This window comes from Nocardia sp. NPDC004068 (assembly GCF_042874315.1).
GTDB lineage: Bacteria > Actinomycetota > Actinomycetes > Mycobacteriales > Mycobacteriaceae > Nocardia.
Map to the genome: position 1 here is coordinate 115,344 of NZ_JBIAMW010000011.1, position 54,983 is coordinate 170,326.

Genomic DNA, 54,983 nt, shown 5'->3' on the forward strand with positions numbered 1-54,983 from the left:
AGGAATGTGTACTGAACCTGCCGTCCTCGGCCTTGGGCGGCGCGGTGGATCGGCTGGCCCTGCTGACCGGATCCCCGGAGCGGACCCCGCATCGGATCGAGAAGGGGTATCGGTACGAGCCGGACAAGTTCGGGGCGGCCGGGCTCACGCCCGTCGCGTCCGAGCTGGTAGGGGCGCCACGGGTGGCGGAATGCCCGATCCAGTTGGAATGCACGTCGCTGTCGGCTCATCGATTCGACCAGGCCGATCGCGCCACGGCCCACACCGTGCGGGTCGTGCGCGCCCACGTCGACGAGGAGTTGATCGTGCCCGGCACCGCGCACATCGATCCGGACGGTTGGGATCCGTTGCTCATGAAGTTCTGCGAATTCTTCGGCGGTGCGGGACGTTTGCGGGAGTCACGGCTGGCGGAGGCGTGGCGGATTCCGCAGCCGGTGCGGTGACCGTAGCGGCGACGGAACCGCTGTGGGAGCCGGCGCCCCCCGATTATCCTGGAGCTGTGGAGATTTCAGGTCCGGCACCGGGAATTCCATGTCTTCCAGCGAGCCACCGCCCTGCGACCTGCAGGTCGACTTCCCCTTCGACTACGCCGCCCATCTCGCCGACGGCCGCCGGGTGGGCATGCTGCCGCGGTCGGCGCTCGGCACGCCCGTCGCCGTCATCGGCGCGGGCGGCAGCGGCCTCACCGCCGCCTACGAATTGATGCGAATCGGTTGTCGCCCCGTACTTTACGAGGCGGAGCGTGATCCCGACGGGCCGGGCGGTCGTCGGCTGGGCGGGCGGATGTACTCGCTGCGCCTCGCCCCGGCCGACAGCGCGGTCGTGGAACTGGGCTGCATGCGGTTCCCCGGCTCGGCCCGCCTGCTGCGCAAATACGTCGACGATTTCGGGTTGCCGTGGGAGCCGTGCCGCGACGGCTACGCCGCCGACATCACCCCCCGAACCGTCCTCGAGGTGGACGGCCGCCGACACGAGGTCGCGCGGATCACCGACCTCTACGACCGCGAACCCGAATTCGCCCATGCCCACCGGCAATGGCTACGAGCCCTCGACCGGCTCGGCATCGCCGACCTCCGCCGCGCGGTCGCCGCCCGCGACCTGCCGGACATCCGCGCGCGGTGGGCGGACCTCGTCGCCCGCTACGAGCCGTGGACCTTCCACCGCTTCCTGCGCGACCCCGACGGCTGCGGCCTCACCCACGACCAGACCGCGATACTCGGCGCCGCGGGCATCGGCCCCGGCCTCGCCGACAGCTTCTTCCACATCAGCTTCCTGGAATCCCTGCGCATGCTCCTCGCCGCCGCGGGCAGCACCGCGTACTTCTGCCCGCTCGGCATCAGCGAACTGGCCCACCGCTTCTGGACCCACCGCACCGACGACCCGACCGGCCGAACGGTCAGCCTCGAACAACTCCACGACGGCCGGTTGCGCCCCGCGGTTTCCGCCATGACGGTCGACGCCGATCCCCGCCGCGGCGTCGTCGTCCGCGACACCGATGGCACCGAAACCCGGTACGCCGCAGCCATATTCACACCGCAACTCCATCTCCTGGAAACGAATGTGGAACTGTCCGGCACCCCCTTCGGCCCCCGCGTGTGGCGCGCGATCCGCCGCATCAGCTATTGGCAGGCCGCGAAAACCGCTCTCCTGCTCCGAGATCCGTGCTGGCAAGGCACCTCCCTGGACGGCGTCACCCTCACCGACCGCCTCCCCCGCGCCGCCTACACCTTCGAATACGGTCCACCCCACGCCCCCGGCGGCCGAACCGCGGTCCTCGAACTCGGCTACGCCTGGGGCCCCGACGCCATGAAACTCGCCGCCTCCGACACCGCCGAACGCAAACGCCTCCTCCTCCGCGACCTGACCCACGCCCACCCCGACCTACCCGCCGAGGTCCGAAACAACCTGCACGAGGCCGAACCGGTCACCATCTCCTGGGAGAACCAACGCAACTTCCGCGGCCTCTGCCGCCTGTCCCGCCCCGGCGAATACCCCTACCAACAAGACCTGTTCCGCCACTTCCTGAAAGCCTTCCCCGGCTCCCCCACCATCCCCGGCGAACCCCCCAACGCCCTGTTCCTAGCGGGCGACGACACAGCCTGGTCCCCCGGCTGGCTCGACCACGCCCTGGCCTCGGGAGTAAACGCCGCCTGGGGTGTGACCCGATTGCTGGGCGGCACCCACGAACCGAACAATCCGGGTCCGGGCGATATGTGGATGGCCCAGGCGTGAGCCCGCCCCGAAATCATTGTCGCCGTTGATGATCGACGGCTCATTCTGATCCTCGACCGCGACCGCCGTCATGCGATACGACCTGGGAGTTCGGTGGGCGGCTGAGGTCGGCGGCAAGAACAAGACTGTTTCTTCGCCGATTCTCGCCGCATCCTGACACGGCCGAATACCGAAAGGGAGAACCCGCTTATGACCACCGCGTCGAGTGCCGATGTGCCGTTGCATCTGGCCGGGAACAATGCACCGGTCGCCGAGGAGGTGACCGTCGAACCGACGGAGGTGGTCGGGCGGATTCCCGCGGAGTTGGACGGAGTGTTCGCGCGCAACGGCCCCAATCCGCGCACCGGGTGGTCGCCGCACTACTTCGCCGGGGACGGCATGGTTCACGCGATAGCCCTGGCCGATGGGCGGGCCCGCTGGTACCGCAACCGCTACGTGCGCACCCCGCTCTACGACAATCCCGGCCGCTCGCGATTCGCCCTCGCCTTCGATCCCGCTACCGGAACGGTCGACTACCGGGTCACGACCGCCAATACTCACCTGCTGGCCCATGCGGGGCGGTTGCTGGCGCTCGAAGAGGGTGGCTTCCCGTACGAACTCACCACAGAACTGGACACCAAGGGACCCTTCACCTTCGGCGGTACGCTCGTGACCCCGATGACAGCGCACCCGAAGGTCTGTCCCACGACAGGAGAACTGCTGTTCTTCGGGACTCGCCTGCGGCCGCCGTATCTGACCTACTACCGAGCATCGCCCACCGGCGAACTGCTCCAAGCGCAGGTCGTCGAGATCCCGGAGCCGACAATGATGCACGACTTCGCCGTCACCGAACGCCACGTGGTCTTCCTGGACCTACCGGTCGTGTTCGACCGCGCCGCCGTGGGCGGTCCAGGATGGCGGTGGGACGACGCGCATCAGGCCCGATTCGGGGTCATGGCCCGCACCGGCGGCCCGGTGCGCTGGTTCGAGGTGGCACCCTGCTACGTCTGGCACACTCTCAACGCCTTCGAAACCGGCGACGTCCTCACGCTCACCGGCACCAGGGTGGCGGCCCTGTGGCGCGGCGGCACCGACGATTTCAGCGGTGGGCTGCCGAACCTTCACCGATGGCGGCTGGACCTGACCCGCGGAACAGTCACCGAACAGCAGATCGACGACGCGGCGGTCGAGTACCCGCGCGTGGCCGACACCGTGATCGGGCGGCCCCACCGCTACGGATACGTAAGCAGCTTCTCCCTCGACGCCGCACCACACCATGGTCGTATCCACCGCTACGACTTCGGCGGCACCGTATCGCGGCAGACTCATGAGCTACCTGCCGGGAACGCCTGTGGCGAAGCCGTTTTCGTCCCTCGGCACCGGTCCGACGACGAGGCCGAAGGGTACCTGCTCAGCTTCGCCCACGATCGTCGGCGCGGCACCGGCTACCTCCTGATCGTCGACGCCGGGGATCTCGCGGCCCCACCGGTGGCCGAGATCCACCTTCCCGTACGGGTCCCTACCGGCTTTCACGGCACCTGGATCCCGACCGGAGCCCTCACCCCGCCGCCAGATACCCCCGCAACGCCCCCAACGCCGCACCCAACAACCCCTCCAAAGACGCCCCCGGATCATCCAACCACTGCTCATACGCACTCAGCGCAAGCGCCAGCGCCACATGCCCCGCCGTGCGCGGCAGCAGATCGTCGACCGGCACGCCGAACCGGCGCGCGACGAAGGCGGCGATGACCGCTCGCCATTGTTGGTACCGCAGCACCGAATGGGCTTGCAGCGCGGGCGTTGTCAGGATGAGGCGCATGCGTTGGCGGTGGGCGGGGACGACCTGGGGGTCGAGGCGGTTGAATTCGACGACGGCGCGTTGGACGGCCTCGTGGACGGGCATGTCGGGGGGCATGCGGTCGAGGTGGGCGGCGAGTTCGACGAGGCTCTCGTCGAAGCGGCCCCAGGGGATGTCGTTCTTGGAGGGGTAGTAGCGGAACAGCGTGCGGCGTCCGACGCCGACGGCGGCGGCGATGTCGTCGAGCGAGGTCGCCTCGAAGCCGCGTTCGGCGAACAGCCGGAAGGCCACCGCCTCGATCGCCGCGTGGTCGGTGACCGGGGGCCGACCGGGGGAGGTCCGGGCTCGCGCGCTCACTCCGCGACGTTAGCAGAGAAGTTCCGGCAATCCCTTCCATTTTGACCCCGAGTGCCATTATTATGTGTGCTACGCAACAGCAATCGAGAGGATTCCGATGAGCGACCACATGGCCCCCCGGCCCGGCGACGACACCGACACCGACGTCCAGCACGAGGAGATCGCCGACGCGCTCGTCGAGGACGTCTCGATCGACGGCATGTGCGGTGTCTACTAGCCCCAGCGAAACCTCCTCCGCGGCAACCGTTTTCGACCCGGAGAAAGCCTGGTCGGTGGCCGCGGGGGTGGCGCTGCGCCCCGAACCGTTCGGCGCGCTGGTCTACGACTTCGGCACGCGCAAGCTGTCGTTCCTGAAATCCCCGGAACTGCTCCGGGTGGTCGAGGCCCTCGCCGACGCCCCCAGCGCACGCGCCGCGATCACCCGTGTCGGGATAGCGGCGAACGAACAGCAACGCTATCTCGCCGCGCTGGCCAGACTGGCCGACAGCAAGATGATCATTCCCCGACAGCCGGAGGTCGGCCCCCGATGACGACAGCCCTTCCCGTCCCGCGCCTGGTCGACCAGTTCGAGCGCGGACTGACCGCACCGATCTGCCTGACCTGGGAGCTGACCTACGCCTGCAATCTGGCCTGCGTGCACTGCCTGTCGTCGTCGGGACGCCGCGATCCGCGTGAGCTGACCACCGAACAGTGCCGGGCCGTCATCGACGAGTTGCAGCGCATGCAGGTGTTCTACGTCAATATCGGCGGCGGCGAACCGACCGTGCGCGCGGACTTCTGGGATCTGCTCGACTACGCCGTCGCCCACGATGTGGGAGTCAAGTTCTCCACCAACGGGATTCGGCTCACCTCCGAGCGCGCCCGGCGGCTGGCGGCCACCGACTACGTGGACGTGCAGATCTCCCTGGACGGCGCGACCGCCGAAGTCAACGACGCGGTGCGCGGCCCGGGTTCCTTCGCCACCGCCACCCGGGCGCTGGAGAATCTGGCCGCGGCCGGGTTCTCCGACGCGAAGATCTCGGTCGTCGTCACCCGCCACAATGTCGGCCAACTCGACGAATTCCAAGCCCTCGCACAACGATACGGCGCGACCCTGCGCCTGACCCGGCTGCGTCCGTCCGGACGCGGGGCCGACAGCTGGGACGACCTGCATCCCACCGCCGCCGACCAGCGCACGCTCTACGATTGGCTGCTCGCCCACGGCGAATCGGTGCTCACCGGCGATTCGTTCTTCCATCTGGCCGCGTTCGGCCAGGCCCTGCCGGGGCTGAACCTGTGCGGGGCGGGGCGGGTGGTGTGCCTGATCGACCCGATCGGCGACGTCTACGCCTGCCCGTTCGCCATCCACGACAGCTTCAAGGCCGGAAACGTGCTGGGCACAGGCGGTTTCGAGGCGGTGTGGCGCGAGTCGGCCCTGTTCGAGGAGCTGCGCCGGCCCAGCGGCGGCGGCGCGTGCCGGTCCTGCGGCTTCTTCGACAGCTGCCGCGGCGGCTGCATGGCCGCGAAGTTCTTCACCGGCCTGCCGCTCGACGGCCCCGATCCGGAATGCGTTCGCGGACACGGCGAACCGCTGCTGGCCGACCGCGTCCCCGGCGCGGCGCCGAAACCGTCACAGGACCACTCCCGCACGGTCACCCTCGGCATGCCGCGCCGTGCGTGCGCGGAAAGCCCCCTCTGAGAAAGACTTTCGATGCCCCGCAATCCCTGGTTCGAGACCGTCGCCGAGGCGCAACGCCGCGCCCGCAAGCGGCTGCCCGCCTCGGTGTACAGCGCGCTGCTGGCCGGTTCGGAGGCCGGTGTCTCCTACGACGACAACACCACCGCCTTCGGTGAGCTGGGCTTCGCCCCGCACGTCGCGGGCCTGCCCGACAAACGCGACCAGTCCACGACCGTGCTGGGCCAGCAGATCGCGCTGCCGGTGCTCATCTCCCCCACCGGGGTGCAGGCGGTGCATCCCGAGGGCGAGGTGGCCGTCGCCCGCGCGGCCGCCGCCCGCGGCACCGTCATGAGCCTGAGTTCGTTTGCGAGCAAACCGCTTTCGGAGGTGATCGCGGCCAATCCGCAGACCTTCTTCCAGTCCTACTGGATGGGCGACCGCGACACCCTGGCGCGGCGTCTGCACGAGGCCCGCGAGGCGGGCGCGAAGGCGTTGATCGCCACCCTGGACTGGTCGTTCTCCAACGGCCGCGACTGGGGCTCGCCCGCGATCCCGGAGAAACTGGATTTCGCGGCCGTGCGCAAGAACGCGCTCGGCGTGCTGGCCCGGCCGCGCTGGGCCTACCAATTCGCCAGGGCGCGCACGATTCCCGACCTGACCACCCCCAATCTCGCCGCGCCCGGCCAGCGCGCCCCGACCTTCTTCGGCGCCTACTACGAATGGATGCAGACCCCGCTGGCGACCTGGGACGACATCGCCTGGATGCGCCGGGAATGGGGCGGCCCGTTCCTGCTCAAGGGCATCTGCCGGGTCGACGACGCCAAACGCGCGGTGGATATCGGGGTTTCGGCGATCTCGGTGTCCAATCACGGCGGCAACAATCTCGACGGCACCCCCGCGCCCATCCGCTGCCTGCCCGCGATCGCCGCCGCGGTGGGCGATCAGATCGAGGTCCTGCTCGACGGCGGTATCCGCCGGGGCAGCGACGTCGTCAAGGCCGTCGCGCTCGGCGCCCGCGCGGTGCTGATCGGCCGCGCCTACCTGTGGGGGCTGGCCGCCAATGGTCAGGCCGGGGTGGAGAACGTGCTCGACATCCTGCGCGGCGGAATCGATTCCGCGCTGCTGGGCATCGGGAAATCCTCGATCCACGACCTCACCCCCGACGACATCGTCATTCCGCCCGGTTTCACCCGCACCCTCGGCGGCTGACCGTGCCCGCCCTCGCCGCCGCCGGCTATCCCGCGCTGCCCGACCGGCCCCGGGTGCTGGTGCCGGTCGGCGCGACCGAACAGCACGGTCCGCACCTGCCACTGTCCACCGACACCGTCATCGCCGAACACGCCGCCCACCGCGCCGCGCACCGCACCGGGGCGTGGGTGGCGCCGGCGATCGCGTTCGGTGCCAGCGGCGAACACCAGGGCTTCCCCGGCGTGTGTTCGATCGGTACCACCGTGCTGACCCACACCCTCGTCGAACTCACCCGATCGCTGACGCTGTGGGCCGGTGAGGTCGTCTTCGTCAACGGGCACGGCGGCAATGTCCCCGCGCTGCGGGCCGCCGTGGATCTCGTTCGCGCCGAGGGCCGTTCGGTGCGCTGGCTGCCGTGCCTCGCCCCCGGCGACGCGCACGCGGGCTTCACCGAGACCTCCCTCATGCTCCACCTCGCGCCCGAGACCGTCGCCCTCGCCGACGCCGCGCCGGGCAATACCGAACCCCTCGCCGACCTCTGGGATCGGTTGCGGGACGAGGGGATTCGCGCGGTCTCCGAGAACGGGGTCCTCGGCGATCCCACCGGCGCGCACGCCGAGGCGGGCGCGGAACTCTTCGACGACATGGTGAACAGGCTCATCGATGACCTCACCTGAACCCGAACCCGAACCCCGGGTCGCCTTCGTCACCGGCGCCGCCCGCGGCATCGGCGCGGCCACCGTCCGCGAACTGCGTCGCCGCGGCTACCTCGTCACGGCCGTCGACGCCTGCGACACCGGGCCCGACCTCGGCTACCCGCTCGCCTCCCGGGCGGATCTGGCGGCCGTCGCCGCGCTCGATCCCGAGGCCGTCCTCCCCCTCGTCTGCGATGTCCGCTCCCCCGAGCAACTGGCCGCCGCGGTGGCCGCGACGATCGAACGCTTCGGTCGCGTCGACGCGGTGGTCGCCGCCGCCGGGGTGATCGGCGGCGGCCGGGCGCTCTGGGAGACATCCGAGACGGAGCTCCGGGAACTGTTGGAGGTCAACGCGATCGGAGTGTGGAACACCGCCGCGGCCACCGTACCCGTCATGCTGACCGGACCCGACCCCGCAGGCTGCCGGTTCGTGGCGGTGGCCTCGGCCGCCGGAGAGCGCGGGCTGTTCCACCTCTCCGCGTACGGCGCCAGCAAACACGCCGTCATCGGCATCGTCCGCGGCCTGTCCGCCGACCTCGCGGGCACCGGAGTCACCGCGGTGGCCGTCTCTCCCGGCGCCACGCGAACCGCCATGCTCACCGCCACCGCCGCCCTCTACGACGATGTCGACGACCCCGCCGATCTGGCCGCCCACCAGCATCTGCACCGCATGCTCGAGCCCGAGGAGATCGCCGCCACCCTCGCGCACTGCTGCTCGGTCGAGGCCGCCGCCCTCAACGGCTCGGTCGTCCGCGCCGAAGGCGGCTTCGCCTCGTGAGCGCCCCTCTCGGGGCAGGTCTCCCCGACGGCACCCGAATCCGATTGCTGCCCACCGTTCGCCGCTTCGCCGCGGGCCGCGTCCTGCACGGCGGCAGCCCCACCCGGTTGCTCCGGCTACGACCCGAGGCCGTCGAAATGCTCGGCCCCGCAGGGGAATTCACGGTCGACGACGCGCGGTCGAACGCCCTCGCGGCCACCCTGCTGCGCTCGGGATTCGCCGAGATCACCGCCACGGATGAGCGGACCGACCTCGATCAGGTCACCGTCGTCGTGCCGGTACACGACACTCCCAAAGCACTGGACCGCCTCCTGTCGGCGTTGACCGGTGTGCGCGTGGTGGTGGTCGACGACGCCTCCCCGGATCCCGTCGCCATCGCGCGGGTCACCGGCGCCCACGGCGCACGGCTGCTGCGGCTCCCCCGCAACCTCGGTCCCGCCGCCGCCCGCAATGCCGGTTTACGCCGCGCGACAACATCTTTCGTCGCCTTCTGCGACGCCGACACCGTTGTCACCCCGGACGCGCTGCGCCGACTCCTCACCCATTTCGCCGACGCCCGCACCGCCGTGGCCGCCCCGCGCGTCCTCGGCCTCCCCGCACCGAACCCGAACTGGATCACCCGCTACGAGGACGTCCGATCCTCCCTCGATCTCGGCCCCGAATCCGCTGTCGTACAACCCCATTCGCGCGTCGGCTGGCTGCCCTCGGCCTGTCTGCTCGCCCGCCGCACCGCGCTCGGCACCGGATTCGACCCGACCCTGCGCGTCGGCGAGGACGTCGACCTCGTCTGGCGGCTGTGCGCCGACGGCTGGCTGATCCGCTACGACGCCGACACCACCGTCCGCCACGAGCATCGGCGCGATCCCCGCGAGTGGCTGGCCCGCAAACACCACTACGGCACCAGCGCCGCCCCCCTCGCCACCCGGCACGGCGACCGCGTCGCCCCCGCCGTCCTCACCTGGGACGCGGTACTCCTGGCCGCCGGACTGCTGGCACACCACCGCATCACCCTGCTCGCCGCCCTGGCCGCGTTCCTCGCCCGAACCACGCGCACCCATCGCCAACTGCGCGTCCTCGACAACCCGCCGGGCCTCACCGCCGACCTGACCGTCCGCGCGACCGCCGACGCCGTGCGCCAGGCGTCGGCGCTGCTGCTCCGCCACTGGTGGCCCGCAACAGTTCTCGCCGCGGCGGCATCTCCCCGCGTCCGCCGCGCCGCCGCCCTCGCTCTCGCCGTCGACCTGATCACCACGTATCGCGTCCACGGCCCCAAGGCATTCCGGCCCGGTTTCGTCCTCGCCCGCCGCCTCGACGACATGGCCTACGGAATCGGCGTCTGGCACGGCGCTCTACGCGCCCGATCACCGAAATGCCTGCTCCCCCATGTACTTGCCCGCCCGCACCCGCCGACCGAAACCCGTCGCGGCCGACCCGTCGAGGAACGGCCGAACGGGAGTGGTCCGGTCAGCCGGAGCGAGGCGCGTACATGATGACCGCGACCCCGATCAGACAGATCACCGCACCGATCACATCCCAGCGATCGGGCCGGAATCCGTCGAGGGCCACGGCCCACAGCAGGGATCCGGCGACGAACACCCCACCGTAGGCCGCCAGAATCCGCCCGAAGTTCGCATCGGGTTGCAGAGTCGCCACGAATCCGTAGATGCCCAGCGCGATCACCCCGCCGCCGATCCAGACCCAGCCCCGGTGCTCGCGCACTCCTTGCCAAACCAGCCACGCCCCACCGATCTCCGCGACGGCGGCGAGCACGAACAACAGGATCGACCGCACCACGGTCATGAGCGCGCCGCCCCGACCGAGGTGGTGTCCCGGTCAGCGGCCACGATCGCGACCGCCGCTCACCGGGTGCCGCCGATCGTGGACTCGACCCGCGCGGCGAACGCGTCGAGCACGGCGACATGGGCGGCGGGCACGCCGACGGACATCACCGGGCCGTCGTCGTCGGTAGTGAAGTCGAAGGTGAAGAACGAGCAGCACCTCGATTCCCGTGCCGCGAGGTCACGCGCCGCCGGTTCGGCGTCGGGGGCCAGGCTCAGCGCCAGCCGCGTCGGGCCGCTGCGCCGCACGCCTCGCACCGACCGTGCGAAGAATCGGTCGAACTCGGCCACGCGGATCGGCTGTTCGGCGGTGGGCAGGGTGCACGCGTCGGGCACCCAGTCCCCGCGAGCCGGTGAGATTTCCATGAGCCCACGGTAGTGCTAGCCGTCCCATCCGAGCCCCGCCTGCGCCAGACGCCGCACGGCCGTGGCCAGATCCGCGTCGGAGGCGCCGAGGTAGAAGCGGATGTAGGGCGGGTCGGTGGGGGTGGGGGCGCCCATATCGCCGCCGCCGGGCAAGACGGCCGCGCGGGTCAGACACGCTCGGCGGTAACGGGTTTCGGCGTCGGGGCCGGTGTAGGCCGGGGGGACGCGGGTGCGCAGGTAGGGGGTGGCGGTGCCGCGGAAGACGGCGTTGCGGGGGAAGCCGAGTTCGGTGTGCAGGGCGGCGGCGACGCGCGCGCGTTTGTCGCGGTACTCACCGGCGACGGCGGCGGAGTAGGCGCGCTGGCCGGGGGTGGTCAGCCAGGCCGCCATGGCGGCCTGAAGCGGCACCGAGGAGACGAACGCGTGGTGGCCGAGTTGGCGATTGACCATGGCGCTCACCGTGTCCGGGGTGCCGGTGAGGACGCCGATCCCCCAGCCGTTGCAGTGGAACTGCTTGCCCAGCGAACGCACCGCCAGCCAGCGCACGGCGTCGCGGTAACGGGTGAGCACAATGCGCAGGGCATCGACCGTGGGGCCGGGAGGATCACAGACGCCGTAATAGGCGTCGTCGACGAGGACGGCCGCGCCGGTATCGGCGGCGGCGTCGAGCAACGCGGTGACCACGCGCGAATCCCATTGCGCCCCGGTCGGATTGTGCTGCGCGTTGATCACCAGCACCGTCGCCGCGCCGCCCGCCTCGCGGACCGCGGCGCGCAGCATCGCGCGGACGCGCTCGGGGTCGGGCTGATATCCGCTGGCCGGGTCCAGGGCGAAGCGGCGGACCCGGTAGCCCAGCGGCGCGAAGACGCCCGGATAGTCCCAGCTCGGGGCCGAGCACACCAGCTGCGGGCGGGCGGTGCCCGCGGTGTCGAGCAGCAGCCGCGCGTAGTCGAACATGGCGTCGCGGGTGCCGTTCTGGGTGACGGCGACCTCGAAATCCGTTCCCGGGACCGATGATTCGAGGCGATGCGTCTCGGCGACGAAGCGACGCAGCACGGTGTGCAGGGCGGGCAGGCCGTGCGGGGCGACGATGTAGCCGTGACTGTACGCGGGCACCTCGGCGAGACACCGCACCAGCGCGTCGGGAACCCGGCTCCAGGTCTCGCCGAGGCTCAGGTACACGACCTCGCGCGGATCCCCGGCGTCGTGCGCGTGCAGCAGGGCGATGTCGTCGAGGGCGGCGGGCAGGCCGGGGACGCCCAGCACATCGTGCGCGGGCAGCGGCGCCGCATGAGTCGTCAGGTATGTCATGGGATTTCCGGATTCCAGATTCGGTCGGCGCGGGCGGCGAGGCGCAGCAGCGACAGGTCCCGGCCCGGCAGGGTTTGCAGATCCATGCCGAACGGCAGCCCGTCCGCGTCGCGCAGGGCGGGCACGGTGATGGCGGGCCACCCCAGACAGCTGCTCAGATCGGTGGTGCGCAGGAACGTGTCGAAGGCGGAGACCCGCTCACCGCCCACCTCGATGCGGTCGCACCCGGTGAGGACCGGTGCGGTGATCGGAGCGGTGGGCAGCAGCAGCGCGTCGAGAGCGTGCCGATGGAAGAACCGATGCAACAGCTCCTGCGCCGCGGGCCGCTCCCACAGGCGAGCGCGACGGTAGCGGCGCTCGGGAACCGGGTCGCTCACCAGCCCGTTCAGGGTATCGCAGATCACCGGATTCGTCACCGCCGCAACGAGATCCGCGAATGTGAGCGGCAGCCCCGCGCGATCGAGATAGCCGGTCATCGCGGCCGGTGTCTCGTGGAACGGAATCGCCAGCGCACACCGCGAATACAGCTCCAGCGCCCGGCCCGGCAGCTCGGCCGTGACCAGTTCCCAGCCCGCGTCGGCGAGTTCGGCCAACCGCCGGTCCACCCCGGCCCGCAGGTCCTCGGACAGCCCGGAGTAGAAGGGCGACAACGGAATTCCCACGCGCGGCGCACCCCGACCACGCGCCGACTCGCCCACGCCACCACCGGCGATCACCGCGTCGAGAGCGCGAACGGTGGTGAGGTCACGGGCCATCACCCCGATGGTGTCGCGGGTGGGCGAGACCGGCAGAACACCGTCGAGGGGATAACGCCCCGTGGTGGGCCGGAACCCGTAGAGACCGCACAGCGCGGCGGGCGTGCGAATGGAACAGCCTGTCTCCGTGCCCAATCCGGCGTCGGCGACACCCGTGGCGACCGCGACCGCGGTGCCCGCACTGCTGCCGCCGACGATCCGAGCCGGATCGATCGGGTGCGCGACACGACCGGCCCAGTGATTGTCGCCCGTGGCGCCGTAGGCCAATTCGTCGAGATTGGTCTTGCCGACCACCCGCGCCCCGGCCCGGCGCAGCCGCCGCACGACGGTCGCGTCCCGAACGGGCCGGTGGGCGGCGAGGGCGGCGACGCCGCCCGTGGTCGGCAGCCCGGCCACATCGATATTGTCCTTCACCGCCAGCAACCACCGCGCCTCGCCGCCGGACCGGAAGTCGGTGGCCAGGAACGCGTTCAGCGCGGCGGTGGCGGCGTGCCGATCCCGCGCGCGGGCCAGGCGCGCGGGAGTGTCGACGACGGGAATCATCGCGCCTCGGCCAGCGAGGCGGGCACGTACGGTTCGGCCAGCACGCGCCGCAGATAGCGTTCGAGGATCTCGGGGGTGAGGGTCGGCTCCTCGATCCCGGTCCCGGCCAGATGCTCGGTGACATTCGCCTTGTCCCACAGATAGGTGTTCTGGTACAGCTCGATCGTCGAGCGGCGATCGAGCATGTGATCGTGGAACATGTTGAGCAGCGGGTACAACGGCGCCTGCGGATCGTCCTTCCACAGCTCCACCCACTCCTCGTACGGCAGCACCCGGAACTCGTAGCCGAAATGCCGCTCGAGCAGTTCGAAGAACTCCCGCAGGGTGACGATGTGCTCCTGCGCGGGCACCACATTGAAGTTCTTGCCCACCGCGTCCGGCTGGCGGCCGATGGCGGCGATGGCGTCCACGATGTAGTCGACGGTGATCAGCCCCTCGCGCAGATTGCGCAGATCCGGGACCGCGCCGAGCGCGACGCAGGTCTTCACCAGCCGCGGCCACCACTGGTAGGTGGCCGCGTGCCCGGTGCGGGACTCGCACAAGGCGTAGCCGAGGCGGAACTTCATGACCGGAAGCCCTTGTGCCTCGGCGAGTTCCGCGATCTTCTCCATCACCCATTTGCTGCGCATGTAGCCCAGATCGGTGACGACCGCGCGCAGGTTCTGATCGATGTCGTCGTTCTCGTACATGGTGGACTTGCCGGTGAACAGATGTCCCCAGCTGTACACCGAGATCGACGAGACCAGCATCAGCGGTTTGACGTGATTCTCGGCGGCGAAGCCGAGCAGCGACCACAGTCCCTCGATATTGTCGCGCCGGATGTAGGAGTAGGACTGGATGAAGTTCGCGGCGCTGGCGGAGTGGTAGATGACATCGACCTCCCGGGCCAGCGTCGCGTACTCGTCCGCGTCGAGCCCCAACCGGGGTTCGGCGAGATCCCCGGCGTGGACGCGGACGCGGTCCCAGTCGGGTGCGATGTCGTAGCGGGCCGCGACGCCGCGCAGCCGTTCGCGCGCCAGCGCCGGGCTGCCGGCGCGGACCACGCAGTGCACGACGGCGTCGGTGCCCGCGTGCAGGCGCTCGAGCAGGTGGATGCCGATGATTCCGGTCGCGCCGGTGAGCAGGATGTGCCGGGGGTCGGTGAGTTGGCGGGTGTCCCAGCCGGTCCCGTAGTCGACGCCGTCGGGCAGGCGGATATCCGCGGCGAGTTCGCGGACCGGTTCGCCCTCCCAGTCGGGGGTGTCGGCGCCGCGGGCGGCGATGGCGGCGGCCAGTCCGCGCACGGTCGGATCGCCGTAGAAGTCCCAGATGTAGACCCGCGCCCCGACCCGGCGGGTGACGTCGCCGACGAGCGCGGTCGCCAGCAGCGAGTGGCCGCCGACGTCGAAGAAGCTGTCGGTGGCGGTGAACCTGTTGTGTCCCAGCACCTCTCGCCACGTCGCGGCGACCGCGTGTTCGAGATCGCCCTCGAATCCGGCGTCGGGCACGGGGGCGTCGCGGTCCTGCGCCAGCGCGGCGCGCAGGGCGGCGCGGTCGATCTTGCCGTTCGCGGTGACGGGAAGTTCGGTGCGGCACTGGTAGATACCGGGCTGCATGTAGTCGGGCAGTTCGTCGCGCATGTGCACGCGCAGCGCCCGCACCAGGGCGTCCGGATCGGTGTCGTCCGAGCGCGGAACCACCACGGCGGCAAGGCGTTTGGTCGAGGCGGGACGGTCCTGATCGTCGACCACGACGACGGCGTGCTTGACCAGCCGGTTGCGCTGGATCGCCGCCTCGATGTCGCCGAGTTCGATGCGGTAGCCCCGGATCTTGACCTGATCGTCGCCGCGGCCGAGGAATTCGATGCTGCCGTCGGGCAGCCAACGCGCGAGATCACCGGTCCGGTACAGGCGCCGCTCGTGCCGCGCCGACCACACGAACCGCTCGCGCGTGCGGTGCGGATCGCCGAGATAGCCTCGGGCCAAACAGGTTCCGGCCAGGCACAGCTCCCCGATCGCCCCGGGTTCGACGTCCTCCAGGTCCTCGTCGAGGATGAACGCCTCGGTGTCGGAGATGGGCGTGCCGATGGAGGCGCGCTGTTCCGCGGTCGGGTCCACGACGCGGCAGGTGGCGAAGATGGTGGCCTCGGTGGGCCCGTAGTAGTCGACCAGGGTGTAGGGCAGCGGATCGGTGTGGATGGGCGGCAGCTTCTCACCCGCGCAGAACAGGTAGCGCAGCGCGAGGCCCGCGGGTCGGGGCGCGGCGACGACGTCGGGGGTCAGCACGGTCGGGACGTAGGCGTGGGTGATGGCGTGCTCGGCGTAGAAGTCGAGCAGGGCGGCCGGGTCGGCCCGGACGGCCGGATCGACGATATGGGCGGTGGCGCCCGCGGCGAGGGTGGCGAAGACCTCCCATTGCGAGACGTCGAAGCCGACCCCGCTCATGAGGGTGGTCCGCGCGTCGGCCGTCGTCTCGAAACGCTCGTTGTGCCAGCGCACCAACCGGGTCACCGCCGCGTGGTCGACGACGACGCCCTTGGGGGTGCCGGTGGTGCCCGAGGTGAACACGACGTACGCCGCACCCGGCTCGAGCGGCGTGCGCACCGGACCATCGGTGAATTCGACCGTGACGCCGCCGGATTCGCGATCGGGCGATCCGGTGGACAGCACGACCGGGGAGCCGCACTGATCGATGATCCGGGCGCGGCGGCGCGCCGGATTGTCGCGGTCGACGGGGGTGTAGGCGGCCCCGGTCTTCAGCACCGCGAGCATCGCGACGACGAGGGCGGCGCTGCGGTGCGCGAGGATCGGAACCAGGCTGCCCGGACCCACCCCCGCGTCGCGGAGCCGCCCGGCGAGCGCGTCGCTGAGGGTGTCGAGGCGGTCGTAGGTCAGCCGGTGGCGGTTCTCGGCGATCGCGACGGCGTCGCCGTGGGCGGCGACGGTGGGGGTGAACAGGTCGGTGACGAGCGGATTCGACATGTATATATCTCCTTTCAGGGGGTGGCGAACAGAAGATCGACGAGGTCGGCGTGCTGATCCGCGGACAGGCGGATGCCGAACGCGGCGAGATCGTCGGTCAGCGAGGCGGGGGTGACGCCGCGGGTGCGGCGATCCGCGCCGCGGCGTTCGGTGAGTTCCCGGCCACGCATCTGGATCCTGCGGCCGGGGCTGATCCGTTGCAGCAGTGGGGTTTTGCGCAGCATGGAGTCCGGGTGGGTGGCGAGGAAATGGTGGGCGACGACGACATCGGGCGGTTGGAGCGGGTCGAGCGTGAACTCGTACAGCGGTGTCCAGCCCCGCTCGTGATGCACCTCGACCGCCCACAGCGCGCCGGTGTGGGCGCGCACCCGGAAGGTGTGCTCGTCCTGGCGCGCGATCACGCCGTCGGCGAACGGCAGCGGATCGAGGAACCCGTGCGTGCCGAATCCGACGTCGCACAGCCACACCGTGTTCGCGCGGCGCACCCGCAACAGCATGTGGGTGCGCGGCCGAGGCCCGGTGCCGCCGAACAACACTCGCGCGGCGAGGCGTTCCACCTCGAAACCGAGCTGTTCCAGCGCCCAGCCGAGCAACAGGTTGTGCTCGTGACAGCAGCCGCCGCGCGGGCCGCACAGTTTGGCGGTCACCGCACCGGGGTCCAGTGATACGGGCACGCCGGTGACGAAATCCAGATTGTCGAAGGGAATGGCGACGGCGTGCGCGCGATGCACGGCGTGCAGGGCGTCGTCCGTGGGGGCCGTGGGCCAGGTCCGCTCCAACCCCAGACGATGCGCGTACGCGGCCGGGTCGAGATCCTCGGCGCACCACTCGTCGCGCGCGAAAGTCGTTGCGGAAGAGGTCATATCGCTGCCCTCACGGTGTCGGCGGACGCGCGGGTCAGCAGTTCGGGGTGGTGGTCGGCGAGGTAGGGCCGCAGGCGATCCAGACAGGTGGCGTAGGCGGCGGTGAAGTCGTCGATGGTGGCGGGTTCGGTGAGGACGTGCTGGCACAACAGCCCGTGCGGGGCGGTGAGGTAGCCCGCGTGCAGCAGATCCAGGTGCAACAGGGCCCGCAGCTCGGCGCGGCCGCGGCGCAGGCGGGCGGTGGCGGCGGCGTCGCGCGGCGGGGTGTCGCCGAAGTGGAAGTAGCTCAGCCCGCCCTCGCCCACCGCGTGGCCGTGGACGCCGGTCGCGCGCGCGGCGGCGTCCAGCCCGCGCCGCAGCCGCTCGCCGAGCAGATCGAGATGGGCGATCTCCCGCTGCCCGAAACGGTCGAGGGCGGCGATGCCCGCGGCCAGCGACAGACTGTTCCCGCCGAACGCGCTGGCGTGATACAGCGGATCGGGACCGGCCGGGTCGAAGACGGCCATCAGATCGGCGCGCCCGCCGAACGCGCCGAGCGGCAGCCCGCCGCCGATGACCTTGCTGTGGGTGGTGAGGTCGGGGACGACGCCGTGCCTACGCTGCCAGGGACCGAGCCGCACGGTGGCGCACTCGTCGAGGATCAGCAGCGCGCCGTGCGCGTGCGCGAGCGCGCCGAGCGCCGCGATATAGCCGGGGCCGGAGGGTATGCCGCCGCCGACGCCGAGCACCGGCTCCACGATCACCGCCGCGACCCGATCGCCTATCCGATCGAAAGTCGTTGCGGCGGTGCGGATGTCGTTGTACGGGACGACCGCCACGTCGGCAGCCGTGGCCGCGGGCACACCGCGCGCGGGCCGCGGCCGGGTCGGGGCGTCGCCGGAGTCCTCCGGTGCGGTGAAGAACGCGCTGACCTGACCCCACTCGTGCGTGCCGTGGTAGCCGCCGTCGATCTTGACGATCAGGTCGCGCCCGGTGTGGGCGCGGGCGGTGCGCACCGCCCACATCGTGGCCTCGGTGCCGCTGTTGCAGTAGCGGATTCGTTCCATCGACGGGGTGAGCGCGCGCAGGCGTTCGGCGTGCTCGTACTGCGCGGCGGTGGGGCCGCCGGGCGCGGTGCCGCGACTGATCTGCCGGGTCACCGCGGCGACGAGGGCGGGGTGATCGTGGCCGTGGGCGAGGGCGCCGTAGTTGGCGAGCATGTCCTCGTACCAGCGACCGTCGGCGTCGCGGACCCGGGTGCCCTCGCCGTGGGTGAGGAACAGCGGATAGGGCGCGTACCAGGTCATGGTGCGGGTGTCGCCGCCCGGCAACGACCCGGCGGCGCGGCGCGCGGCGGCGGCCGACGCGGGGGTGGCGGCCAGGTAGGTCTCGCGGATGGCGCGGGCGGGATCAGCGGAACGCATGCGCGTCTCCCGCGGGGTGCAACTCGTCACGGCCGGGGCGGTCCGGATCGGCGAACGGACAGCCCTGGGTGGGGCCGCCCGCGAGATCCGAACGCGCCGACCACAATTCGGGGAAGATGTGCTCGGCGGCGACGCGGCGCAGCCACGCCACGCCGCTGGTGCCGCCGGTGCCGGGCTTGCCGCCGATGAGCCGCTCCACGGTGAGCAGGTGCAGCTGACGCCACCGCGCGAACGCCTCGGCGAGATCCATGAGCGTCTCGGTCCAGCGCACGAGTTCCCCGGACACCGACTCGGTGCGGTAGACCTCCGCCCACGCGGCGCGCACGGCGGCGGGATCGCGACCGGGCCCGGCGTCGGCCTCGGCGAGCAGACCGCGCGGCGCACGAGCACGCCGAGGGCATCGTCGTAGACGCTGGCGTCGTAGAGGGCGCGGCGCACCTCGGCGGCGGCGGTGGGGACGTCGTCGTGGCGGGCGGCGAAATCCTCCGACTTGCCGCCGAGCGCGAACTCCAGGGCCCGGTATTTGTAGGAGCCCGAACCCGAGGCGTCGCCGAGCGCGTCGCGGAAGTCGCCGAACTCCACCGGCGACAGCGTCGAGAGCAGATCCCAGAATCCGGTGAGCAGCCGCACGCCCGCGGTGGCCCGGCGCAAATGCCAGCCCGACGCGCCGAGATCGTCGCCGACCATGGCGTCCTGGGCGGCGCGGACCTCGCCGAGCACGAGCGCGAACAGCAGCTCCTTGGCCTGGCCCGCGAGGTAGAAGGTGGACTCGGCGGGTTGATCGGTGCGCGGGTGGTGCAGGGCGTGCAGCACGGTGAGCGACTGATAGTCCAGATACGAGCTGCCGGTGGCCGCGGCCGGGCGCATCGCGCGGGCGTGCAGGTCGCGGAATTCGCGCGGCGCCTTGTCGCCCTCGTAGTGGTGGCCGAAGCGGCGATCGTATTCGGCGAACAGTTCCGGATCGTCGTGCACGAACAGAATGTCGTGAAAGGCCATGCGCCGCACCGCGATCAGCGGCACCGGCGAGCGGGAGACGGGGAATTCGGGATTGCGGGCGGCGGCTTCGGGGCAGTCGGGATGGAACTGCCCGACCATGAGGCCCGCGGCCGCGGCGGGCCGGCGCAGTCGCCGCTGCGCGGTGTCGAGCAGGCGGCGGCGGTGCGCCGGCAGCCCCTCGACAACGGTGACGAGCGCGGTGAGCGGGTGCCCGTCGCCGTGCGGTTCGAGGTCGGTGAAGCGATCGATTCGGGCGCGCTGATCGGCCACGAGGGCCTCGACGCCGTCGCCGGGTTCCAGGCGCACGGTGCGCAGCCGCACGGCGTCGGCGTCGCGGGCGGCCCCGATGAAGGGGCAGACCGGGCCGCGGCGGCCGATCGCGGAATTCGACGCGGCGAGATATTCGATCATCCATTTATCGACCGTGTCGCGGATACTGTCGGGGGTGCGATGTTCTTTCATGAATGTCCCTTGCCGTGAGCGTCGCGTGGAATATCGAACGGACCGGTTCGATTCGGCCGTTTCCCGTCAGGCTCGGGCTAGCCGTCGATACCGGCGACAATCGCCGAGTGCGCGCACCGGCCGAAAGTCTGCGTGAAACGTCCGCGATTGAAGATCATCCGCGCCGGACCGGAAATCTCTTGCGGGAAAGGGTTATCCGCCCGCTCAGTGGGAATGTCCGCTGCATCACGGACCTCGCGGGACACCCGATGCGGGAGGGGCAATGGCGGATTCGCCGACCGTGCTGGAAACGCATGAACTGTTTCGCACCACCGACCCTTCGGCGGCGTGCGCGCGCAACAGCCGAATATTGCGGCGCCATTCTCTGCGAACGCTCGGGACGAGTCCACCGTTCGAGGCGATCCATTGTGCGACCCGATGGGGCACGGTGTCGGTGCACCGCTGGAGTTTCGGGCCCGCGGTCGAATTGTCGGGCGCCCCGGGCGCGGACGCGTATCTGGTGACGGTGCCGTGCCGGGGCCGCATCGCGACCGGCGCGGGCCGGGGGCGCGCGGACGCGGCGATCATCGCCAATCCCTTCCGGCCGTTCTCACTGTGCTGGTCGCCGGGCTGCGTGGCCCTGACGGTGCGCATCGAATCCGCCGCGCTGACAACACATCTGGCGGCGATGCTGCGCCGCCCGGTGTCGACGGGACCGGACTTCGGGCCGGTGTTCGATCTGCGCGGGCCCGGCCGGGCATGGGTGCGCTTGATCCGGGCGTGGATCGACCTCGCGGAGGTGTCCCCGACGCGGCTGGGTCACCCGCCGATGGCCGCCGCGATCGAACAGTCGCTGATGACCGGCCTGCTGGTGGCGGCACACCACGATTTCTCCGAGGCCCTGCTGGGCGCGGACACGACCCCGCCACCGCTGCGGCGGGTGCTCGAACGCATCGAGCGGGACCCGGCCGCCGACGCGACGGTGGCGGAACTGGCGGCGGCCGCGGGCCTGAGTGTGCGTGCGCTGCAAGACAATTTCGCGCGCTACCTGTCGACGACGCCGACGGCCTACGTGCGCGAGGCCCGCCTGCGCCGCGCCCACGCGGACCTGCTGGCGACCGATCCCGCGGACCGCGGGGCGGTGGGAGCGGTGGCGCGGCGATGGGGTTTCGGCAACTCGGGGCGGTTCGCCCGGGAGTACCGCTCCCGCTTCGGACAACCACCCGGCCAGACCCTGCGGGAGCGGCCGGAGCCGCCGCGCGACCACTGAGATCGCTGCGCGCCGGTCACTCCGCGAACAGCAGTTTGCCCAGCAATCCCGTGAGCTGAGCGCGTTCGGCCGCGGTCAACGCCCCGAAGGTGGTCGCCAGGAATTCGGGAATCGCCTTCTCCGCCTTGGCGAGCGCACGCCGCCCGGCCGGGGTGATGGTGACCGCGTAGGCGCGGCGGTCGGCGGGATCGCGCTCCCGCCGGACGAATCCGGAGCGCTCCAGATCGTCGGCGATCCCGACCATCACGCTCCGATCGATGCGCAGTTCGGCACTGAGCACCTGCTGCGAACACGAGCCGACGGCCGCCAGCATCTTCAGAACCAGGTGCTGTCCCACACCCAACCCGTTCTCCGCCGCGGCGGCGTCGGCCGCCCGCGCCACCGCCGCCGAGGCACGGCACAGCGCGATATCCGGGCGTTCCGCGGCGAGCCGGGGAAGATACGCACCCTGCGCACGCGCATCGGTCCTGGGGGGCATGTCCCCAAACCTAGCATATTCGTCTGCGGGGAGATCGTTTGACAGCAGATCATTGCAATCGTATGGTCACAAATCATCTTGCCCAAGATGATTTGGAGATGCCATGACGCTCCCGCTGTCCGCCGACGAGGTCCTGTCCACCACCCGCGCGGTGCGCAAACGCCTCGACCTCACCCGACCCGTACCGCGTCGGCTCATCGAGGAATGCGTCGATCTCGCCACCCAGGCGCCCACCGGACGCAACCGGCAGCGCTGGCATTTCCTCGTCGTCACCGACAAGGATCGGCGCGCCGCCGTCGCCGAGGTCTACCGCCGGGCGGTGCGCGTCGCCGAGGCGGCGCCGCTGAGTTCGCGCGATCTCCAGCGGATGAACGCGCACGGGTCCTGGCCCCGGATCGCGGCCGGCGTCGACTATCTCTACCAGCACATTCACCAGGTTCCGGCCTTCGTCATCCCGGCCGTGGAGGGCCGCACCGACCGCGCGAGCGTCGCCGAGCAGGCCGGAACGTGGGGTTCGATCCTGCCCGCGGTGTGGAGCTTCATGCTCGCCGCCCGCGCCCGCGGGCTCGGCACCGTCTGGACCACCGCCCAAGCCCCCCTCGAACGCGATCTGGCCCGCGTCCTCGGCGTCCCCTACGACCAGGTCATGCTGGCCGCCTTCATCCCCCTCGCCTTCACTCTCGGCACGAATTTCCGCCCCGCCCAACGCGTTCCCCGCGACCAGGTCCTGCACTGGGACTCGTGGTGACCGGAACATCACCCGCTGTGCGACGCGGCGAGGATCTTCTCCGCCCGATTGTCGACATACTTCGTCACCGCCTGCTGCCCCGCGCCGAGCGCGGTGACGATCGCCAGCAGCCCGGGCCAGGAACTCGGTGAGGTGTTCACGAAATCGCTTCGGACGACGGCCGATCCGATGAACGCGACCAACGGCCCGAAGGCGATCTTCAGAAACGCCTGTTGCAGGGGCAGATTGAACGGGCTCTTGTCCGAGGGCACCTCCGACATCGCCGGTATGGCGGTGAACAGCGCGCCGATCGCGCCGAACAGCATGATCAGCAACGCGAATTTCCACGGCGTGATCGGAGCCAGGTCCGGGGGCACGGAAATGAAACGCACCTCGGGCAACCACGCCTGCGCGACGACGACCAGGGCCAGGAAGGTGACGCTCGCGGCGGAGGCGAGAATCAACCGGTTGCGCAGATGCCGGGCCTCCTGATTCGCCTGATCCGCCTGCCGGTGCGAGGCGCGCAGGACATCGACGATCGAGGAACGCAGCTCGGCGGCGCGCACCGCCGTACTGCGCTGTCGCAGTGGGGTTTTCCAGCGGGGCGTGGCATCGCGCGCCGCCTGGCGGAGTTCGTTCAGATGGGTGACGCGCCGATCGCTCGCGGGCAGATAGACGTCCGCGTGCGCCAGGGCGTCGTCCACGCGCCGGAGCAGCGCGGCGTCCGGGAGCAGGGCCGGAATGCGTTCCTCGACCTCACGCAGACGCGCCCACGCCCGCTCGATCTCCGTGCCCCACCACCATTTCAGCGGCCCCACCCGCTGCTGGGTCGCGGCGTTCGCGTCCGCGAGCAGACACAGCAGATGAGCCGATTGCGTCCGCTCCGAATTCGTCCAGTGCGACCGGTCGATCGAATCCAGTTCGCCGACCAACATGGTGCGCCGCCGCTGCACGGCCTGACGCCACGCGGCGGTGAATTTCCATTTCGACGGAACCAGATCGCAGTCCCGTACCGGCCCCCGCTCGCTCGTTCCAGTCCCCATGTCGCCACCGGCTCTCCGCCCATCGCCAGGAATACCCGCCGCCGAGCAGAACCATTTTCCCACGGGTGATCGGACCGGACGAGGGGATTGATCACCCGTGCGGCCATGACCGGATCGGATGTAGTACTCTGAACGAAGTGATTTGAGGCGTCGTACGACAGAGGGAGCGGTGTCGACAGTGGTGCGGACGAATCCCGAACGCCGACAGGCCCTTCTGGACGCCTCGATCGAGGTGCTGGCCCGGGAGGGCGCGCGCGGGCTGACCTTTCGGGCGGTCGATCAGGAGGCGGGGGTGCCCGCCGGAACCGCCTCCAACTACTTCCCGAATCGGGACGCCCTGCTCGTCCAGGTCGGGAACCGCTACTACGAGCGGCTGATCCCCGGCGAAGACGCCCTGGCGAAGGCGCGCGAACCGCAGACCCGCGAGAGCATGACCGAACTCATGACCGAGGTGGTCGATCGCGTCTCCCAGTTCCGCACCGGCTACCTCGCCATCCTCGAGCTGCGCCTGGAGGCCACCCGCCGCCCGGCCCTCCAGGCCCTGCTCACCGAGCGCGTCCGCGCCGACCTGGACTTCAATATCGACAACTACCGGCGCTCCGAACTTCCCGGCGACGCCGACGCCGTCGTCCTGCTCTACCTCGCCCTGAACTGGCTCATTCTCGAACGCCTCACGCTGCCGACGATTTTCGACGAGCACCGCGCCGCCGAACTGGTCCGCACGATCGTGGAACGCGCCATCCCCGCCGAGTCATGAGGCGGCCGCCTCCTCCGCGTCGGCCACCGGATACAGCCGGTGCACCGTCAGCGCCGCCGCCAGCAGCCGGGAGCTGTTCGGATCCATCGGGTCCATGCCGGTCAGCTCGCCCACCCGCCGCAGCCGATAGCTGAGCGTATTGGGGTGGACGTGCAGGTGGATCGACGCGCCCTTGCGGTCGGGCCCGAAACGCAGGTGCGCCTCGAGGGCCTCGAGCAGGTGCGGGGCGCGCAGCAGGGGAACGATGCGGGCGGCCAGGCGATCTCGGGCCGCGCCGGGGCGGGTGAGCTGGTATTCGAGCAACAGATCGTCGAGGCGGTAGACACCGGGCGGGCGGCCCGAGAGGCGGGCGAGGGTGGCGAGTTCGGTCGTCTCGGCCGCGGCGCGGGGCAGGTCCGCGCGGGCGACGGCCTCGCAGACGGCGAGATGCGTGGGAGCCCCGAACTTCTCGGTGAGCACGGCGGCCAGACCGGACTCCGGCACACCCGCCGACAGCTCGGAATACGTTGGTACGAGCGCGATTCCGGACGATCCGTCGAACGACACCAGCGCCGCGCCGTGGGTGGCCGCGTCGAGGGTGCGGTGCAGGACGCGAATGCGGCGGCGGGCCAACAGGTCCGCGGCCGCGGAGACGGGTTCGTCGGGGGTGATCCGGATCGCGACGACGGTGTAGCAGTCGGTGAGCGGGGTGTCGGCGCGCGCGGCCAGTTCGTCGGCGGGCTGCCCGAGCAGCAGCGCCGAGCACAGCTCCCGGCGCGCCTCGCGTTCGGCGTCGTGGATGGACCGGCCGACCTCGGTGTAGGTCTCCATGACGATGATGTTGATGTTCATCAGCAGATCGAGCAGGCCCGAGCCGACCACCACCAGCTGATCCATCTCCTCGGGTGCGGCGAGCGCGGCGGCCTCGGCGAGCAGCGCCTGCGCCGAGGCGTGGATGGCCTCGATGAGCGTCGCCAGCGGCAACCGGTCCTCGGCGTGGCGGGCCGCGACCGGGCCCACGAAGGCCAGCACCTCGGCGCGGGTGAACTCCCGATTCTCCTCGATCGCGAGCATCACCGCGCGCCCGCAGGCGTAGATCGCGGGCAGCACCTCGGCGCGAAAATGGTTCTCCGGCAGGCTTGCCGCGGGCGCGGTGGCGCCGAGCCCGTCGGCCAGCAACCGCTCGGCGATCCGGGGCCACCGGCTGAGCAGGCGGGCGAGCAGCGGCGACGCCGCGGTGGACATTGATGATCCGGCCGACATAGGCCGATTGTCACCGAGCACGTCTCCCGCGACAACGCTTCGCCCTCTTCCGCGAATATCTTGTCTCCGCCGACAATTCGGCCCCTACCCCTTTCGTCCCGCAGTGCAGTGACGAAAGTTACGGCGGCCCTGGAGACTTCATAACAGGCCGCGACGCGGAACGAATCCACCAGACCTCCTGGACATGGCCGGGACGCGACGAATCCACCAGATCTCCTGGGCATGGCCGCTGTGCGGAACGAACGGATGTAGAAAATGTTTGCGACGAAGCAAAGAATGCGACGGGTCATCGCGTGCGCCGGGCTGGCCGCGGGCCTGGCCCTCACCTCTGGAGTCGGCTTCGACCACCCCGCGAGCGCGGCACCGGAGACCGAGCTGAACTCCTTCGCCGATCTCGTCTCGGCCGGACTCGCGCCCGCGCCCGACGGCAGACGACCCGAGGCGATCGTCGACAGCGGCAGCGGTTCCACCTGGGGGCGCAGCAGCGCCGCGGCGGCGATCGGCGAGGGGCCCGAAACATCCACGGCGCTCACGGCATTCGCGTGGGGCCTGACGAATCCGAACGCGGCCCCGGCGGGCGCGAACCGCTGGGACTGCGCTCCCACCGCGGCGCATCCGCGGCCGGTGGTGCTGCTGCACGGCACCTGGCTCAACGCCTACGACACCTTCGCCGCGCTCTCGCCGCGGTTGGCGCGCGCCGGATACTGCGTCTTCGCGCTCAACTACGGTCGCGCCGGGATCGCCGACGGCGGCGGGCTCGGCGCGGTCCTGCCGGGCCGGTACGGCGTCGGCCCGATCGAGGAATCCGCCCGGCAGGTCGCGGAATTCATCGATCGGGTGCGCACCGCGACCGGGGCGGACAAGGTCGATATCGTCGGCCATTCCCAGGGCGGCACCGTCGCCGACCGCTACCTGAAATTCGAGGGCGGCAGGGACAAGGTCGACAAGGTGGTCACCTTCGGCGCCACCCATCACGGCACCTCGCTGCTGGGCCTGGCGACGCTGGGCCGCGCCATCAACAACCTCGGGGTGAACATCCTCGGCTTCTACGAACCGATCGTCGGCCTGTCCAATATCCAGCAGGTGGTCGGCTCCCCGTTCTACGCCACCCTCAACGCCGACGGCGACACCGTGCCGGGGGTGGAGTACACGGTGGTCGCCTCGCGCTACGACGAGGTCACCAACCCCTACGACTGGACCTTCCTGCGCGCGGGCGACGGCGCCACGGTCCACAACATCACCCTCCAGGACGGCTGCGAACAGGACGTCTCCGATCACCTCACGCTGCCGTATTCACCTCGCGCGGCGAGCATCACGCTCAACGCGCTCGACCCGGCCACCGCGACCCCGCCGGTCTGCGCGTTCAACCCGTGGCTGGTCGGCGGTTCCTGACCTTCCGAAAGGACCCTCGAATGCTGCTCGCCCCCGAATCCCGCCCCGGCCGACCACCGCGCCCCGAACACGACGAGTTCTACCGTCCCCCAGTCGATTTCGCCGACCACCCGCCCGGCGCGGTGCTGCGCGCCCGGACCGTCGAACTCGCGCTGTTCGGCCTTGTGCGGCAACGGTTTCCGGCCTGGCAGCTGCTGTATCGCACCTGCGATCTGCACGGCCTGCCGGAGGTCGCGGTGACGACCGTGGCGCTGCCCGCCGGGGCCGATCCGGCGGCGCGGCGGCCGCTGCTGTCGTTCCAGTGCGCGATCGACGGCGTCGGCTCGAACTGCTTCCCCTCCTACGCCCTGCGGCACCGCGCCCGCGCGCTGGGCGCGGTGCCGCAACTGGAACTGCCCGTCATCGCCGAGGCGCTGGCGCGGGGCTGGGCGGTGTCGATTCCCGACCACGGCGGCATGGGTGGCCACTTCGGCGTCGCCCGTGAACCCGGCTATCGCGCCCTGGACGCCGTCCGCGCCGCGCTCGGATTCGCCCCGCTGGCATTGGATTCCACGACGCCGATCGGCTTGTGGGGCTACTCCGGCGGCGGTCTGGCCACGGCCTGGGCCGCCGAGACGGCCGCCGACCACGCCCCCGAACTCCGGATCGTCGGCGCGGTCGCGGGCTCCCCGGTCGGTGATCCCGGCGCGGCCTTCCTCCGGCTCGACGGCTCGTGGCTCGCCGGTTTCTCCACCGTCTGCGTCGCGGCCCTGCGCCGCGCCTACCCCAACCTGAACCGGCTGCTGCACCGGCACGCGCGGCCCGAATTCCAGCTCCGGCTGGCCGAGGCCAGCGCCCGCACCACGCTGTCGCTCATCCCCCGCTTCGCGGGCGAGCGCCTCGACGCCCACCTCGACACCCCCTTCCCGGACCTGTTGCGGGAACCGGAGATGCGCCACGTCCTCGACGACATCCGCCCCGGCCGCCACGCCCCCGCCATGCCGCTGCTCATCATCCAGGGCGTCCACGACGAACTCATCGCCGTCGCGGACATCGACCGGCACGTGGCCCGGTATCGCGCCGCCGGAGCCCACGTCCGCTACCTCCGCGACCGCCTCAGCCTCCACCTGCCCCTGCTGTACCTCGGCACGCCGGTGACGATGAATTGGCTCGCCGACCGCTTCGACGGCCGGGATCTCCCGCCGGGCCGGACCGAAACGGTCTGGTCGCTCGCGGCGGGCAGGCGAGAGGCGTTGGGGCACTTGCGCTTTCTCGCCCTGATCGGCCGTGTGCTGCGTGGGCGGCCGATCACCGCAGCCGCGCCCCCGCTCCGCTCCCGTCCACATCCGTGAACCCGTACCGCGCGGCGAGTTCCGCGGTCGTGCGCCGCTCCCCCGAGATCTCCAGGGTTTCCGGATCGGCGGCCAGCGCCGCGACCGCCCGGCCCACGAAGCGGGGCGACTCGGCGTGCGAGATGTCGAAGGTGCCCGCGCCCGGGATCTCCACCACCCGGCGGCCGTCGTCGGTGGTGGTCGCGCCGGTGGCGACCAGTTCGGTGAACACCAGTCCCGGCCACAGCGACACGATCGCGATTCCCTTGGGGCGCAACTCGACCGCCATGTCGGCGGTCATCTTGTCGAGCCCGGCCTTGCCGACGCCGTAGACGACATTGTGGCCGTAGGAGACCGCGCCGGAGGAGGAGATGTTGACGATCAGTTTTCCGGGGCGATCGTTCGCGAACAGCAGCGGCGCCGCGTACAGCGTTGCGGCGTAATGGGATCGGAGCCCGATATCGAGGACCTGGTCCCAGGCGCCCAGCGGGAGTTCCCAGAAGGGCTTGTGCAGCCACGGGGCGAGGTCGGGCGCGGAGAAGACATTGTTGACCAGGATGTCGAGGCCGCCCTGTTCGGCCCGCACCCGATCGAACACCGCCGCGACCTGCTCGTCCTCGTGGTGGTCACACGCAACCGCGATGCCCGTGCCGCCGAGTTCGCCGATCTCCCGGGCGGTTTCGCCGATCGTGCCGGGCAGCGGCCCGGGTTCGGTCGTGCGCCCGGTGAGATACACCGTCGCGCCCGCCGCCCCGAGTTCGAGCGCGATGCCCTTACCCACGCCCCGGCTCGCCCCCGTGACCACGGCGACCTTGTCCGCCAGCGGCCGCGTCACCCCGTCCTCCCCGATACCGTTGCCCGCCACCGACTCCGGCTTCCCGTCCCGCGCACTGTTCACGGCTTGTACCCCACCCCGGCGAAGTTGCCCGGACGCGCCTGGTCGTCGGGGTTCACCGGCTCCTCGGGCCGCCAGTCGGCGGCGTAGACGAGGCCGGGCTCGACGAGTTCGAAACCGTCGAACAGGGCCAGGATGTCCTCGCGATCGCGCATGGTGAGCGAGTCGGACGTGTCGGCGTACATATCGGAGATCTCCGCGGCGAGCTGCTGCAACTCCGGATCGACCTCCGACATCGAGGCATGGCTCAGCGCCACGTAACTGCCCGCGGGCAACCGGTCGCGCAGCCGCGCCATCAGCTCGCGGGGGCGGTCCGCGTCCGGGATGAACGGCCACACGCTGACCGTCAGCAGGCCCACCGGCTGATCGAAGTCGATGAGCCGCCGCGTCTCCGGGTGATCCAGGATGACCTCGGGGCGCCGCAGATCGGCCTCGACGACCGCGGTGATGTCCATCGCGTCCTGCTGGCGCAGCAGTTCGTCGGCGCGATTGACCGCCTCGAGATCGTTGTCCACGTACACCACGCGGGTGTCGGGGGCGATCCGGCGGCTGATCTCGTGGGTGTTGCCGACCGTGGGCAGCCCGGAGCCGATGTCCAGGAATTGCCGGATGTCCTGTCCGACAAGGTATTTCACGGCGCGCCGCAGGAAGGCCCGATTGTGGTGCGCCCACGCGTCGGCGAACGGGAACACCTCGAACAGGTGCTCGCCGAAGATGCGGTCCACCTCGAACACGGCCTCGCCGGACAGGTAGTAGTGGTAGAGCCGCGCGGACGACGGTCGGCTGACGTCGATCTCGCGAGGTTCGAAGTCGGGGGCGTTCATCCCGGAGCTCCTCGAGGGTGCGGTGATACTGATTGAGCGAACGGTCAGGGACCGGTGACGGTCTTGCGGCGTAAGGACCGCGCGACCTTGTCGATGAAGCGGCGGCTCTCCTCGGCGTCCAGCGCCGCGGCCGACAGCCGCGCCCACACCGTCTCGCGGGCGGCGATGGCGTCCCGGTCGTCGAAATAGCGGATATCGCCCTGACTTTCGACGATGGCGACGTCGAGGTCCCCGGCGACGCCGGGCGAGGGCACCCGCACGAGCGTGAACCGGTCCTCCATGCCCGCCCCGGCGATCACCGTGGTGAAGGGCAGCACCTGGATGAGCAGATGCGATCGCAGGGACAGCTTCTGGAGATATTCGAGCTGTTCGATCATGGTGGTGCGGCCGCCGTGCGAGCGGCGCAGGCACGATTCGGACAGGATGGCGTGCAGCCGAGGCGGATTCGCGGCGTCGAGGATCTCCTGGCGGGCCAGCCGGGCCCGCACCGACTCCTCCACCGCCGACCGGGCCGCCGCGGAGATCTCGCCGTCGACCGGTTCGTGCAGGGCCCGGACGTAGGACTCGCACTGCAACAGACCGGGCACGATCTCGGCCTCGGTCACCCGCACCAGCGCGGCGTGCGCCTCCAGATCGACCAGCAGCCGCAGGTCCTCGGCGTAGGCGCGGCGGTGACCGCTGGTCCAGTAGCCGCGCTTGTGCCCGTCGCGGCGCAACTCGCGCAGGACCTCGAGGTAGTCGGGGTCGGTGACGCCGAGCGCGGCCGCGAGCCGTTCCAGATCGCCCACGGTGATGATCCCGGAACCGTTGAGCAACATGGCGATTCGGCTCTGGCTGGTCTTCAGGATCGCGGCCACGTCGCTCTGGCTCACGCCGGCCGTCGCCATCATGTGCTCGATCTCGCGACCCAGCAACAGCTTTCGCGCGGTGCGAAGTCGCGTGCCCATACCGCAGAGCGTATCCGCAGAACGGGCGCGCGGGCGGATCGAAGGGCCGCCATGGCGCATTTCCGCCCGGGCAGCCCCTATCGGTTGTGGCGTGTCACCGTCCGCGCTGCCAGGTTCGGATCTGCGCGGCGGCGATCCGTAGCAGCCGATCGTAGCCGTAGTTGATGTCGAGCAGATGCGATTCGAACAGCGGGAGTTCGTTGATCGCCGCCCCCGCGGGCGGATCGATCTTGTAGAAGCGGTACCCGAGATCGGATTCGTGACAGCGGCCGGCGGTGCGCGCGGCGGTGGACATCCAGGACGAGGCGGGCACGGTCGCGGGCGGGGTCATGGTGTAGTCGTTGAGGATCGCGATCGTGCCGGGGGCGAACGGCCGCGTCGGCACGGTGACCGGCTGCGGCGAGTAGTCGCCGCTGAGCATGCCCGGATCGGTGCAGGCGACCTCGTATCCGGGTCCGGTGGGCAGGCCCCACAGGTTCGACAGCTGGCCCGGCCGCGCCTGCGCGCTGCCGAACAGCGAGAGCAGCGGATCGCTCTGCGACAGGGAGTACGCGACGACGCATCCGGCCTCGCCGGGATCGGTGCACAGCGGGATAGAGGCGAAGTCGCCGCCCGTGACGCCGCCGCGCGCGGTGGTGACATTGCCGCCCATGAGGAACGCGCCCACCAGCCGTTCGCGCAGCGCGGGGTCGGGATCGATGTGTTCGCGAATCAGCTTGCGCGCGACCAGCGTTCCCTGCGAATGGCTGACGATGATCACCCCGCGCCCGTGGTTGTCGTGCGCCAGATAGTCCGCCCACGCCGCCTCGACGTCGCGGTAGCCGACGCTCAGCGCGTCGACCCCGGCCATGGCCGCCTGCAGCCCGACCAGGGTGGCCTGCCGGTACATCGGGGCGAACACCCGGCACAGACCCGAGAACCGCGCCGCCTGGTACTCGGCGATCGAGGCGACCTCGGGCAGCACGACCCGATCCTGCGTGAGCGCGACCTGTCCGGCGACGGTCGGATAGATGTAGAAGCAGTCCACCGGCTTGTCGTCCTCGGCCACCGGCGCGGGAGCGCTCACCCGGCCGGTGCCGAGATCGGTGGTGTCGCCGGGCAGATCGCAGGGGTCGGTCAGATCGGGTCGGCACAGCCAGACCGTCGCGTCCGGGTCCGCGTGCGCGGGGGCCGCGACCGGTCCGGCTCCCGCCCAGACCAGTGCGGCCAGGATCAGCAGCGCGGCCCGGTGGCCGGGTAGACGTCGAATCCGATTGGTGGACAGTCGCATCGCGGGCTCCTCCGGTGAGCGTGTGACTGCCGTCACCATAGATTACAAATTCAAGATTTGTAACTTATTCGGGAAATCGCTCAGTCGGCGGGTGCGAGCAGCACCTCGAGCAGGGGACGCAGCCGATCGATGTCGGCGCGCACACCCACGGCGGCGTCGTTGTAGAGGAAGCCCTCGACCAGCCGGACGACGGCGAAGGCCAACGTGGCCGAATCGCTCACGGGCCGAAGGCGTTCCGCCTCGACCTCCCGATCGATGAAGCGGGTCAGCAACGCCACCGCGCGCGGCTGCACATGTCCCGCGCTCGAGGTGAGCACCCGCAGCGCGACCAACCCCTCCTGCTCGAGGAACCGCCGCAGCGGCCGGGCCGCCGCCAGCGCGTGCACGAGCCGCATCACCGCGTCGGACGGCGTCGTGCCCTCGCCGGTCACGGTCCGCGCGAGTTCGCTCAACTCGTCCGCGACGACCTCCCCCACGAGCCCCTCCCGCGACCCGAACCACCGATAGATGCTGGGCCTGCTGACCCCGAGCCGCGCCGACAGCGCCGACAGTTCGATCCGCTCCCCGCCCCGATACATCCCCCGCGCCGCACCGAGCACCTCCGCCCGGCTGGCCCCACCCGGCCGCCCCCTCCCCCGCTGCTCCGCACCGACCCGCACGGCCCAACTCTAGGCCGCGGGGCCGAAGGGACCGGAGACCAACCCGCACGGCCCAACCCCAGGCCGCGGGGGCGAAGGGGCCGGAGCCCTCGGTGCCACGGGGGAGGCAGACGGCGGAAAATGTGCTCTACTGGCGCGGTGATCGAATCCGGGGAGCCGACCGCGACGGTCGACGCGGTGACCGAACAGTCGTTGCTCGGCGGGCCGCGCCGCTACACCCGCGACCAGGTCGCCGAGTTGTCCGGCGTTCCCGTCGAGCGGGCCCGGAAGCTGTGGGTGGCAATGGGTTTCGCGGCGGCGGCGAGCGACGACGAACCCGCCTTCACCGATGCCGACGTCGCGGCGGTGCGCGCGTTCGCCGCGATGGACCCGATCGCGGGGGCGAGCGAACGCAGCCAGATCGCCGCCGCGCGCACCCTCGGCCAGGCGATGGCGCGGCTGGCGGAATGGCAGGCGGATATGATCACCCGCGAACTGCGCGACGCCGATCCGGCCGCCACCACGCGTACCGTCGCCGTCCTCACCGAACTCCAGAACTACGCCTGGCGCCGCCATCTCGCCGCCGCCATCGCCCGCGCCTCCGACACCAACGGCGCCACCCGGTCCCTGCTCGTCGGCTTCGCCGATATGGTCGGCTACACCCGCCTGTCCCGCCACCTCGATCCCGACGAATTGGCCGAGCTGCTGGAGGCGTTCGAATCCGCCACCACCGAGGCGATCACCGCCCACGGCGGCTGGGTCATCAAGAACGTCGGCGACGAGGTCATGTTCGCCGCCGAGACCCCCGCCCAGGGCGCCCGCATCGCGTTGGCCCTGCACACCGCGACAGCCGAAGCCGCCCAACGCATCCCGGAAATGCCCCAGCTCCGCGTCGGCCTCGCCTACGGACCCGTCCTCACCCGCTTCGGCGACCTCTACGGCACGGTCGTCAATGTGGCCGCGCGCCTCACCGGCGTGGCCCGCCCCGGCACCGTTCTGCTCGACGACGGCGCGGCGGCGGCCCTGACCGACGACGAGCACTTCGCCCTGCGTCATCTGCGCGGGGTGCGGGTGAAGGGCTTCTCCCGCTTGCGGTCCCACGTGTTGCGGGAACGCAAGCGGAGGTAGCCCGGCCCGCGTTCAGTTCGTCGGCATCGATCCCATCGGGTGGGAGATCTGCGGCGCGGGGGTGATCACCGGGCCGAGGGGTGCGCTCGGCCCGGCCTCGCGCAGGATCACGAAACATCCGGCGGTCACGACGGTGAGGGCGGCCACCAGGAGCAGAATGCGCAGGACGGCGCCGCCGGGGCCCGCGCCCCCGGCGCGAGCGCCCGATTCCGTTGTGGGCCAGGAGCGCTCGGTCATCGGATGGATCTCCCTCGGTCGGGTGGCGGGCACGGTGCCCGGCGCGAGAATATGGCGGTCCGGCGCGAAACGCGCTACGGCGCAAGGGGTTTTGTTCCCGCTCATGGTCGGGGGCCGGGTTCGCGATGACGAGGCACAGTCGCGGGCGTCGTCCCGGAAAGCGGGATCGATGCTTGAGAATGTAATTCTCCATTTTTGCGAAAATGTTTCGGATTTGCGACGCCGCTGCGACGCCGACCCGACCGAGACCGCTGGTACCACCATCCGGCGGCGGCGGTTACGTTATGGGAGTGACCGAGAACGTTCCGCCCGCCGATGGGTGACAGCTCGCTGTACCTCGGCGTGGCCGAGGATTACGCGGCGACCCGGCCGCCGTATCCGCCGCGGGTGTACGACACGCTGGAAACCGCATGCGGCAAGGCGTTCGGCGAACTCGCCGTCATCGATGTCGGCGCGGGCACCGGAATCGCGTCAGCGGCGATGGCGGCGCGCGGGGCGAGGGTCCTCGCGGTCGAACCGAGCCCGGACATGGTGCGCCGGTTGCGAACCCACGGCCGCGGCGTCGTCGCGATCCGCGGCGACGGCAACCGGCTGCCCGTGGCGGACGATGTCGCCGACCTCGTCTGCTACGCCCAGTCGTGGCACTGGACCGACCCGCGCCGGTCGGTGCCGGAGGCGCTGCGCGTCCTGCGGCCGGGCGGCCTGCTGGCGCTGTGGTGGAACGTGCCCGACTTCGACGTCGCCTGGGTCGCACGACAACACGAGCGATTCCGCCGGAGGATCCCGCGCTATCACGGGTACGCGGGCAAGGACGCGACCGCCGCGCTCGGCGCGCCGCCGTTCGAGCTGACGCTCGAACAGCACACCGTCCGCTGGACCCGCGCGGTGTCGCTCGTCGAACACCTGCGGATGCTCCGCACCCTGTCCTTCGTCGACGCCCTCGAATCCTCCGATCGCGCAACGGTTCTCGACGCCGAGCGGGCCGCGCTGGCGGACGAGTTCCCGGACGGCGTCGTGACCGAGTCCTACCGCACCGAACTCACCCTCGCCCGGCCACCGGCCTCGGCTACGAGGGCTGGGCCAGGGCGTTGAACTTGTTGGTGTAGAACTTGCCCGGCTCGAGCGTGTCGTGGATGGCGCCCGTGTCGCGGAGCCAGCCCTCCCAGCGGGTGAAGTCCTGGTCGGAGATGACGCCGTACTTGGCGGGCACGCCGACCGACTGCCAGTACTTCAGGGTGGCGGTGCTCTCGCCGGAGCGATGGCGGCCCTCGATGATCTCGCTCATCTTGGCCACCACCTGATCGCGCGGGGTGTCGCGCTCCCACTCGATCGCGCGGGCGACGCCGGTGGTGAAGGTGCGCACCGCGTCGGAGTTCTTGGCGATGACGTCGTTGCGGAACACGTACGGGCCGCCGTTGATCGGGCCGCCGTACTCGCTGAGTTCGGTGAAGACCGGGCGCAGGCCGCCGATCGCGAGGGCGCGCTGCTGGAACTGCCCGCTCAGCGCCGCCGCGTCCACCTGCCCCTTGCGCACCGCGTCCTCGATATTGGGCGGGGGCAGCGGAACCAGCTGCACGGATTTGATCTGGTCCTGGCTCAGGCCCGCGCGCACGAGCGCGTCGTGGATATCGGCCTCGTTCTGGCCGCCCAGCGTGTTCACGCCGACCTTCTTGCCGACCAGATCGGCGACCGTGTGGATCGGGCTGGCCTCGGGCACGTAGTAGCCCTGGAACGACTTCTCGTCCGAGCCGTAGTAGTTGACCACGGCCGTGATCGGCGCGCCCGCGGCCGCCAGCTTCGCCACCGCGCCCGCGAACGCGCCGCCGTAATCGACCTGACCGGTGGCGGCGGCCTGGATCTCCTGCGGGCCGCTGGTGGTGTTGCCGACCCAGTTCAATTTCACCTTGCCGTCGAAGAAGCCGAGGCTCTCGGCCAGTTCGGGCAGCGTCACCTGATCGGTCCAGCCCAGGTAGCGCAGGGTGGTGACGCCGTTCTCCGCCCGCACCGAATCGCCCTTCCCGCACGCGGTCAGCGGCAGCCCCAGGGCCGCCACCGCGGTCAAGGCGGCGATGCTCCGCAGGCGGAGAACACGAAAACGCTTCGGGTGCACGACAAGTCCTCTCGATATCCGGAGGCTCATGCTAGGGCGCGGGAAATCCGAAACCCGCCCTTGCGCTCAGCGTGAACGAAACCGCGCACACCTCACGTCGGCGAAAGGCCCGTGAAGGTCGCGGACAGCGCGGTGAGCCGCTCGGTCAGCACCCGCGGATCCGGTTCGCCGTCGGCGGCCAGCAGCCAATCGTCGATCACCGCCATCGTGCCGCCGACGACGAAGGTGGCGGCCGCGGCCCGCGTGGCCGGCGACAGCGCCTCCAGCACCGGCAGGCTCGCGCGGCGGTGCAGCGCGGCGAAGGAGCGACCCGCGGCGATCCGCAAGGCGAACGCGCCCGAACCGGTCACCAGCGGCCGGTAGAACCGGTGATGATGCGCCAGAAACGTTGCGGCGGAGAGGATTCGGCTGCGCAGCGTCGCCTCGGTCAGATCCGAGAACAGCGGGTACAGCTCCCGCTCGGTCAGATCCATGGCCGCCGCCGCGAGCAGCGCGTCCCGGTCGCCGAACTGGAGATACACCACCTGACGGCTGACCCCGGCCGCGTCGGCCAGATCGGTCACCGCGATCGAGGTCGTGCCGCGTTCGGACACCAGCCGCACCACGGCCTCGAACAGCGCGGCCCGGGTGCGCTGGACCCGGCGATCGCCGCTCGTGACGGCCTGAGAAGAGGTTTGCGGCATGTTCTCACCGTAGACAGGTGTAAGAAAATTGACAAGTGTAAAAACGAGTATTAGATTCTCGCGCAAACCGAACGGAGTTCACATGCCCGACTTCGTAAGGCGCGATCCGGGGAGAACCGATCTGCGCTGTCTCACCGATGAGCGGTCCCAGCCGGTGCGGTACCGGCTCGATGTCGTCGCCGCGACCGTGGCCGACGCGGTCGAACACGCCGGGGGCTGGCTGTTCGATCGGGTCATGAGCGGCTGGGAGGTCACCGTCCTGGTCGTGGAACCCGGCGACGTCCGGCCGCTGGAGATCCTCGGCGTGCGGATGCTGGCCCTCGAACCCGTGCTCGCCGCGGCCGGGGACGGGCGCGCCCCGCAGGCCGTCGCGGTCGCCGGTGAGGTGTGCGAACGCGATCCGCGGGCCCGCCGCGGACTGGTCAGCGCCCTGTCGCATCCGGCCACCGAGGTGGTGATGTGGGGCGCCGGGACCCCGGCGGGCCTGAACGTGGTGCGGCACAAGCTGAGTGTGGCGGCGCGGGCGTTCAAGGGTTGCGCCCTGGCCGCGGCCTCGAAGTCGTTGTCCGCCAACGATATCGGCGCCACGGAGACGTTCGTGCGCTCCCCCGGGCCGTGTCGGGATCTCACCCCGAGGTGAGCGGTGGCCGACCCCGTGCTGCGTGCCTGCCGCGATCTCGCCGACGCGATCCTGGGTGGTTGTCCGCTGCGCGAGATGTCGCGCTACGTCGAGGCGATCGCGACCGGATGGGCGCGGGCGGGCATTCCGCTGGAGTGGATCCACCGGCAACTATGGGAGAGCGTGAAACACGCCGCGCGCGGCCGCGACGACCTCGCGACGCTCATGGATACGGTCACCACCGTGCTGGCCGCGGTGTCGACGACCTATCTGGGTGAGCTGCGCGGCCGTCATCGCGCGCGGGAACGCCTGATGTCGGCGCTGCTCACCGGCGCGGACACCACGGTGCTGGCCCGGGAATGCGGGCTGGCGGTCGCCGAGACGTATTCCGTTCTGGCCGTGGCCTTTCCCGTACTCGACCCGCACACCGATCCGGCGAACGCCATCGCCCGCCTCGGCGCGGAACTGGCCCACCGGTTCGAGTCCACCGCCCTGGCCCGGCTGTCGGGTGAGGGCGGCACCATTCTGGTTCCGGCGCCCCGCGAGGACGCCGCGCTGGATCAGCTCGTCGGCCAGCTGGCCGACACCGCGGGGTTCCCGCTGACCGCCGCGACCACGACCGCCCCGCCCGCCGAACTCCCCGAGGCCGCGGGCCGCGCGCACGAATTACTGGACGTGGCGGTGCTTTTCGGCCGCGAGGGCGCGCTGCACCGGCTCGGCGATCTGGCCGCGGAATACCAGCTGACCCGACCCGGTCCGGCCCGCGACCAATTGGCCGCCGTCCTCGATCCGCTCGACCGGTCCCCGCACCTGATCACCACCCTGCGCCTGCATCTGCGCGGCACCCTCGGCCGCCGCGCCATCGCCCGCCACCTCAACGTGCACGCGAACACGGTCGAATACCGCCTCAAGCGGATCGCCGTGCTCACCGGTCTGGACCCGCTCAGCCCGGCAGGGCAGTGGCGACTGCGCTGCGCGCTCGTCGCCCGCCGCTGCTCCCCCGCCGACTCGGCGGAGCCGGCCCTACCCTGACGCGTCGTCCGGGGAGAACGGCCGCCGTACCGGTGACCGATGGCCCTTCCGGCCCGGTCGCGGGCGTCCTACCGTTTTCCCATGCACCCCGCGAACAGCGACCTCACGGTCCCCACCGACGCCCTGCCGTTCGCGGAACTCGGCGACCGGCTGGCCCGTCATCTCTTCGACGCCGGGCTGCGCCTGGATTCGCTGCACACGGTGTTCGACCGGCAGACCGCGAGCGCGGCGGAACTACGTCACGCCAGCGCCGCGGTCGGCGAGGTTCTCGACCGGCTGGACGCCGTCCTGCGCGAAACCGCCCTCACCGTCTTGGCTTTCGCCGCCGCCGACCTCGCCCACGATCGCGAGCCGACGCATTGATCGGGTCGGGTCAGGGCAGGCCCGGCCACAGGCTCGCGCAGGGCAGTGGCGGAAGGTCGGGATGGAGGTCGTGGTCGATGATGACGGCGGCGTCGGGGTGGGCCTTCATCCGGCGGGCGAATTCCTCGGCGGTAGCGAGTGGACATTGATAATCGAGCCGAATTCCGACCGAGGTGAAGAGAATTCGGACATGCCGTTGGGAGGTGTTGAGAACGTAGCGGCCCGTTTCGACCAGCAGTTCGAGGGCGGCCTCGCGCTGGCGGCATTCCGATCCGGCACAGGCCAGGTGACGTTGCATGACGTGATGGGCGAGGTCGACCGTCAACGGTCCGGGGTGGATGTCGCAGTCGCCCACGCGAACAGACGACAACTGCGTCGTTTGCCGGAGAATCTGCTCGACCATGACTTCCTCGGGGCCGACGAATCGGCCGTTTCGCATTCCATCCGCCCGGTGTGCCGGGCGAGATTACGCGAAAGGCTACGCCCCGGCGAATTGTCCGTCCAGACAGGGGTCCATCCCGGCCGCACAGTCTGTGAGAATTCACATGCGCGACCGGGTTCGGTCACCGACCGGGTCCAGTCGAATTCGTTCAGTCCCGCATTTTGTGACTCATTTCACTTTCCGCCGCGCGTCGGTCGCTCCTCAAATTCCACAGTCGCAGCTTCTCCGGATTCCGCACCGCCCAGATTCGGGTGATGCGTCCGTCGGTGATGTCGAAGGCGTATACCGAGACGATGTCCGTGCCGAGCCGCGCGACCAGCCCGGGTTGTCCGTTGACCGTCCGCTCGAGCAACGTGACCGCGGGCCCGCGCGTGGCGATCTCGATCCAGTGCCGCGCGATCTCCGCGCCCCCGCTGATCGGGCGCGGGAAGGCCGGGGCCAGGCCACCGCTGTCGGCCGTCGCGATCGCGCGCGGATCGAGCAGGCCGATCAGCGCCTCGATGTCCTGTCTCTCCCACGCCTTCTTGAAGTCGCGAACCACATCCGCGCGCGGGGTCCCCGACGGGCCGGGCACGGTACGGATCCGCCGCCGCGCCGAGGAGGCGAGCTGGCGGCAGGCCGCCGGGGTGCGCCCCACGATGTCGGCGACCTCGGTGAAGGGACGTCGTGCAGCACGAACGCCACCCGCTCGGCCGGCGTCATGGCATCGAGCACGACCAGGAACGCCATGCCGACCGACTCGTCGAGGGTCACCCGGTCGGCGGGATCGGCGGGCACCGGACCGCCGAGCCATTCGGAGCGATCCGGCACCGGCTCCGGAATCCATTCGCCCACATACCGTTCCCGGCGCGCCCGCGCCGAGCCGAGCAGATCGAGGCACACGCGACCGGCGACCGTGGTGAGCCACGCCCCGGGCGGGCGCGACGACGCCGACTACGACCCTCGCCCCGCTGCGCGCGACCGACCCGGAAGGAGCCGAGCGTGAACGACTTTCGATCGCTCGCTGATCGCGTCGAGATCGACGCCCTGCGCGCTGCGTTTCCCGACGCGGTCATGATGCGCGATTTCGCCCGGCTGGCAACGCTTTTCACCGATGACGGGGTGCTGTGTATTCCGGACGCGAACATCGAACTGTCGGGCCGGGCCGAGTTCGAGCCCGGAATGCGGCGGATGCAGGACGCCTGGGACTACTTCGTCCAGCACAGCCATCCGGGCCCGATCGACCTCGACGGGGACACCGCCACCGGCCGCGCCCACATCTGTGAGTTCGGCCGATTGCGCACGGGCGCTTGCCATCTCAACTACGCGATCTACCACGACCGCTACCGGCGCACGGCGGCGGGTTGGAGGTTCAGCGAGCGGAGGTACGAGATTCGGTATCTGGACAATTCTCCTCTACCGGGCGGCCCGCTCGCGGAGGTCGGGTTCGACGCACGCTAGCCCACCAGGCCCAGCGGGACGATCACGGCCATGCTCAGGCCGAGCACGGCGATGACGGCGGGGCCGACCCATTCGACCAGCCCGGCTACCAGGCCGACGAGGTTCGAGTCCGGCGCGCAGGCTGTGCCGGTTGTGCGCGCCGGGGTGGCGTGGTGCTTCCCTTTCACAGTCATAGCCCTGGCACTACCCACCCGCTCCCCGGTCATGCGGCGAGCGGGTGGCAAACCTTGGCCGAACTCAGCGGCGGTGCAGCGCCAGTACGGGAATGGTGCGGATGCCCGCGGTCTTCTGCTCGTACTCCGCGAAGTTGGGGTAGCGCCGGGCCTGCTCGGCGTAGACGGCGTCGCGCCGGTCGCCGGTGATCTCCTCGACGGTCACCGCGAACTTCTCGGTGCCCACCTCGGCCTCGGCGGTCCCCGCCGCCGTCAGGTTGTGGTACCACGCCGGATCCTTCGGCGCGCCCGCCGCGGAGGCGAAGATGTAGAAAGTGTTCGGGTCGCCCTCGGCGGGCTGATACATCAAGGGCGTCACCAACTCTCGCCCGCTCTTGCGGCCGCGGTGATGGACGAGGACCATCGGCGCGCCCTCGAACGGGCCGCCGACCTTCCCGCCGTTCGCCCGGAACTCGGCGATGATCTTGCTGTTCCAATCCTCGGATGTGCTCATGGCTGAATTCTGTCAGCCCCGGTGATCTTCATCCGGAACCGAATCGCGCCGAATCCGCTCGCCGGGCCGCGGTCTCCGCCGCCGCCCAGGCGTCGACCATCCGCCCGGTCATGGCGATGGCCTCCTCGCGTTCGCGTTCGCCGACCTCGAGGGCGGCGGCGCGCAGGGCGGCGGCGAAGCCGGTGTTGATCAGCACGGTGGTCATCACGTCGTATTCGTGATCGTCGCCGGGACCGAGGATCTGGATGACCAGCAGTTTGGTCAGCAGGCGGACGCGGCGTTCGAGTTCGGGAATGCCGCTGCTGTAGAACGGTATTCCCGCGGCGAAGGCGCGCACGAGCCGCGCGTTGGCGACCAGTTCGTCGCTGGCCGCGCGCAGCATGTTCGTCATCACCTCCGCCACGGGCCTGCTGGACATGCCGAAGACCTGTTGGGTGACGCGTTCCTCGATGCTCGCGGTGAGGCGGTCGAGGACCTCGTCGGCGATGACCGAGCGGTCCGGGAAGTAGCGATAGACGGTGCCGACGCTGACCTCGGCCGCCGCGGCGATCCGGTTCATCGAGGTGTCGGCGAGGCCGCGCTCGCCGAACAGTTCCGCGGCGACGTCGAGGATGCGCTCGCGCGTCGCCCTGGCCCGCAGCTGGCTCGGCTGCCGACGCTCGCTCATACCCTTCGCGGCCATCGTCCTCCTGCCCGCGCTCGTTCCCGGCCATACCGACGACACCCCTCGGCTCTCACGGTATCGGGCCGCGGCGCGAACGACCCGAGATAGCGCGAACCGTGTGCCGGACGACAACCCGCGGCGCACCCGCCTGTGGCGGCTCACGACGGAAACGCCTGTGCCGCACCGCCTCCCGCCGTTCTCAGGCCGTACCGTAGCGGGCGGTGTCGGCGAGCACCGTCTCGAAGGGGGTCGGGGTCAGCCCGAACGTCCGTCGCGTCAGCGCCGAGTCGAGGATGTCGGGATGGTCGAGGGAGTAGAGCATCTCGATCAGCTCCGCGGTGACCGGATCGCCCGCGCCCGCCCAGGCCAATTCGGTCCGGGTCATCGGAATCACCCGCGGCTCCGCCACATCCACGGCCTTCGCCAGCCCGGCCACGACCTCGCGCAGCGACAGGATCGCCGACGGCACGTGCCAGGCCCGGCCCCAGGATCGCTCGTCCCGGGCGACGGTCGCCAGCGTCCGCGCGACATCGTCGACGTACGACCAGCTCTTGGGCACGTCCGGATCGCCCGGGAAGGTGACGTCCTCGCCCGCGCGCACCCTCGGGGTGACCAGGAAGTTGAACACCGACCCGGCGTCGCGGCCCAGGAACGACGCCGCCCGCACCTCGGTCACCCGGACCCGCCCGGCCTCGTGCGCGGCCAGCGCGTCGAGCCAGATGCGTGCCCGCACAGCGCCTTTCACCGCGATCGGGCGCATGGGCAGATCCTCGGTCATCGGACCGTCGACCAGGCCGTACCCGTAGGTGTTGCCGAGCGAGACGTAGTTCGCGCCGGTGCGCTCGGCCGCGGCCAGCACGCTCGCGGCGAGCGGCGGGAATTCGGCGGGCCACCGGTCGTACGGGGGCCAGGTGGTGTTGATCAGGGTGGCGGCGCCCTCGGTCAGTTCGGTGAGCCGATCCGCGTCGGTGGTGTCGCCGACGACCCGTTCGATCGCGGGATGGTCGGGTCCCAGCCCGCGCCGGCTCACCAGCCGCACCCGCTCCCCGGACTCGGCCAGTAGCAGGGCCGTACGGCTACCCGTGCTCCCGGCACCGGCGACGACGTGCAAAGACATCTCGTTCCTCCTCGGCTCGGACCGCCCGCGCGGCGGCCCGGATCCCACTGTGCCGGGGGCCGGCGGGCTAGAGTAGTGGCCGGAATGCCAGATGTCCCAAGGATCGAGCCATGCATCGGATCGCTGTTCTCGCCATGCCGCCGGTGACCCCCTTCGACCTGTCGATACCCGAGACGGTCTTTCCCGCGGTACTGATCGACGGGGAGCCGGTGTACGAGGTGACGGTCTGCACCGCCGATCCCGGTCTCGTACCCGGGTTTTCGGGCCGCCCGGTCTTCGTCGAGGAGGGGTTGGACCGGGTCGCGACGGCCGACACCGTCATCGTCACCGGGACCGGCGCGCGGGCGGCGGGCGACGCGCGGGTCCTCGACGCGCTGCGCGCGGCGGCCGCCGCGGGCAAGCGCATCGCCTCGATCTGCACGGGCGCGTTCGTGCTCGCCCAGGCGGGGCTGCTCGACGGCCGTCCGGCCACCACCTACTGGCTGTACTCGGAGGAGTTGCGGAGACGTTTCCCCGCGGTGGAACTGCGGCCGGACGTGCTGTTCGTCGACGACGGCGATCGGCTCACCTCGGCCGGGCTGGCCGCGGGTCTGGATCTGTGCGTGCACATCGTGCGCCGCGATCACGGCGCGGCGGCCGCCAATGCCGTGGCCCGGCTCGCGGTGGTCGCGCCGATTCGGCCCGGCGGCCAGGCGCAGTTCATCGAGACACCGGTCCCGCCGGAGACCGGGACGTCGTTGGCCGAGACCCGGGCATGGGCGCTGGCGCGGCTCGACGAACCGCTCACGCTGCGCGAGTTGGCGGCGCACGCGCACGTCAGCACGCGCACCCTCACCCGTCGTTTCCGTACCGAAACCGGATCCAGCCCGTTGCAGTGGCTGCTCCAGCAGCGGATCGATCGCGCGCGAGAACTGTTGGAGGTCACCGGCCTTCCGGTTCCCGAGGTGGCCCGGCGGTCGGGGCTGGGCACGGCCGAATCGCTGCGCCAGCACCTGGTCCGCCGCCACGGCCTGACCCCCAGCGCCTACCGCACCGCCTTCAGCCGCCGCTGATCGAAAGCCTCAGTGCCGCTTCCCGTCCTCGGCCACGACGAACAACAGCCCGCCCAGCATGGCCAGATTCTTGTGGAACTGCACCCGCTGGTTCTTCCGCGCCCCCGGCTCGTCCACATTCCAGAAGTCGTGTCCCGCAACGGTTGTCGGAATCAGCGACAGCGCCAGCACCGCCGCCGCGGGCCGCGTCAGCACCCCCGCCGCCAGCATCGCCCCGCCCACGGCCTGCGCCACCCCGTTGCCCCGCACGATCACCTCGTCGTCCCGCGGCAACGGCACCACCCCCCGCAACGCCGCCAACGTCCCCGCCGCCACCTCCACCCGTCCGCCCGGCTCCCGAGCGGCATCCCACCCGAGCACCGCGAACGTGGAACCGATCAGTAGCCGTGCCAGCGGCCGCAATGGATTGACGCTCACGAATCCTCCTTCGACACCGGTTGATTGGTAGCGACCCTAGTCCGATCGCACCCCAGGTCGTGGGACCGCGGGCCGAGCGTCCGCGATTCGAGTACTCGCCTACGCACGACCCCGTTGCGCGCCAACACCTTCGGCGCCCCTCGAAACCGGGCGGCCCCCGCTCACCCGGACGACTTCTCCGACCCGGATCGGCGCCGGGACACCCAGCCCGTGTTCTCCTCGGCCGTGATCGCCTCGACCCGTTCGGCGAGCACCTTGTGCCGGTCCGCGACACCGTACGCCCCGGCCTCGGCGAGATACAGAAATCCCTCGCGCCGCAGGCTTTCCGCCACGGCCCGGTACGACAGCCACGTCGCCTGCCACTGGAACAACTGCTGTATCCCCTCCGCCACCACGACCACCGCCGCCACCGACGCGGTCAGCCACCCCGCCGCGCCGACCCCCGCGAGCACCGGCACGATCGCGCCCACCACGATCTGCGCGACCTTCACCTGCTTGTACGTCCGCTGCGCCACCCGGCTACGCGCGCTGTACCAGCGCCGCTGCTCCTCCAGCCGCCGCCATACGATCGCGGCCGGATCCTCGCCCCGCCCAACGTCTTCCACCCGCCACTCATAGCACGAAACGGCGCGGCGCGACGGTCTTCCGGTCGAGCGGACATCGGCGAACTCACGCCTGCGCACCGACATCCGGCCGGAAGTCTCCCCGATTGCGCGCGATCAGCGTGCCGAGCAGGCGGGTTCTCGTCTCCCCCGCGGCGATGGCGGACCCGCCGTCGCGCACCCGGGCCTCCAGCCTGCGTTGCGCGGCGGCCGCGCGGTCGTCCAGATCGGCGGGCGTCTCGCCGGGCCGGGGGACGACCAACAGGGACAGTTCGACCAGATCGAGATCCGCGACGCTCCACCGTTCGGCCTCCACCTCCTGATCGCCGAGCCGCACCCGCTTCCACTTCGTCCACCCGATGGGCCCCAGCGCCACCAGGTGTTCGACCGCCACCCCGTGAACCGTGCAGCTGATCAGGAACTGCCGTTGCACCGAATCCAGGACCGTGGCGATATCGCCGTCCGGTCCCGCCGCGGCGCGCAGCGAACCGGACGGGCGGCGGCTGGTCAGGCAGGCCGACCAGGCGCGCGTCTCGCCATGCCAGCGACGGCTCACCCGGTAGCGGACGTCACCCTCGGTGAACGACGCCGCCCAGCGGCCCGACAGCTGATCCGGATGACACGGCCGCAGCTCGACGCTCACATCGTCGTAGTGCTCGCCGGTGCGCATCCGGATGACGATCCCGCTCGACATCAACGTCGGCGAACCACCGGTCGGTCGGGGACGAGCCTCGGCGAACCACACATCCCGGCGCTTCACCCGCCGATCAGCGGTCGAACGGTCGATCGCGTCGGCGATTCCGCCCTCGAGGTCGACCCTGATTTCGATCGGCGTGATCACACGCGTATTCCTTTCCCCCGACCATGCCATGGACCCTCCTGTCGTCACGCGGTCCGCCGAAAGCGTGGACCGAGGACCCTTCCCCCGGCACGGGTAGTCCGCTACTCGAAACCGCCGACCGGCGATCGGGAGTCGCCACAGGCTTGCCGGGGCGATTCGCGTAGAGCGCTACTCGTGCCCGCGACCACGCCCGCGCCCGAGACTGGGAGCCCAGTCGAAGGGAGGTTCTCGAATGCTCGGGACAGAACCGACAGCACTACTGACCCGCCTGCTCAGCCGGGCCGCCGAGGCGGTCGACCATCGGGTGGGCTGGTCCGGCCTGCCCATGCCGCTGGGCCTGGCCGTACTCGTCGGGCTGCGCAGCCGGATGCGCCGCCACAACCTGTTCGACACCGGCACCGGCAAATCCGATCCCCTACCGGTCGATCCGGAGACCGCCGAGGCGCGTCGGGGCGCGCGCACCCTCGACGGCACCTACAACGATCTGCGCGCGCCCCGCACGGGTTCGCTCGGCTGCCGCTTCGGCCGCAACTTCCCCCCGGAGTACACCTACCCGGAGGAGGACGAGCGCCTGTGGACGCCCAATCCGCGCGAGATCAGCCGAAAGTTGCTCGGCCGCACCGAGTTCCAGCCCGCCACCACGCTGAACCTGTTGGCGGCGGCCTGGATCCAGTTCGAGGTGCACGACTGGGTCAGCCACACCGACTCCGACGCGCCCCCGTGGCGGGTACCGCTGCCCGACGGCGACCCGTGGCCGGACCCGGACATGACGATCGCCCGCACCGCCTCCGACCCCGACACCGAACTCGGCGCGCCGCCCGCCTACCGGACCGGCGACACCCATTGGTGGGACGCCTCCCAGATCTACGGCAACACACCGGAATTCGCGGCGGCCATCCGCTCCTTCGAGGGCGGCAGGCTCGCCCTCGACGACCAGGGCCTGCCGCCCGCGAAGGCCGAGCAGCTGGTGGATCTCACCGGCCCCGCGGGCAATTTCTGGGTCGGGCTGGCGCTGCTGCACTCGCTGTTCATGCGCGAACACAACGCGATCTGCGACCGGCTGGCGCGGCGCTATCCGGACATGACCGACCAGCAACTCTACGACACCGCGCGACTGGTCAACGCGGCGCTGATCGCCAAGATCCACACCATCGACTGGACCCCGGCGATCATCGCCCACCCGACCACCGTCGCGGCCATGCGCGGCAACTGGTTCGGCGTCCTGGGCGAGGGGTTCCAGCGCCGGTTCGGCCGCGTGAGCGGCAGCGAAATCCTCAGCGGCATACCGGGTTCGGCGACCGACGACTCCGGCGTGCCGTACTCGCTGACCGAGGAGTTCGTCGCCGTCTACCGCATGCACCCGCTGATCCCCGACGAGTTCACCGTCCGCGCCCTCGCCGACGACGCGGTCCGCGCCGAACACGAGTTCCCGGATCTCATGGTCACCCATGTGCGCGAGCGCCTGGCCGAGACCCCGATGGCCGACCTGTTCTACTCCTTCGGCCGCGCGCACCCCGGCGCTCTGAACCTGCACAACTATCCGCGGCACCTGCAAGAGCTCACCCGCCCCGGACATCCGCTCACCGATCTGGCGACCCTCGAGATCCTGCGCGTGCGGGAACGAGGGGTGCCGCGCTACAACGAGTTCCGGCGGCAGCTGCGGCTCGCCCCGGCGGCCTCCTTCGCCGAGCTGACCGACAATCCCGACTGGGCCCGCGAACTGGAACGGATGTACGGCGACGTCGAGGACGTCGATCTGATGGTCGGGCTGTACGCCGAACCCAAACCCGCGGGATTCGGCTTCAGCGACACCGCCTTTCGCGTCTTCGTGCTGATGGCATCCCGGCGGCTCAACGCGGATCGCTTCTTCACCAGCGACTTCCGCCCCGAGATCTACACCGAGGCCGGACTGGCCTGGGTGCGCGACAACACCATGCGCAGCGTACTGCTGCGCCACTTCCCCACGCTGGCGCCCGCGCTCCACGGCGTCGCCAACCCGTTCGCGCCGTGGCGGAGCACCGCCCGGAAAGGAACCCCCGGCCATGACTGACCTGGCAACGCCGCGCACCACCTACCTCCGCTACCGCGAGGACCTCGAACGGCCCCGGCCCGACGAGGAGGAGATCATCGACAAGATCATCGAGGTGTTGCGGCACAACAACGAACGCGCCTACCACACCCACAAACACGGCCTGCGCGACGCGCACGCCAAGAGCCACGGCATCCTGCGCGGCGAACTCGTCGTCCACGCCGATCTGGCGCCGGAACTCGCGCAGGGCCTGTTCGCCCGGCCCGCGACCTATCCGGTGATGGCCCGGCTGTCGAGCACCTCCGGCGTCATCCGCAGCGACCAGTTGCGCGGCGTGCGCGGGCTCGGCATCAAGGTGCTCGGCGTGTCCGGGCCGCGGGTGCTGCCCGACGACCACGCCACCACCCAGGACTTCGTCATGGTCACCCATCGCGAATTCCTGTTCGCCGACGCGCACGCCTACCTCACCCGCGGGATGCCGACCGCCTGGCTGCTCGCCCGGCTGCCCGATCCGGTGTTGCAGACCGGCGCGACCGTGCTGTCCGCGCTCGACGAACGCGTCCTGCGGCGCATCGGCCGGCCGCTGCCGCCGACGCTGAACGTGTTCGTGCGGCCCAACACCCACATCCTCGGCGACACCTTCCACACCTCGGCGCCGCTGCGCTACGGCGACCACGTCGCCAAGCTCCTCTACGCGCCCTCGTCGCCGGAAGTCGTTGCGCTGCAAGGCGAACCGCTGCCCGAGACGGGGATCAACGCGCTCCAGGACGTCGTGGTGGACTTCTTCGCCGCGCACGGCGCGGAATACGAACTGCGCGTGCAGCTCTGCACCGACGAGCGGCGCATGCCCATCGAGGACGCCACCGTGGAATGGCCCGCGTCCGAGTCGCCCTACCGCACCGTCGCCACCGTCCGGTTCCCGCCCCAGGATCCCTACAGCCCGCAGCGCCGCGCCTACGGCGACGACGTGTTGTCGTTCAATTCCTGGCGCGGCCTGGCCGCCCATCGGCCGCTGGGATCGATCAATCGCCTCAAGAAGCGGGTGTACGAGGCGTCCAGCAACTACCGCCATCACGTCAACAACGCACCACGCGTCGAACCCACGGATATCGACCAGCTGCCGAACTGAAACGCCGTCATGACAAATCACCACATTTTCCCGAATTGAACGCGTCGCGGTGAATTCCGAACGCTCGGCAGCGCGACAACGTCGCGTGAGTGCCCGGCAGGATCTACACTTTCTGCCCATGGGCGACTGGCAGCTGCTCGATCGTCCCACCGAATTCGAGATGGTTCGACACGCATTGACGAGCGGCGCCACCGGTGGCGTCGTTCTCGTCGGCGCCGCCGGTGTGGGGAAGACGACGCTTGCCCGCCTGGTGACCTCGAAACTGACCGTGCCGGTTCGGTGGGCGGCGTGCACACAATCCTCGCAGGCCATTCCACTGGGCGTTTTCGCGCCCTGGATCGCGGTGACGGCGTCGCGCGACCCGATCGCCCTGCTGAGCTCGGCCCGGGAAAACCTGGTGGCCCAGCAGGATACGGTGATCGGCGTCGACGACGCCCATCTGCTCGACGAGCTGTCCGCAACGCTTCTGCATCAAATCGCGGTGGACGGGTCGGCGCGGATTGTGGCCACGGTTCGTTCCGGCGAACCGGTTCCCGATGCCGTCACATCCTTGTGGAAGGACGGCTACCTGCAACGCGTCGAATTGACGGCATTCTCGAAACAGCAATGCGTCCGTCTCGTGGAAACGGTTCTCGGTGGCGCGTTGGAGGGCCTCAGCGCGGACGTGATGTGGGATTCCTCCGGCGGCAATCCCCTGTTTCTGCGCAACATGGTCGAGGGCGCGCGGGAGGCGGGCACCCTCACCGAGGTCAGCGGGGTCTGGCAATTGCGCGGCCCGACCGCCGTGCCGTCCGGCTTGGCCGCCCTGCTGGAGGAGCGGCTGGTGCGCGCGGACGAACCCGTGCGCGAGGCGCTGAAAATGCTCGCGCTCAACGAACCGCTCGATATCGATGTGCTCGTGGAACTGGTCGGGGAAAAAGCGGTCGACGCCGCCGAGATCGCCGATCTGATCCGGGTGAGCGACGACGGGCGCGGGCACATCAGCGCGCGCTTCAGCCATCCCCTGCTCGGCGATGTGCTGCGCCGCCGCATCGGTACCGCCTCGGCCCGCCGCGGGCGCGGCCGCATCGTCGAGGCGCTGCGGGACCGTCCGCTCACCACCGCGGGCGACCGCATCCAGTTCGCGCAGCTGTATCTCGACAGCGACCAACCCGTCGACGTCGAGCTGTTGGTCACCGCGGCCAAGGACGCGATCTTCCTGTCGAATCTGGCGCTGGGCGAACGGTTCGCGCGCGCGGCGTTCGAACGCGGCGGCGGCCTGCGCGCCGCGGAACTGCTCGCCCGCGCGCTGCTGTGGCAGGGCCGTCCGCTCGAGGCCGACGCCATCCTGGCCGCCTTCGATCCGGACGACCTCGATCAACTCGAACTCGTGCAGTGGGGACTGCCGCGGGCGAGCCTGCTGTTCTGGTCGCTCGGCGACATCGAGCACAGCCGCGAACTCATGGATCTGATGACCGCCCGCGTCGAGCACCACATGCTGCTGCTGGTGGTCGAGGCCGCCGCGGCCGCGATGACCGTGCACCTCAACAGAATCGAGGAGGGCATCGCCGCCGCCGAACGCGTGCTCGCCGACCGCGAATCACCCAAGCAGGCCATCGATTTCGCGGCATTCGCCGCCGGACTGGCCATGCCGGTCGCCGGGCGCGGCGCGGACTTCGAACCCATCGCCGCGCGCAGCCGCGCCGAGAAGAAGCCGACCGACGGCATGATCCGGGTCATGGTGCGCTACAGCGACATTCTGGCGCTCACCATGATCGGCGAGCTCGATCTGGCCGAGCAGCGCGCGGTCGAGTACAGCCGATTCTCCTCGGCCGCACAGTTTCTCGGCTGGGCGATCGCCAAGATCGGCGCGGGCGTGGTCGCCACCTATCGCGGCCGGTTCCGCGAGGCCATCACCTCCTTCGAACAGGCACTCGCCGCCATGCACGCGGAGAAGTCGCTGCCCTGGCAGCTGCCCGCCCGGTTGCTGCTCGTGCGCGCCTACGCCGCGCTCGGCGATGTGCCGCAGGCCGAACGCGTGCTCGCCGAGGCCGCCCAGCACAGCGGTCCGCATCTGGCCCTGCACGAACCGCAGCGGCTGCTCGCGCAGGCGTGGCTGGCCGCGGCGTCGGCCGGGCGGCACTCGGCGGTCGAACTCGCGCGCAAGGCCGCCACGACCGCCCGCAGCGCGGGACAGTACGCGCTCGAGGCCGAGGCCCTGCATCACGCGACCCGGTTCGGCGACCGCACCGACGCCGCCCGCCTCGCCACCCTCGCCAACCGCGTGCAGGGTCCGATCGCGGGCATCTACGCCCGGCACGCCGCCGCGGTCGGCAATACCGATCCGGGCGCGCTGGCCGCGGTCAGCGCCGAATTCGAGGGCGTGGGCCTGCTGCTGTCGGCGGCCGACGCCGCGGCGCAGGCCGTGCCGATCCACGACCGCGCCGGACGCCGCCGCCTCAGCGCCGAGGCCGCCGCCCGCGCCCTGCAACTGGCCGCCCGCTGCGACGGCGCGGCGACCCCCGCCATCACCGCGGCCGCGCAGCCGCTGCCCATCACCGCCCGCGAACGCGAGATCACCGCGCACGTCGCCCGCGGGCTGTCCAACCGCGAAATCGCCGAGCGCCTCGGCGTTTCCGTGCGCACCGTCGAGGGCCACATCTACCGCGCGTGCACCAAACTCGACGCCGAGGACCGCGACCAGCTGGCCAAGATCGTCTGGCGCGAGCTCAGCTCGTAGTCCGCGACGCCGGGACCGATTCGGCGCCGTGGGCGAAGCCCGCGGTCTCGGGTCCGTGCTGCGGCCGGTCCTGACCCCGCAGGCGGGGCAGGACCCGCTCGAGCGCCTCGATCAGCAGATCGGCCAGATCGTGGCTGAAGCCGTTGCGCACGACGACACGCAGCACCGCGAGATCCTCGCGGTCGGTGGGGAAGGTGTAGGCGGGCACCAGCCAGCCCTGTTCGCGCAGGGCCGCGGACACGTCGAACACCGAGTACCCGCGCTCGCCGTCGGCGAGGGTGAAGGCGAACACCGGTAACTCGCTGCCGTCGGTGAGCAGCCGGAACGCGCCGAGCCCCGCGATCCGGGCGGCGAGCGAGGTCGCGACGTCGCGGCAATACCGTTGCACGCGTTCGTATCCCGTGCGCCCGAGCCGCAGGAAGGTGTAGTACTGCGCGACCACCTGCGCGCCGGGCCGGGAGAAGTTCAGCGCGAAGGTCGGCATCCGCCCGCCGAGGTAGTTCACGTGAAAGATCAGATCCTCCGGCAGCGCCGCCGCGTCCCGCCACACCACCCAGCCCACGCCCGGATAGACCAGACCGTACTTGTGGCCGGAGGTGTTGATGGAGGCCACCCGTGGCAGCCGGAAGTCCCACACCAGCTCGGGGTCGCAGAACGGCGCGATCATCGCCCCCGACGCGCCGTCCACGTGCACGGGAATATCCCAATCATATTGGCGCGCAAGCTCGTCCAGCGTCGCGCAGATCTCGGCCACCGGTTCGTAACTGCCGTCGAAGGTGGAGCCGAGGACCGCGACCACACCGATGGTGTTCTCGTCGCAGTGCCGCGCCGCCTCCTCGGCGGTGAGGTGGAATCGGTTGCCGGACATGGGAACCAGGCGCGGTTCCACGTCCCAGTAGTTCGCGAACTTCTCCCAGCAGACCTGAACGTTCACGCCCATCACCAGATTCGGCCGCTCGGTGGACAATCCGGCCGCGCGGCGGCGCTGCTGCCAACGGCGTTTCAGCGCCAGCCCCGCCAACATGCACGCCTCGCTGGAGCCGGTGGTGGAGCAGCCGGTCACGGCCCGCGCGTCCGCGGCGTGCCACAGGTCGGCGAGGATCCGCACGCAGCGCTGCTCGAGGGCGGCGGTGCGCGGGTACTCGTCCTTGTCGATCATGTTCTTGTCGAAGCACTCGCTCATCAGGGCGCGGGCCGTCGGCTCCATCCACGTCGTCACGAACGTGGCCAGATTGAGCCGGGCGTTGCCGTCGAGCATCAGTTCGTCGTGCACGACCTGATAGGCCGTATCGCTGTCGAGTTCGTCCGCGGGCAGCCGGTCCCGCGGCACGCTGACCGGTTCGCGGGTGAACACGGGGTTCACCGCCACATCACCGGAGTCGAGATCCGACGAGTGGGAAGGATGGATCAGGGGCATACGAGCCTCCCTCGCGCGTGGGTGGGTGTCGCGACGCGTGCCCGAGCGTAGCCGCTCGCCGTCCGGACGGGTGGAACCGCGCGCGGAGCGGCGACGACGACCCGAATCGTGCGGTGGCCCAGGGCGATTCGGGACGGCCCGACGCGAAACAGGCCGACCAGTCTTTCTGCGCGGAAAGGTCCCCTCCGGGTTACAGTGGGTGCGGCGGCCGGGGTCGGGTCGGCCGCCCTCGGTCGAAAGGACGGACGGCATGCAGAGTCGGGACCGCACCCGGAGCGTCGGGCCGGACGGCCTGCTCACCGCCACCGTCGGCCGCCTCCCGGACGCGGTGGTCGTCACCGCCGCAGGGGAGATCGATCTCGCCACGGTCGCGCATCTGCGGGCCGCGCTCGATCAGGCCGTCGCCGCCCCGGAGCCGGTGCTGATCGTCGATCTCACCGAGGTCGAGTTCATCGGTTCGACCGGGTTGTCCGCGCTGCTGGCCGCCGCCGAGGCCGCCGCGCCCCGGCCGCTGCGGCTGCTCGCCTCGCCGCGGGTCCGGCGCCCGCTCGCGGTCACCGGATTGGATCGGATCCTGTCGGTCTACTCCGACCTCGTCGCCGCGCGCACCGCTCTATAGTGTCGATCCGTGACAGAGCGGGAACAGTCCTCGGCGACACCGGAATTGCGGGTCGAACACGGGATGATCGGCGAGGTGGCGGTGGTGACGCTGTACGGGGAGATCGACGGCGACACCGCCCCGCGGCTGGCGCAAGCGGTCCGGGAGGGCATCGCCCGCACGCGCGCGGACTTCTGCGTGATCGATCTGACCGATGTGGACTTCCTGGGCGGCGCGGGCCTGAAGACCTTGGCCGCCACGGCCGAGGCCGCGGAACACCGCAAGCACCCCCTGCGCATCGTGGTCGACGAGAACCGTCCGGTCATCCGCCCGCTCGAGATCACGGGACTGGAGAAGTTCCTGGCCCTCTACCACACCGTCGACGAGGCCCTGCGCGCCTGACTCACGAATCGGCCACGCACGCGGGCGGATAGCGCGGCCGATCCAGCGACACCTCGGCCCACACCGTCTTGAACCCGTCGCGCCGCGCGACCCCCCACGCCCGAGCCAGCTGATCGACCAGAATCATCCCCCGTCCCCCACTCGAATCCGGCGTCCGGATTCGCGGCTCCCCCGCCCCGCTGTCGTCCACCTCGACCCGCAACCGCGGCGGCCCCGTGGGCATCGACACCCGGCATCGCCGCGGCGGCCGCCCGTGCTCCCACGCATTGCTCACCAGTTCGTCCACGACCTGCACCGCGTCCTCGACGATCACCCCCGTCTGC

57 protein-coding genes and 2 pseudogenes (2 of these 59 cut by a window edge) are annotated in these 54,983 nt (G+C 70.7%); 27 read left to right on the forward strand and 32 right to left on the reverse strand.

What is annotated here, in order from left to right; translation table 11 throughout:
• The 3 genes from ACFYTQ_RS26525 to ACFYTQ_RS26535 form a co-directional block, all read left to right on the forward strand.
• Positions 1-443: the 3' portion of a flavin reductase family protein gene (locus tag ACFYTQ_RS26525; RefSeq protein WP_387366466.1), read on the forward strand. The gene continues 136 nt to the left of window position 1, outside the view; the window shows 443 of its 579 coding nt (coding positions 137-579); its start codon lies beyond the left edge, outside the window; it ends in the stop codon at positions 441-443.
• A gap of 88 nt (positions 444-531) precedes the next feature.
• Positions 532-2,232, forward strand: coding sequence for a flavin monoamine oxidase family protein (locus tag ACFYTQ_RS26530; RefSeq protein WP_387366469.1), 1,701 nt, complete (start codon positions 532-534; stop codon positions 2,230-2,232).
• A 189-nt stretch (positions 2,233-2,421) separates the two neighbouring features.
• Positions 2,422-3,960, forward strand: a complete 1,539-nt coding sequence (locus ACFYTQ_RS26535) for a carotenoid oxygenase family protein (RefSeq protein WP_387366472.1) — start codon at positions 2,422-2,424, stop codon at positions 3,958-3,960.
• Here the strand turns inward: ACFYTQ_RS26535 and mftR are convergent.
• Positions 3,842-4,366: pseudogene (gene mftR / locus ACFYTQ_RS26540) on the reverse strand (mycofactocin system transcriptional regulator); the annotation flags it as partial. The gene ACFYTQ_RS26535 and the pseudogene mftR overlap by 119 nt on opposite strands.
• Before the next feature lie 97 nt (positions 4,367-4,463).
• Between mftR and mftA the strand changes: the two are divergent.
• The 7 genes from mftA to mftF are packed head-to-tail and all read left to right on the forward strand — an operon-like array spanning position 4,464 to position 10,174.
• Positions 4,464-4,583, forward strand: a complete 120-nt coding sequence (gene mftA, locus ACFYTQ_RS26545; RefSeq protein WP_387366475.1) for a mycofactocin precursor MftA — start codon at positions 4,464-4,466, stop codon at positions 4,581-4,583.
• Entirely contained in the window at positions 4,573-4,896 is a 324-nt protein-coding gene (gene mftB, locus ACFYTQ_RS26550; RefSeq protein WP_387366478.1) for a mycofactocin biosynthesis chaperone MftB, read from the forward strand. Before mftA ends, mftB begins: the two co-directional genes overlap by 11 nt.
• Positions 4,893-6,044, forward strand: a complete 1,152-nt coding sequence (gene mftC / locus ACFYTQ_RS26555; protein WP_387366481.1) for a mycofactocin radical SAM maturase — start codon at positions 4,893-4,895, stop codon at positions 6,042-6,044. The genes mftB and mftC overlap by 4 nt, the downstream gene beginning before the upstream one ends.
• Before the next feature lie 12 nt (positions 6,045-6,056).
• Positions 6,057-7,232 carry a pre-mycofactocin synthase MftD gene (gene mftD / locus ACFYTQ_RS26560; protein ID WP_387366484.1) on the forward strand — a complete coding sequence of 392 codons (1,176 nt, stop codon included), beginning with the start codon at positions 6,057-6,059 and terminating at the stop codon, positions 7,230-7,232.
• 2 nt (positions 7,233-7,234) lie between these two features.
• On the forward strand, positions 7,235-7,888 hold the full coding sequence (mftE, locus tag ACFYTQ_RS26565; RefSeq protein WP_387366487.1) for a mycofactocin biosynthesis peptidyl-dipeptidase MftE: 654 nt from the start codon (positions 7,235-7,237) through the stop codon (positions 7,886-7,888).
• Positions 7,875-8,684 (forward strand): mycofactocin-coupled SDR family oxidoreductase, encoded by an 810-nt coding sequence (locus tag ACFYTQ_RS26570; RefSeq protein ID WP_387366490.1) that lies wholly within the window; start codon positions 7,875-7,877, stop codon positions 8,682-8,684. Before mftE ends, ACFYTQ_RS26570 begins: the two co-directional genes overlap by 14 nt.
• Positions 8,681-10,174, forward strand: coding sequence for a mycofactocin biosynthesis glycosyltransferase MftF (gene mftF, locus ACFYTQ_RS26575; protein WP_387366493.1), 1,494 nt, complete (start codon positions 8,681-8,683; stop codon positions 10,172-10,174). The genes ACFYTQ_RS26570 and mftF overlap by 4 nt, the downstream gene beginning before the upstream one ends.
• Here mftF and ACFYTQ_RS26580 read toward each other — a convergent pair.
• The 9 genes and pseudogenes from ACFYTQ_RS26580 to ACFYTQ_RS26620 form a co-directional block, all read right to left on the reverse strand.
• Positions 10,149-10,484, reverse strand: coding sequence for a YnfA family protein (locus ACFYTQ_RS26580; RefSeq protein ID WP_387366496.1), 336 nt, complete (start codon positions 10,482-10,484; stop codon positions 10,149-10,151). The two genes, mftF and ACFYTQ_RS26580, sit on opposite strands and share 26 nt — an antisense overlap.
• 59 nt (positions 10,485-10,543) lie before the next feature.
• Complete coding sequence (locus ACFYTQ_RS26585; RefSeq protein WP_387366499.1) at positions 10,544-10,888, reverse strand: hypothetical protein; 345 nt, start codon at positions 10,886-10,888, stop codon at positions 10,544-10,546.
• Positions 10,889-10,903: 15 nt separating this feature from the next.
• Positions 10,904-12,199 carry a pyridoxal phosphate-dependent aminotransferase gene (locus tag ACFYTQ_RS26590; protein WP_387366502.1) on the reverse strand — a complete coding sequence of 432 codons (1,296 nt, stop codon included), beginning with the start codon at positions 12,197-12,199 and terminating at the stop codon, positions 10,904-10,906.
• Entirely contained in the window at positions 12,196-13,497 is a 1,302-nt protein-coding gene (locus tag ACFYTQ_RS26595; protein ID WP_387366505.1) for an amidase family protein, read from the reverse strand. The genes ACFYTQ_RS26590 and ACFYTQ_RS26595 overlap by 4 nt, the downstream gene beginning before the upstream one ends.
• On the reverse strand, positions 13,494-16,457 hold the full coding sequence (locus tag ACFYTQ_RS26600; RefSeq protein WP_387366508.1) for an amino acid adenylation domain-containing protein: 2,964 nt from the start codon (positions 16,455-16,457) through the stop codon (positions 13,494-13,496). Before ACFYTQ_RS26600 ends, ACFYTQ_RS26595 begins: the two co-directional genes overlap by 4 nt.
• Positions 16,458-16,471: 14 nt before the next feature.
• On the reverse strand, positions 16,472-17,320 hold the full coding sequence (locus ACFYTQ_RS26605) for an arylamine N-acetyltransferase (protein WP_387366511.1): 849 nt from the start codon (positions 17,318-17,320) through the stop codon (positions 16,472-16,474).
• Positions 17,317-18,723, reverse strand: a complete 1,407-nt coding sequence (locus ACFYTQ_RS26610; protein ID WP_387366867.1) for an aspartate aminotransferase family protein — start codon at positions 18,721-18,723, stop codon at positions 17,317-17,319. Before ACFYTQ_RS26610 ends, ACFYTQ_RS26605 begins: the two co-directional genes overlap by 4 nt.
• Entirely contained in the window at positions 18,710-18,973 is a 264-nt protein-coding gene (locus tag ACFYTQ_RS26615; protein ID WP_387366870.1) for a tryptophan 2,3-dioxygenase family protein, read from the reverse strand. Before ACFYTQ_RS26615 ends, ACFYTQ_RS26610 begins: the two co-directional genes overlap by 14 nt.
• Before the next feature lie 290 nt (positions 18,974-19,263).
• Positions 19,264-20,181: pseudogene (locus ACFYTQ_RS26620) on the reverse strand (tryptophan 2,3-dioxygenase family protein); the annotation flags it as partial.
• 262 nt (positions 20,182-20,443) lie between these two features.
• Between ACFYTQ_RS26620 and ACFYTQ_RS26625 the strand changes: the two are divergent.
• The gene (locus tag ACFYTQ_RS26625) at positions 20,444-21,430 is read left to right on the forward strand and encodes an AraC family transcriptional regulator (protein WP_387366514.1); all 987 of its coding nucleotides are present in this window, start codon (positions 20,444-20,446) and stop codon (positions 21,428-21,430) included.
• Positions 21,431-21,446: 16 nt separating this feature from the next.
• Here ACFYTQ_RS26625 and ACFYTQ_RS26630 read toward each other — a convergent pair whose 3' ends face one another.
• A complete protein-coding gene (locus ACFYTQ_RS26630; protein ID WP_387366517.1) occupies positions 21,447-21,908 on the reverse strand; it encodes a MarR family winged helix-turn-helix transcriptional regulator in 462 nt (153 codons plus the stop codon).
• 103 nt (positions 21,909-22,011) lie between these two features.
• Between ACFYTQ_RS26630 and ACFYTQ_RS26635 the strand changes: the two genes are divergently transcribed.
• The gene (locus ACFYTQ_RS26635; RefSeq protein WP_387366520.1) at positions 22,012-22,656 is read left to right on the forward strand and encodes a nitroreductase family protein; all 645 of its coding nucleotides are present in this window, start codon (positions 22,012-22,014) and stop codon (positions 22,654-22,656) included.
• Positions 22,657-22,664: 8 nt separating this feature from the next.
• Here the strand turns inward: ACFYTQ_RS26635 and ACFYTQ_RS26640 are convergent, their stop codons facing one another.
• Entirely contained in the window at positions 22,665-23,678 is a 1,014-nt protein-coding gene (locus ACFYTQ_RS26640) for a hypothetical protein (protein WP_387366523.1), read from the reverse strand.
• A 178-nt stretch (positions 23,679-23,856) separates the two neighbouring features.
• On the opposite strand from ACFYTQ_RS26640, the gene ACFYTQ_RS26645 reads away from it, so the two are divergent.
• Entirely contained in the window at positions 23,857-24,435 is a 579-nt protein-coding gene (locus tag ACFYTQ_RS26645) for a TetR/AcrR family transcriptional regulator (protein ID WP_387366873.1), read from the forward strand.
• Here the strand turns inward: ACFYTQ_RS26645 and ACFYTQ_RS26650 are convergent.
• A complete protein-coding gene (locus ACFYTQ_RS26650; RefSeq protein WP_387366526.1) occupies positions 24,430-25,659 on the reverse strand; it encodes a PucR family transcriptional regulator in 1,230 nt (409 codons plus the stop codon). The two genes, ACFYTQ_RS26645 and ACFYTQ_RS26650, sit on opposite strands and share 6 nt — an antisense overlap.
• Before the next feature lie 294 nt (positions 25,660-25,953).
• On the opposite strand from ACFYTQ_RS26650, the gene ACFYTQ_RS26655 reads away from it, so the two are divergent.
• Together ACFYTQ_RS26655 and ACFYTQ_RS26660 are read left to right on the forward strand one after the other, a co-directional pair.
• Complete coding sequence (locus ACFYTQ_RS26655) at positions 25,954-27,069, forward strand: esterase/lipase family protein (protein ID WP_387366529.1); 1,116 nt, start codon at positions 25,954-25,956, stop codon at positions 27,067-27,069.
• A gap of 20 nt (positions 27,070-27,089) precedes the next feature.
• A complete protein-coding gene (locus ACFYTQ_RS26660; RefSeq protein ID WP_387366532.1) occupies positions 27,090-28,400 on the forward strand; it encodes a lipase family protein in 1,311 nt (436 codons plus the stop codon).
• Here ACFYTQ_RS26660 and ACFYTQ_RS26665 read toward each other — a convergent pair.
• The 5 genes from ACFYTQ_RS26665 to ACFYTQ_RS26685 all read right to left on the reverse strand — a co-directional run bounded on the left by ACFYTQ_RS26665 (position 28,357) and on the right by ACFYTQ_RS26685 (position 32,974).
• Positions 28,357-29,202, reverse strand: a complete 846-nt coding sequence (locus tag ACFYTQ_RS26665) for an SDR family NAD(P)-dependent oxidoreductase (protein WP_387366875.1) — start codon at positions 29,200-29,202, stop codon at positions 28,357-28,359. The genes ACFYTQ_RS26660 and ACFYTQ_RS26665 overlap by 44 nt on opposite strands.
• Before the next feature lie 71 nt (positions 29,203-29,273).
• Complete coding sequence (locus ACFYTQ_RS26670) at positions 29,274-30,098, reverse strand: SAM-dependent methyltransferase (RefSeq protein WP_387366535.1); 825 nt, start codon at positions 30,096-30,098, stop codon at positions 29,274-29,276.
• A 44-nt stretch (positions 30,099-30,142) separates the two neighbouring features.
• Positions 30,143-31,045: a helix-turn-helix domain-containing protein gene (locus tag ACFYTQ_RS26675; RefSeq protein ID WP_387366538.1), complete on the reverse strand. Its 903-nt coding sequence runs from the start codon at positions 31,043-31,045 to the stop codon at positions 30,143-30,145.
• Positions 31,046-31,139: 94 nt separating this feature from the next.
• Entirely contained in the window at positions 31,140-32,315 is a 1,176-nt protein-coding gene (locus tag ACFYTQ_RS26680) for a DUF3089 domain-containing protein (RefSeq protein ID WP_387366541.1), read from the reverse strand.
• A gap of 80 nt (positions 32,316-32,395) precedes the next feature.
• The gene (locus tag ACFYTQ_RS26685; protein ID WP_387366544.1) at positions 32,396-32,974 is read right to left on the reverse strand and encodes a QsdR family transcriptional regulator; all 579 of its coding nucleotides are present in this window, start codon (positions 32,972-32,974) and stop codon (positions 32,396-32,398) included.
• Positions 32,975-33,112: 138 nt separating this feature from the next.
• Between ACFYTQ_RS26685 and ACFYTQ_RS26690 the strand changes: the two genes are divergently transcribed.
• Positions 33,113-34,081 carry an adenylate/guanylate cyclase domain-containing protein gene (locus ACFYTQ_RS26690; RefSeq protein ID WP_387366547.1) on the forward strand — a complete coding sequence of 323 codons (969 nt, stop codon included), beginning with the start codon at positions 33,113-33,115 and terminating at the stop codon, positions 34,079-34,081.
• Between the two features lie 12 nt (positions 34,082-34,093).
• Here ACFYTQ_RS26690 and ACFYTQ_RS26695 read toward each other — a convergent pair whose 3' ends face one another.
• Complete coding sequence (locus ACFYTQ_RS26695) at positions 34,094-34,318, reverse strand: hypothetical protein (RefSeq protein WP_387366550.1); 225 nt, start codon at positions 34,316-34,318, stop codon at positions 34,094-34,096.
• Positions 34,319-34,633: 315 nt separating this feature from the next.
• On the opposite strand from ACFYTQ_RS26695, the gene ACFYTQ_RS26700 reads away from it, so the two are divergent.
• Positions 34,634-35,410 carry a methyltransferase domain-containing protein gene (locus tag ACFYTQ_RS26700; protein ID WP_387366553.1) on the forward strand — a complete coding sequence of 259 codons (777 nt, stop codon included), beginning with the start codon at positions 34,634-34,636 and terminating at the stop codon, positions 35,408-35,410.
• On the opposite strand, the gene ACFYTQ_RS26705 is transcribed toward ACFYTQ_RS26700, so the two are convergent.
• Together ACFYTQ_RS26705 and ACFYTQ_RS26710 are read right to left on the reverse strand one after the other, a co-directional pair.
• On the reverse strand, positions 35,385-36,371 hold the full coding sequence (locus tag ACFYTQ_RS26705; RefSeq protein WP_387366878.1) for an ABC transporter substrate-binding protein: 987 nt from the start codon (positions 36,369-36,371) through the stop codon (positions 35,385-35,387). The two genes, ACFYTQ_RS26700 and ACFYTQ_RS26705, sit on opposite strands and share 26 nt — an antisense overlap.
• A 149-nt stretch (positions 36,372-36,520) precedes the next feature.
• Positions 36,521-37,111, reverse strand: a complete 591-nt coding sequence (locus tag ACFYTQ_RS26710; protein ID WP_387366556.1) for a TetR/AcrR family transcriptional regulator — start codon at positions 37,109-37,111, stop codon at positions 36,521-36,523.
• A gap of 154 nt (positions 37,112-37,265) precedes the next feature.
• Here ACFYTQ_RS26710 and ACFYTQ_RS26715 point away from each other — a divergent pair, with 154 nt between their 5' ends.
• The 3 genes from ACFYTQ_RS26715 (at position 37,266) to ACFYTQ_RS26725 (ending at position 39,125) form a co-directional block, all read left to right on the forward strand.
• Complete coding sequence (locus tag ACFYTQ_RS26715; RefSeq protein ID WP_387366881.1) at positions 37,266-37,751, forward strand: hypothetical protein; 486 nt, start codon at positions 37,266-37,268, stop codon at positions 37,749-37,751.
• Positions 37,752-37,754: 3 nt separating this feature from the next.
• Positions 37,755-38,762 carry a PucR family transcriptional regulator gene (locus ACFYTQ_RS26720; protein ID WP_387366559.1) on the forward strand — a complete coding sequence of 336 codons (1,008 nt, stop codon included), beginning with the start codon at positions 37,755-37,757 and terminating at the stop codon, positions 38,760-38,762.
• Between the two features lie 81 nt (positions 38,763-38,843).
• Positions 38,844-39,125 (forward strand): hypothetical protein, encoded by a 282-nt coding sequence (locus ACFYTQ_RS26725; protein ID WP_387366562.1) that lies wholly within the window; start codon positions 38,844-38,846, stop codon positions 39,123-39,125.
• Positions 39,126-39,135: 10 nt separating this feature from the next.
• Here ACFYTQ_RS26725 and ACFYTQ_RS26730 read toward each other — a convergent pair whose 3' ends face one another.
• Together ACFYTQ_RS26730 and ACFYTQ_RS26735 are read right to left on the reverse strand one after the other, a co-directional pair.
• The gene (locus ACFYTQ_RS26730) at positions 39,136-39,528 is read right to left on the reverse strand and encodes a hypothetical protein (protein ID WP_387366564.1); all 393 of its coding nucleotides are present in this window, start codon (positions 39,526-39,528) and stop codon (positions 39,136-39,138) included.
• Between the two features lie 187 nt (positions 39,529-39,715).
• A complete protein-coding gene (locus ACFYTQ_RS26735; protein WP_387366567.1) occupies positions 39,716-40,204 on the reverse strand; it encodes a hypothetical protein in 489 nt (162 codons plus the stop codon).
• Between the two features lie 344 nt (positions 40,205-40,548).
• Between ACFYTQ_RS26735 and ACFYTQ_RS26740 the strand changes: the two genes are divergently transcribed.
• On the forward strand, positions 40,549-41,007 hold the full coding sequence (locus tag ACFYTQ_RS26740) for a nuclear transport factor 2 family protein (RefSeq protein WP_387366570.1): 459 nt from the start codon (positions 40,549-40,551) through the stop codon (positions 41,005-41,007).
• On the opposite strand, the gene ACFYTQ_RS26745 is transcribed toward ACFYTQ_RS26740, so the two are convergent.
• The 4 genes from ACFYTQ_RS26745 to ACFYTQ_RS26760 form a co-directional block, all read right to left on the reverse strand.
• Positions 41,004-41,180, reverse strand: a complete 177-nt coding sequence (locus tag ACFYTQ_RS26745) for a hypothetical protein (protein ID WP_387366573.1) — start codon at positions 41,178-41,180, stop codon at positions 41,004-41,006. The genes ACFYTQ_RS26740 and ACFYTQ_RS26745 overlap by 4 nt on opposite strands.
• A gap of 64 nt (positions 41,181-41,244) precedes the next feature.
• Positions 41,245-41,673, reverse strand: a complete 429-nt coding sequence (locus ACFYTQ_RS26750; protein ID WP_387366576.1) for a nitroreductase family deazaflavin-dependent oxidoreductase — start codon at positions 41,671-41,673, stop codon at positions 41,245-41,247.
• Between the two features lie 28 nt (positions 41,674-41,701).
• Positions 41,702-42,355: a TetR/AcrR family transcriptional regulator gene (locus ACFYTQ_RS26755; protein ID WP_387366579.1), complete on the reverse strand. Its 654-nt coding sequence runs from the start codon at positions 42,353-42,355 to the stop codon at positions 41,702-41,704.
• A gap of 181 nt (positions 42,356-42,536) precedes the next feature.
• A complete protein-coding gene (locus ACFYTQ_RS26760) occupies positions 42,537-43,454 on the reverse strand; it encodes an NAD-dependent epimerase/dehydratase family protein (protein WP_387366582.1) in 918 nt (305 codons plus the stop codon).
• Between the two features lie 110 nt (positions 43,455-43,564).
• On the opposite strand from ACFYTQ_RS26760, the gene ACFYTQ_RS26765 reads away from it, so the two are divergent.
• A complete protein-coding gene (locus ACFYTQ_RS26765) occupies positions 43,565-44,506 on the forward strand; it encodes a GlxA family transcriptional regulator (protein WP_387366585.1) in 942 nt (313 codons plus the stop codon).
• A gap of 9 nt (positions 44,507-44,515) precedes the next feature.
• On the opposite strand, the gene ACFYTQ_RS26770 is transcribed toward ACFYTQ_RS26765, so the two are convergent.
• From ACFYTQ_RS26770 to ACFYTQ_RS26780, 3 genes are all read right to left on the reverse strand, one after another.
• Entirely contained in the window at positions 44,516-44,923 is a 408-nt protein-coding gene (locus ACFYTQ_RS26770) for a DoxX family protein (protein WP_387366588.1), read from the reverse strand.
• A 161-nt stretch (positions 44,924-45,084) separates the two neighbouring features.
• Positions 45,085-45,528, reverse strand: a complete 444-nt coding sequence (locus ACFYTQ_RS26775; protein ID WP_387366591.1) for a DUF4231 domain-containing protein — start codon at positions 45,526-45,528, stop codon at positions 45,085-45,087.
• 64 nt (positions 45,529-45,592) lie between these two features.
• Positions 45,593-46,366: a hypothetical protein gene (locus ACFYTQ_RS26780; RefSeq protein WP_387366594.1), complete on the reverse strand. Its 774-nt coding sequence runs from the start codon at positions 46,364-46,366 to the stop codon at positions 45,593-45,595.
• Positions 46,367-46,598: 232 nt separating this feature from the next.
• Between ACFYTQ_RS26780 and ACFYTQ_RS26785 the strand changes: the two genes are divergently transcribed.
• The 3 genes from ACFYTQ_RS26785 (at position 46,599) to ACFYTQ_RS26795 (ending at position 52,243) form a co-directional block, all read left to right on the forward strand.
• Positions 46,599-48,416 carry a peroxidase family protein gene (locus ACFYTQ_RS26785; RefSeq protein WP_387366597.1) on the forward strand — a complete coding sequence of 606 codons (1,818 nt, stop codon included), beginning with the start codon at positions 46,599-46,601 and terminating at the stop codon, positions 48,414-48,416.
• Positions 48,409-49,524 carry a catalase family protein gene (locus ACFYTQ_RS26790; protein WP_387366600.1) on the forward strand — a complete coding sequence of 372 codons (1,116 nt, stop codon included), beginning with the start codon at positions 48,409-48,411 and terminating at the stop codon, positions 49,522-49,524. The genes ACFYTQ_RS26785 and ACFYTQ_RS26790 overlap by 8 nt, the downstream gene beginning before the upstream one ends.
• A 118-nt stretch (positions 49,525-49,642) precedes the next feature.
• Positions 49,643-52,243: a LuxR C-terminal-related transcriptional regulator gene (locus ACFYTQ_RS26795; RefSeq protein WP_387366603.1), complete on the forward strand. Its 2,601-nt coding sequence runs from the start codon at positions 49,643-49,645 to the stop codon at positions 52,241-52,243.
• Here the strand turns inward: ACFYTQ_RS26795 and ACFYTQ_RS26800 are convergent.
• Positions 52,233-53,660, reverse strand: a complete 1,428-nt coding sequence (locus ACFYTQ_RS26800) for a glutamate decarboxylase (protein WP_387366606.1) — start codon at positions 53,658-53,660, stop codon at positions 52,233-52,235. The two genes, ACFYTQ_RS26795 and ACFYTQ_RS26800, sit on opposite strands and share 11 nt — an antisense overlap.
• Before the next feature lie 250 nt (positions 53,661-53,910).
• Here ACFYTQ_RS26800 and ACFYTQ_RS26805 point away from each other — a divergent pair, with 250 nt between their 5' ends.
• Positions 53,911-54,279: an STAS domain-containing protein gene (locus ACFYTQ_RS26805; protein WP_387366609.1), complete on the forward strand. Its 369-nt coding sequence runs from the start codon at positions 53,911-53,913 to the stop codon at positions 54,277-54,279.
• A gap of 9 nt (positions 54,280-54,288) precedes the next feature.
• Entirely contained in the window at positions 54,289-54,660 is a 372-nt protein-coding gene (locus ACFYTQ_RS26810) for an anti-sigma factor antagonist (RefSeq protein WP_387366612.1), read from the forward strand.
• 1 nt (position 54,661) lies between these two features.
• Here ACFYTQ_RS26810 and ACFYTQ_RS26815 read toward each other — a convergent pair whose 3' ends face one another.
• Positions 54,662-54,983, reverse strand: partial view of an ATP-binding protein gene (locus ACFYTQ_RS26815; RefSeq protein WP_387366884.1) — the 3' portion only. Its footprint extends 110 nt past the window's final position; 322 of the gene's 432 nt are visible here — the last part of the coding sequence; its start codon lies beyond the right edge, outside the window; its stop codon occupies positions 54,662-54,664.

Bases quoted from the DNA above. Each gene is read 5' to 3' on its own strand.
- ACFYTQ_RS26530 (WP_387366469.1), top strand. From the start codon at position 532: ATGTCTTCCAGCGAGCCACCGCCCTGCGACCTGCAGGTCGACTTCCCC.
- ACFYTQ_RS26535 (WP_387366472.1), top strand. From the start codon at position 2,422: ATGACCACCGCGTCGAGTGCCGATGTGCCGTTGCATCTGGCCGGGAAC.
- mftA (WP_387366475.1), top strand. From the start codon at position 4,464: ATGAGCGACCACATGGCCCCCCGGCCCGGCGACGACACCGACACCGAC.
- mftC (WP_387366481.1), top strand. From the start codon at position 4,893: ATGACGACAGCCCTTCCCGTCCCGCGCCTGGTCGACCAGTTCGAGCGC.
- mftD (WP_387366484.1), top strand. From the start codon at position 6,057: ATGCCCCGCAATCCCTGGTTCGAGACCGTCGCCGAGGCGCAACGCCGC.
- ACFYTQ_RS26570 (WP_387366490.1), top strand. From the start codon at position 7,875: ATGACCTCACCTGAACCCGAACCCGAACCCCGGGTCGCCTTCGTCACC.
- ACFYTQ_RS26580 (WP_387366496.1), bottom strand. From the start codon at position 10,484: ATGACCGTGGTGCGGTCGATCCTGTTGTTCGTGCTCGCCGCCGTCGCG.
- ACFYTQ_RS26585 (WP_387366499.1), bottom strand. From the start codon at position 10,888: ATGGAAATCTCACCGGCTCGCGGGGACTGGGTGCCCGACGCGTGCACC.
- ACFYTQ_RS26590 (WP_387366502.1), bottom strand. From the start codon at position 12,199: ATGACATACCTGACGACTCATGCGGCGCCGCTGCCCGCGCACGATGTG.
- ACFYTQ_RS26595 (WP_387366505.1), bottom strand. From the start codon at position 13,497: ATGATTCCCGTCGTCGACACTCCCGCGCGCCTGGCCCGCGCGCGGGAT.
- ACFYTQ_RS26600 (WP_387366508.1), bottom strand. From the start codon at position 16,457: ATGTCGAATCCGCTCGTCACCGACCTGTTCACCCCCACCGTCGCCGCC.
- ACFYTQ_RS26605 (WP_387366511.1), bottom strand. From the start codon at position 17,320: ATGACCTCTTCCGCAACGACTTTCGCGCGCGACGAGTGGTGCGCCGAG.
- ACFYTQ_RS26610 (WP_387366867.1), bottom strand. From the start codon at position 18,723: ATGCGTTCCGCTGATCCCGCCCGCGCCATCCGCGAGACCTACCTGGCC.
- ACFYTQ_RS26615 (WP_387366870.1), bottom strand. From the start codon at position 18,973: ATGGATCTCGCCGAGGCGTTCGCGCGGTGGCGTCAGCTGCACCTGCTC.
- ACFYTQ_RS26625 (WP_387366514.1), top strand. From the start codon at position 20,444: ATGGCGGATTCGCCGACCGTGCTGGAAACGCATGAACTGTTTCGCACC.
- ACFYTQ_RS26630 (WP_387366517.1), bottom strand. From the start codon at position 21,908: ATGCCCCCCAGGACCGATGCGCGTGCGCAGGGTGCGTATCTTCCCCGG.
- ACFYTQ_RS26635 (WP_387366520.1), top strand. From the start codon at position 22,012: ATGACGCTCCCGCTGTCCGCCGACGAGGTCCTGTCCACCACCCGCGCG.
- ACFYTQ_RS26640 (WP_387366523.1), bottom strand. From the start codon at position 23,678: ATGGGGACTGGAACGAGCGAGCGGGGGCCGGTACGGGACTGCGATCTG.
- ACFYTQ_RS26650 (WP_387366526.1), bottom strand. From the start codon at position 25,659: ATGTCCACCGCGGCGTCGCCGCTGCTCGCCCGCCTGCTCAGCCGGTGG.
- ACFYTQ_RS26655 (WP_387366529.1), top strand. From the start codon at position 25,954: ATGCGACGGGTCATCGCGTGCGCCGGGCTGGCCGCGGGCCTGGCCCTC.
- ACFYTQ_RS26660 (WP_387366532.1), top strand. From the start codon at position 27,090: ATGCTGCTCGCCCCCGAATCCCGCCCCGGCCGACCACCGCGCCCCGAA.
- ACFYTQ_RS26670 (WP_387366535.1), bottom strand. From the start codon at position 30,098: ATGAACGCCCCCGACTTCGAACCTCGCGAGATCGACGTCAGCCGACCG.
- ACFYTQ_RS26675 (WP_387366538.1), bottom strand. From the start codon at position 31,045: ATGGGCACGCGACTTCGCACCGCGCGAAAGCTGTTGCTGGGTCGCGAG.
- ACFYTQ_RS26680 (WP_387366541.1), bottom strand. From the start codon at position 32,315: ATGCGACTGTCCACCAATCGGATTCGACGTCTACCCGGCCACCGGGCC.
- ACFYTQ_RS26695 (WP_387366550.1), bottom strand. From the start codon at position 34,318: ATGACCGAGCGCTCCTGGCCCACAACGGAATCGGGCGCTCGCGCCGGG.
- ACFYTQ_RS26700 (WP_387366553.1), top strand. From the start codon at position 34,634: ATGGGTGACAGCTCGCTGTACCTCGGCGTGGCCGAGGATTACGCGGCG.
- ACFYTQ_RS26710 (WP_387366556.1), bottom strand. From the start codon at position 37,111: ATGCCGCAAACCTCTTCTCAGGCCGTCACGAGCGGCGATCGCCGGGTC.
- ACFYTQ_RS26725 (WP_387366562.1), top strand. From the start codon at position 38,844: ATGCACCCCGCGAACAGCGACCTCACGGTCCCCACCGACGCCCTGCCG.
- ACFYTQ_RS26730 (WP_387366564.1), bottom strand. From the start codon at position 39,528: ATGGTCGAGCAGATTCTCCGGCAAACGACGCAGTTGTCGTCTGTTCGC.
- ACFYTQ_RS26745 (WP_387366573.1), bottom strand. From the start codon at position 41,180: ATGACTGTGAAAGGGAAGCACCACGCCACCCCGGCGCGCACAACCGGC.
- ACFYTQ_RS26750 (WP_387366576.1), bottom strand. From the start codon at position 41,673: ATGAGCACATCCGAGGATTGGAACAGCAAGATCATCGCCGAGTTCCGG.
- ACFYTQ_RS26755 (WP_387366579.1), bottom strand. From the start codon at position 42,355: ATGGCCGCGAAGGGTATGAGCGAGCGTCGGCAGCCGAGCCAGCTGCGG.
- ACFYTQ_RS26760 (WP_387366582.1), bottom strand. From the start codon at position 43,454: ATGTCTTTGCACGTCGTCGCCGGTGCCGGGAGCACGGGTAGCCGTACG.
- ACFYTQ_RS26765 (WP_387366585.1), top strand. From the start codon at position 43,565: ATGCATCGGATCGCTGTTCTCGCCATGCCGCCGGTGACCCCCTTCGAC.
- ACFYTQ_RS26785 (WP_387366597.1), top strand. From the start codon at position 46,599: ATGCTCGGGACAGAACCGACAGCACTACTGACCCGCCTGCTCAGCCGG.
- ACFYTQ_RS26790 (WP_387366600.1), top strand. From the start codon at position 48,409: ATGACTGACCTGGCAACGCCGCGCACCACCTACCTCCGCTACCGCGAG.
- ACFYTQ_RS26795 (WP_387366603.1), top strand. From the start codon at position 49,643: ATGGGCGACTGGCAGCTGCTCGATCGTCCCACCGAATTCGAGATGGTT.
- ACFYTQ_RS26800 (WP_387366606.1), bottom strand. From the start codon at position 53,660: ATGCCCCTGATCCATCCTTCCCACTCGTCGGATCTCGACTCCGGTGAT.
- ACFYTQ_RS26805 (WP_387366609.1), top strand. From the start codon at position 53,911: ATGCAGAGTCGGGACCGCACCCGGAGCGTCGGGCCGGACGGCCTGCTC.